The 54747-nt window shown below is 71.6% G+C and carries 44 protein-coding genes, 1 tRNA gene and 1 rRNA gene; 27 read left to right on the top strand and 19 right to left on the bottom strand.

Annotated elements, in window-relative coordinates:
- The first annotated feature begins 157 nt into the window (after window positions 1-157).
- The 3 genes from rrf (at window position 158) to AB0958_RS29450 (ending at window position 1199) form a co-directional block, all read left to right on the top strand.
- A 5S ribosomal RNA gene (gene rrf / locus AB0958_RS29460) occupies window positions 158-274 on the top strand.
- A gap of 113 nt (window positions 275-387) precedes the next feature.
- Complete coding sequence (locus AB0958_RS29455; protein ID WP_366893515.1) at window positions 388-1050, top strand: DegT/DnrJ/EryC1/StrS family aminotransferase; 663 nt, start codon at window positions 388-390, stop codon at window positions 1048-1050.
- Window positions 1051-1126: 76 nt separating this feature from the next.
- Window positions 1127-1199: transfer RNA gene (locus AB0958_RS29450), tRNA-Thr, on the top strand.
- Window positions 1200-1260: 61 nt separating this feature from the next.
- On the opposite strand, the gene AB0958_RS29445 is transcribed toward AB0958_RS29450, so the two are convergent.
- Window positions 1261-4017, bottom strand: coding sequence for a SpoIIE family protein phosphatase (locus AB0958_RS29445; protein WP_366893513.1), 2757 nt, complete (start codon window positions 4015-4017; stop codon window positions 1261-1263).
- 381 nt (window positions 4018-4398) lie between these two features.
- Between AB0958_RS29445 and AB0958_RS29440 the strand changes: the two genes are divergently transcribed.
- The 9 genes from AB0958_RS29440 to AB0958_RS29400 all read left to right on the top strand — a co-directional run bounded on the left by AB0958_RS29440 (window position 4399) and on the right by AB0958_RS29400 (window position 18847).
- Window positions 4399-9858: a HAMP domain-containing protein gene (locus AB0958_RS29440; RefSeq protein WP_366893512.1), complete on the top strand. Its 5460-nt coding sequence runs from the start codon at window positions 4399-4401 to the stop codon at window positions 9856-9858.
- A 274-nt stretch (window positions 9859-10132) separates the two neighbouring features.
- Entirely contained in the window at window positions 10133-10816 is a 684-nt protein-coding gene (locus AB0958_RS29435) for a response regulator (protein WP_366893511.1), read from the top strand.
- A 124-nt stretch (window positions 10817-10940) separates the two neighbouring features.
- Entirely contained in the window at window positions 10941-13691 is a 2751-nt protein-coding gene (locus AB0958_RS29430) for a DNA translocase FtsK (protein ID WP_366893510.1), read from the top strand.
- Between the two features lie 276 nt (window positions 13692-13967).
- A complete protein-coding gene (locus AB0958_RS29425) occupies window positions 13968-14807 on the top strand; it encodes a RodZ domain-containing protein (protein ID WP_366893509.1) in 840 nt (279 codons plus the stop codon).
- A 92-nt stretch (window positions 14808-14899) separates the two neighbouring features.
- Window positions 14900-16372: a 30S ribosomal protein S12 methylthiotransferase RimO gene (rimO, locus tag AB0958_RS29420; RefSeq protein ID WP_366893508.1), complete on the top strand. Its 1473-nt coding sequence runs from the start codon at window positions 14900-14902 to the stop codon at window positions 16370-16372.
- Entirely contained in the window at window positions 16369-17148 is a 780-nt protein-coding gene (pgsA, locus tag AB0958_RS29415) for a CDP-diacylglycerol--glycerol-3-phosphate 3-phosphatidyltransferase (protein WP_366893507.1), read from the top strand. Before rimO ends, pgsA begins: the two co-directional genes overlap by 4 nt.
- Window positions 17145-17690 (top strand): CinA family protein, encoded by a 546-nt coding sequence (locus tag AB0958_RS29410; RefSeq protein ID WP_366893506.1) that lies wholly within the window; start codon window positions 17145-17147, stop codon window positions 17688-17690. The genes pgsA and AB0958_RS29410 overlap by 4 nt, the downstream gene beginning before the upstream one ends.
- Window positions 17691-17799: 109 nt before the next feature.
- Window positions 17800-18174, top strand: coding sequence for a helix-turn-helix transcriptional regulator (locus tag AB0958_RS29405; RefSeq protein WP_132894382.1), 375 nt, complete (start codon window positions 17800-17802; stop codon window positions 18172-18174).
- Between the two features lie 202 nt (window positions 18175-18376).
- Window positions 18377-18847, top strand: coding sequence for a DNA starvation/stationary phase protection protein (locus AB0958_RS29400; protein WP_358979427.1), 471 nt, complete (start codon window positions 18377-18379; stop codon window positions 18845-18847).
- Window positions 18848-19174: 327 nt separating this feature from the next.
- Here AB0958_RS29400 and AB0958_RS29395 read toward each other — a convergent pair whose 3' ends face one another.
- From AB0958_RS29395 to AB0958_RS29385, 3 genes are all read right to left on the bottom strand, one after another.
- Window positions 19175-19939, bottom strand: a complete 765-nt coding sequence (locus AB0958_RS29395; protein ID WP_366893505.1) for an SDR family NAD(P)-dependent oxidoreductase — start codon at window positions 19937-19939, stop codon at window positions 19175-19177.
- A 32-nt stretch (window positions 19940-19971) separates the two neighbouring features.
- Window positions 19972-20808, bottom strand: coding sequence for a DNA-formamidopyrimidine glycosylase family protein (locus tag AB0958_RS29390; RefSeq protein WP_366893504.1), 837 nt, complete (start codon window positions 20806-20808; stop codon window positions 19972-19974).
- 84 nt (window positions 20809-20892) lie between these two features.
- Complete coding sequence (locus tag AB0958_RS29385) at window positions 20893-25950, bottom strand: ATP-dependent helicase (RefSeq protein WP_366893503.1); 5058 nt, start codon at window positions 25948-25950, stop codon at window positions 20893-20895.
- A gap of 508 nt (window positions 25951-26458) precedes the next feature.
- Here AB0958_RS29385 and AB0958_RS29380 point away from each other — a divergent pair.
- Genes AB0958_RS29380 through AB0958_RS29370 form a run of 3 tightly spaced genes read left to right on the top strand, consistent with a single transcriptional unit; the run spans window position 26459 to window position 28375 of the window.
- Window positions 26459-27298, top strand: a complete 840-nt coding sequence (locus tag AB0958_RS29380; protein ID WP_366893502.1) for an AraC family transcriptional regulator — start codon at window positions 26459-26461, stop codon at window positions 27296-27298.
- Window positions 27299-27320: 22 nt separating this feature from the next.
- A complete protein-coding gene (locus tag AB0958_RS29375) occupies window positions 27321-28070 on the top strand; it encodes an AzlC family ABC transporter permease (RefSeq protein WP_366893501.1) in 750 nt (249 codons plus the stop codon).
- Window positions 28067-28375, top strand: coding sequence for an AzlD domain-containing protein (locus AB0958_RS29370; protein ID WP_366893500.1), 309 nt, complete (start codon window positions 28067-28069; stop codon window positions 28373-28375). Before AB0958_RS29375 ends, AB0958_RS29370 begins: the two co-directional genes overlap by 4 nt.
- A gap of 8 nt (window positions 28376-28383) precedes the next feature.
- On the opposite strand, the gene AB0958_RS29365 is transcribed toward AB0958_RS29370, so the two are convergent.
- Window positions 28384-29328, bottom strand: a complete 945-nt coding sequence (locus AB0958_RS29365; protein WP_366893499.1) for a hypothetical protein — start codon at window positions 29326-29328, stop codon at window positions 28384-28386.
- Between the two features lie 80 nt (window positions 29329-29408).
- On the opposite strand from AB0958_RS29365, the gene AB0958_RS29360 reads away from it, so the two are divergent.
- Window positions 29409-29606, top strand: coding sequence for a DUF3046 domain-containing protein (locus AB0958_RS29360; RefSeq protein WP_366893498.1), 198 nt, complete (start codon window positions 29409-29411; stop codon window positions 29604-29606).
- Between the two features lie 60 nt (window positions 29607-29666).
- The gene (locus tag AB0958_RS29355) at window positions 29667-30920 is read left to right on the top strand and encodes an AI-2E family transporter (RefSeq protein WP_366893497.1); all 1254 of its coding nucleotides are present in this window, start codon (window positions 29667-29669) and stop codon (window positions 30918-30920) included.
- A gap of 221 nt (window positions 30921-31141) precedes the next feature.
- On the opposite strand, the gene AB0958_RS29350 is transcribed toward AB0958_RS29355, so the two are convergent.
- The 3 genes from AB0958_RS29350 to AB0958_RS29340 all read right to left on the bottom strand — a co-directional run bounded on the left by AB0958_RS29350 (window position 31142) and on the right by AB0958_RS29340 (window position 33664).
- Window positions 31142-32281 (bottom strand): oxygenase MpaB family protein, encoded by a 1140-nt coding sequence (locus AB0958_RS29350; RefSeq protein WP_366893514.1) that lies wholly within the window; start codon window positions 32279-32281, stop codon window positions 31142-31144.
- Between the two features lie 62 nt (window positions 32282-32343).
- Window positions 32344-33396, bottom strand: a complete 1053-nt coding sequence (locus tag AB0958_RS29345; protein ID WP_366893496.1) for a polyprenyl synthetase family protein — start codon at window positions 33394-33396, stop codon at window positions 32344-32346.
- On the bottom strand, window positions 33389-33664 hold the full coding sequence (locus tag AB0958_RS29340; protein WP_366893495.1) for a polyprenyl synthetase: 276 nt from the start codon (window positions 33662-33664) through the stop codon (window positions 33389-33391). The genes AB0958_RS29345 and AB0958_RS29340 overlap by 8 nt, the downstream gene beginning before the upstream one ends.
- Before the next feature lie 413 nt (window positions 33665-34077).
- Between AB0958_RS29340 and recA the strand changes: the two genes are divergently transcribed.
- The 3 genes from recA (at window position 34078) to AB0958_RS29325 (ending at window position 38641) form a co-directional block, all read left to right on the top strand.
- Complete coding sequence (gene recA / locus AB0958_RS29335) at window positions 34078-35208, top strand: recombinase RecA (RefSeq protein WP_366893494.1); 1131 nt, start codon at window positions 34078-34080, stop codon at window positions 35206-35208.
- A 4-nt stretch (window positions 35209-35212) separates the two neighbouring features.
- A complete protein-coding gene (gene recX, locus AB0958_RS29330; protein WP_366893493.1) occupies window positions 35213-36004 on the top strand; it encodes a recombination regulator RecX in 792 nt (263 codons plus the stop codon).
- A gap of 108 nt (window positions 36005-36112) precedes the next feature.
- Window positions 36113-38641: an FtsX-like permease family protein gene (locus AB0958_RS29325; RefSeq protein WP_366893492.1), complete on the top strand. Its 2529-nt coding sequence runs from the start codon at window positions 36113-36115 to the stop codon at window positions 38639-38641.
- 31 nt (window positions 38642-38672) lie between these two features.
- Here AB0958_RS29325 and AB0958_RS29320 read toward each other — a convergent pair whose 3' ends face one another.
- A complete protein-coding gene (locus AB0958_RS29320; RefSeq protein ID WP_366893491.1) occupies window positions 38673-39062 on the bottom strand; it encodes a VOC family protein in 390 nt (129 codons plus the stop codon).
- A 92-nt stretch (window positions 39063-39154) separates the two neighbouring features.
- Between AB0958_RS29320 and AB0958_RS29315 the strand changes: the two genes are divergently transcribed.
- A complete protein-coding gene (locus AB0958_RS29315) occupies window positions 39155-39940 on the top strand; it encodes a TetR/AcrR family transcriptional regulator C-terminal domain-containing protein (RefSeq protein ID WP_366893490.1) in 786 nt (261 codons plus the stop codon).
- 41 nt (window positions 39941-39981) lie between these two features.
- On the opposite strand, the gene AB0958_RS29310 is transcribed toward AB0958_RS29315, so the two are convergent.
- The 8 genes from AB0958_RS29310 to AB0958_RS29275 form a co-directional block, all read right to left on the bottom strand.
- Window positions 39982-40383, bottom strand: coding sequence for a rhodanese-like domain-containing protein (locus tag AB0958_RS29310; RefSeq protein WP_366893489.1), 402 nt, complete (start codon window positions 40381-40383; stop codon window positions 39982-39984).
- Entirely contained in the window at window positions 40380-40922 is a 543-nt protein-coding gene (locus AB0958_RS29305) for a cysteine dioxygenase (protein WP_366893488.1), read from the bottom strand. The genes AB0958_RS29310 and AB0958_RS29305 overlap by 4 nt, the downstream gene beginning before the upstream one ends.
- Before the next feature lie 71 nt (window positions 40923-40993).
- Entirely contained in the window at window positions 40994-41065 is a 72-nt protein-coding gene (locus tag AB0958_RS29300; RefSeq protein WP_311737274.1) for a putative leader peptide, read from the bottom strand.
- Window positions 41066-41152: 87 nt separating this feature from the next.
- On the bottom strand, window positions 41153-42805 hold the full coding sequence (locus AB0958_RS29295; RefSeq protein ID WP_366893487.1) for an FAD-dependent monooxygenase: 1653 nt from the start codon (window positions 42803-42805) through the stop codon (window positions 41153-41155).
- 235 nt (window positions 42806-43040) lie between these two features.
- Window positions 43041-43943 (bottom strand): amino acid ABC transporter permease, encoded by a 903-nt coding sequence (locus AB0958_RS29290; RefSeq protein WP_366893486.1) that lies wholly within the window; start codon window positions 43941-43943, stop codon window positions 43041-43043.
- A complete protein-coding gene (locus tag AB0958_RS29285; protein ID WP_358979466.1) occupies window positions 43940-44605 on the bottom strand; it encodes an amino acid ABC transporter permease in 666 nt (221 codons plus the stop codon). Before AB0958_RS29285 ends, AB0958_RS29290 begins: the two co-directional genes overlap by 4 nt.
- A 166-nt stretch (window positions 44606-44771) precedes the next feature.
- Window positions 44772-45605 (bottom strand): glutamate ABC transporter substrate-binding protein, encoded by an 834-nt coding sequence (locus tag AB0958_RS29280; protein ID WP_366893485.1) that lies wholly within the window; start codon window positions 45603-45605, stop codon window positions 44772-44774.
- A gap of 49 nt (window positions 45606-45654) precedes the next feature.
- Window positions 45655-46431 carry an amino acid ABC transporter ATP-binding protein gene (locus AB0958_RS29275; protein WP_366893484.1) on the bottom strand — a complete coding sequence of 259 codons (777 nt, stop codon included), beginning with the start codon at window positions 46429-46431 and terminating at the stop codon, window positions 45655-45657.
- A gap of 265 nt (window positions 46432-46696) precedes the next feature.
- Between AB0958_RS29275 and AB0958_RS29270 the strand changes: the two genes are divergently transcribed.
- On the top strand, window positions 46697-47389 hold the full coding sequence (locus AB0958_RS29270; RefSeq protein WP_366893483.1) for a response regulator transcription factor: 693 nt from the start codon (window positions 46697-46699) through the stop codon (window positions 47387-47389).
- A 9-nt stretch (window positions 47390-47398) separates the two neighbouring features.
- The gene (locus AB0958_RS29265; RefSeq protein WP_366893482.1) at window positions 47399-48796 is read left to right on the top strand and encodes a HAMP domain-containing sensor histidine kinase; all 1398 of its coding nucleotides are present in this window, start codon (window positions 47399-47401) and stop codon (window positions 48794-48796) included.
- Between the two features lie 51 nt (window positions 48797-48847).
- On the opposite strand, the gene AB0958_RS29260 is transcribed toward AB0958_RS29265, so the two are convergent.
- Window positions 48848-49846, bottom strand: coding sequence for a TAXI family TRAP transporter solute-binding subunit (locus tag AB0958_RS29260; RefSeq protein WP_366893481.1), 999 nt, complete (start codon window positions 49844-49846; stop codon window positions 48848-48850).
- 121 nt (window positions 49847-49967) lie between these two features.
- On the opposite strand from AB0958_RS29260, the gene AB0958_RS29255 reads away from it, so the two are divergent.
- Window positions 49968-50405: a MazG nucleotide pyrophosphohydrolase domain-containing protein gene (locus tag AB0958_RS29255; RefSeq protein WP_366893480.1), complete on the top strand. Its 438-nt coding sequence runs from the start codon at window positions 49968-49970 to the stop codon at window positions 50403-50405.
- Between the two features lie 12 nt (window positions 50406-50417).
- Here AB0958_RS29255 and AB0958_RS29250 read toward each other — a convergent pair whose 3' ends face one another.
- The gene (locus tag AB0958_RS29250; protein WP_366893479.1) at window positions 50418-50975 is read right to left on the bottom strand and encodes a histidine phosphatase family protein; all 558 of its coding nucleotides are present in this window, start codon (window positions 50973-50975) and stop codon (window positions 50418-50420) included.
- 140 nt (window positions 50976-51115) lie between these two features.
- Here AB0958_RS29250 and AB0958_RS29245 point away from each other — a divergent pair, with 140 nt between their 5' ends.
- From AB0958_RS29245 to AB0958_RS29235, 3 genes are all read left to right on the top strand, one after another.
- Window positions 51116-51949, top strand: a complete 834-nt coding sequence (locus AB0958_RS29245; protein ID WP_366893478.1) for an isocitrate lyase/phosphoenolpyruvate mutase family protein — start codon at window positions 51116-51118, stop codon at window positions 51947-51949.
- Window positions 51950-52140: 191 nt separating this feature from the next.
- On the top strand, window positions 52141-53667 hold the full coding sequence (miaB, locus tag AB0958_RS29240; protein WP_366893477.1) for a tRNA (N6-isopentenyl adenosine(37)-C2)-methylthiotransferase MiaB: 1527 nt from the start codon (window positions 52141-52143) through the stop codon (window positions 53665-53667).
- A 188-nt stretch (window positions 53668-53855) separates the two neighbouring features.
- A complete protein-coding gene (locus tag AB0958_RS29235; protein WP_366893476.1) occupies window positions 53856-54596 on the top strand; it encodes a class III extradiol dioxygenase subunit B-like domain-containing protein in 741 nt (246 codons plus the stop codon).
- Window positions 54597-54747: the final 151 nt, after the last annotated feature.

Below are 54747 nucleotides of genomic sequence, written 5' to 3'. Positions count from 1 at the left end.
GTTGATAGGCCGGATCTGGAAGCCAGGTAACTGGTGGAGGTGACCGGTACTAATAGGCCGAGGGCTTGTCCTCAGTTGCTCGCGTCCACTGTGTTGGTTCTGAAACCACGAACAGCCCCGCTATCGGTTAGCGGTCTGGTTGTCTGTTTCATAGTGTTTCGGTGGTCATAGCGTGAGGGAAACGCCCGGTTACATTCCGAACCCGGAAGCTAAGCCTCACAGCGCCGATGGTACTGCAGGGGGGACCCTGTGGGAGAGTAGGACGCCGCCGAACAAACATTGAAAGGGTTAGGCCCTGAACTTCGGTTCAGGGCCCAACCCTTTTTTATTTTGCTTAACTTGACGTTCACTTTGCGCACCGAGCATCCCAGCATGGGTACTGCTGCAATGCTCAGGGCCGCCGGCATCGGAGTCGGCGACGAGGTCATCGTGCCGGCCTTCGGGAACGCCGAGGTCGCCGAGGCCGTGACACTGGCCGGTGCGCTTCCGGTGTTCGCCGACATAGATCCGCTGACCTACTGCCTCGACGTGTCGGCGGTGGAAGCGGCCATAACGGACCGTTCGGCGGCGGTCGTTGTCGTACACCGATTCGGCCGGTGGGCCGACATCCCGCGGTTGCACGCGCTGGGGCAACGGCACGGACTGCTGGTCCTGGAGCAGGGCGAGTCCGAGGCGCCGTACGACGAGATCGCGCAGCGTCGGCAGCGGGCCGGCTACCTCGACGCGAAGTTGCGCGGGGTACGGACCCCGGACGGTGGCGACGGACACACCTACCAGCAGTACGTCGTACGGGTGCCCGGGAACGGCAGGCCCGACCGGGACGCCTTCGCTCGGGCCCTGCGCGGCAAGGGAGTTGACTGCCGGGTGCCGGTGAAGACGCCCGTGCACCGGCTGCCGGAGTTCCGGCGGTGCGTGTCCCTGCCGGAGACGGAACTGGCCGCCGACGAGACGCTGGCGCTGCCGGTGGACGCCTCGCTGACGAAGCGGGAGATGCAGCGGATCGTGTCCGCCTGCAACGCCCTCGGCGGACTGCTTCAGGCTGCCTTCTGAGCGAATTTGGGAACTCGGGCGTCATCGGGGTATGATCTATTCCGTTGCCGCGGGGGAAACCTCGAAAAGGCGACAGGCCCCTATAGCTCAGTCGGCAGAGCGTCTCCATGGTAAGGAGAAGGTCAACGGTTCGATTCCGTTTGGGGGCTCCGTCGAAAAGGCCCCACCCTCACGGGTGGGGCCTTTTTCATGCCCTTTTCCCCGGCCCGCTCAGTCCTTCTGGAGGCCGGGGACCCGCATCGCCAGAATGGCCATGTCGTCCGAGGGCGCGTCCGACGCGAAACGCTCCACCGCGCGCATGATGCGCGCGGCCACCGCGCCCGCCGTCAGTCCCGTGCAGGTCGTCAGCACGTCCGCTAGGCCGTCGTCGCCGAGCATGCGGGTGCCCTCCCGGCGTTCTGTCACCCCGTCCGTGACGCACAGCAGGACGTCGCCCGGGTCGAGCGTGACCGTCTGCTCGTAAAGGTCCAGGTCCTCGATGACGCCGAGGAGCGGCTGGGGTTCGGCGGCGGCCTCCACCGTGCCGTCCTGGCGCAGTCGCAGCGGGAGCGGATGGCCGGCGCACACCACCTTCATCTCGGCGCTGCCGTCCTCCTGGGGGCGCATCTCGCCGTACAGGAGGGTCAGGAAGCGGCTGCGGTCGCCCTCGTCGAGGATGGCCGAGTTGAGGCGCTCCAGCACGGCCGGTCCGCTGAGGCCCTCGCGGGCCAGCAGGCGCAGGGCGTGCCGGGCCAGGCCGGTCACCGCGGCCGCGTTCGGGCCCGTGCCGCAGACGTCGCCGATGGCGAAGCCGTACGCGCCGTCGGAGATGGGGAAGACGTCGTAGAAGTCACCGCCGACCTCGTTGCCCTCGCCGGCCGCGCGGTAGATGACCTCGACCTCCATGCCCTCGATGTGCGGGGTCCCCGGGGGCAGCAGGCTGCGCTGGAGGGCCTGGCTGATGGCGGTGCGCTCCGAGTACAGGCGGGCGTTGTCCAGGGCCAGGGCGGCACGGCGGGAGAGGTCCTCGGCGAGTTCCAGGATCTCCTGGCGGAAGTGTTCGTCGGTGGGTTTGCCGAGCGTCAGCATGCCGATGACGCGGTTACGGGCCACCAGGGGCAGGACGACGGTCTCGCCGCCGACGGCGGAGGCCGTGGCGAGGGTGGGGCCGATGCCGGAGGAGACCTGGCGGGTGGGGCCGCCGGTCAGGCCCAGGCTGCGCATGGAACTGCGCAGGGCCGCCTGGTGGGCGTGTTCCCCGGGGGCGGTCCAGACGCGGGCGCCGGGCGTGGGCACCGGGTCCGGCGGGGGCACCTTGGAGAGCAACGACTTGATGCCGTCGATGAGTTCCTCGTCCTCGTGCAGGACGTACGACAGGTACGGCTCGGAGGCCTGGTCGGCGATCGTGTAGACGGCGCACCAGGTGGCCAGGGTCGGGACCGTCATCTGCGCCATCAGGGCGAGGGTCTGGTCGCGGTCCAGGGTGCCGGCGAGCAGGTCGGAGGCCTCGACCAGGAAGCTGAGCGAGCCGCGGCGCAGCCGCTCCAGCTCGCCCAGGCGGGCCGACTCGACGGCCAGGGCGATGCGGTCGGCGGCGAACTGGAGGCGCAGCGCCTCCTCGTTGGAGTACCTGCCCGGAGCCTCCGCCGCGACGCCCAGGGATCCCGTCAGGCGGCCCTCGACCTTCAGCGGGACCGTCACGACCGAACGCATGCCGGTGCCTCCCAGGAGGGGCACGGCGCCGGGTACGGCCGTCAGATCGTCGTGCACGGCCGGCATGCGGGCCGAGCCGTAGCGGCCGGGGCCCGCTTCGACGGGCACGCGCGCGAAGCGCTGGCGTGCGGAGGGCAGGCCGGTGGAGGCGCGGACCTCCAGTTCGGTCTCGTCGTCGGTGGCGAGGAGCAGGAAGGCGGAGTCGCCGTCGAGCATGTCCCGGGCGCGTTCCACGGTGCGCTGGAGGAGGCCGTCGAGGTCGTCCGGCGCGGGGGAGCCGATGAACACCTCGAAGGGGTCCGCGCTCTGGCCGTCGGCGGTGCCGGTGGCGTCGGAGGCGGGGACGCGCAGCGGGGTCTGGAGGACGGCGCGTTCGTGGTCCCGTACGAGCAGGCAGACGGTGGAGGGTTCGCCGCCGGTGTCGCGGACTCTCAGGTGGGAGGCGTAGACGGGGGTGACGCGGCCGTCCGCGCCGCGGATGCCGTAGCTGCCCTCCCAGCGGGAGAGCTGGAGGGCCTCGGCGATGCCGGTGCCGGTCCCCGGGGTGTGCGGCCAGGCCGCGAGGTCGGTGAGGGGCTTTCCGGTGACCTCGGCGGCGGTGTGGCCGAAAATGTCCTCGGCGTCCTCGTTCCAGGCCGTCACGGAGCCCTTGCGGTCGATCTGGACGACCGCCACGCGGACCCGGCCGTCGGCGAGGGGCAGCAGGTCGGCGGGGAGGGACGGGCCGGCGGCGCGGGTGCCGACGGGGCGTTCGGGGAGGTCGAGCTGGAACCAGACGTTCTTGTGGGTGGGGGTGTACTCGACGCCCCAGCGGGCGGCGAGGGCCGCGCAGAGCTGGAGGCCGCGGCCGCCCTCCCGGTCGGGGCTGCCCATGTTGACGGCGGACCCCTGGAGCGGGACCTCGCGTTCCGGATAGCGGTCGGCGACCTCGATGCGTACGCCGTCCTCGGTGCGCAGGCACAGGACGTCGGCGTGGGTGCCCGCGTGCACCACGGCGTTGGTGACGAGTTCGCTGGTGAGGACCACGGCGTCGTCGACGATGTCGGCGAAGCCCCAGCCCTGGAGGGTGTCGCGGACGAAGGCCCGGGCGGTCGCGACCGATCGCCCGACGGGCTGGAAGGTGGCGGCCGCGCGCGCGGTGATCACTGAACTCCTCGTCCGGGTCTCGACGTGCGGGGTCTGCCGGCCGGTCGGCTCGTGCCGCTGCTGCGGCATGCGCTCGCCCGTGGGCCGTGGCTCCGGGTTGTGTCCCCCGGGGATCACTCCGGTGGTCATGGTCTGCGGCCGCCCCTCCGAATGCCCGCTCGTTCTCGTGCCACCGCCCAGGCCGGACGGACCGGTGCGGCTGGACAGCCGCATGCAAGGTTACTTACCTTCGCCGTCCGAGCGGATGCCGGTCGCCCGTGTTTACGCCCCAAGGGTGTGCGGACGATGTGCGAAGCTGCCGAACTGTTATGGCCTGGTTCGGTCGGGGTGAAACACTGGGCAAGCTTCTGTTGAAGGTCCGGTCAGCCTGAGTGCGTTCCGTGTACGGCGGGCAGCAGCCCCTGGTGTGACCGGATCGCATCTGGCAGAAATACGCAGCAGTAACTGGTACGCCGAGTATGGCGGTATCCGGGCACAGCAGTAACGGTCGACCCCTGCGGGAGGGACACAGTGGAGTCTGGCGCAGCGACGCGGAGCACTCAGGCGCGCGCGAAAGGCGGACCGTCCCTGAGCAGGCGGCGGGGCGGCGGCGGGACCACGGAGGTGGACTCGGCGTCTCTGGACCGGTTGCTGGTGGCTCTGGTGGCCATGCGGGACGGGAACTTCCGCAAGCGGCTCACGGTGTCCGGGGACGGCGTGATGTCGGAGATCGCGGCGGTCTTCAACGAGGTGGCCGACCGCAATCTCCACCTCACGGGTGAGTTGTCGCGGGTACGGCGTGTCGTCGGACGTGAGGGAAAACTCACGGAGCGGCTGGAAACGGGCGCCTGTGAGGGTTCCTGGGCGGCGGCGATCGACAATTCGAACGACCTGGTCGACGACCTGGTGCGGCCGGTCTCCGAGGTGGGCCGGGTCCTGACCGCGGTGGCCGAGGGCGATCTGTCGCCGCGGATGGAGCTGCGGACGCCGTCGGCGGACGGGGCCGGGCATCCGCTGCGCGGCGAGTTTCTCAAGGTCGGCCGCACTGTCAACAACCTGGTCGACCAGTTGTCGACGTTCACCGACGAGGTCACGCGGGTGGCCAGTGAGGTGGGCACCGAGGGCAAGCTGGGCGGGCAGGCACGCGTGCGTGGTATGTCGGGTTCCTGGCGGGACCTGACGGACTCGGTGAACACGATGGCGTACCGGTTGACGGCGCAGGTGCGGGACATCGCGCTGGTGACGACCGCGGTCGCCAAGGGTGATCTGTCACGGAAGGTCACCGTGCAGGTGGCCGGCGAGATGCTGGAGCTGAAGGAAACCGTCAACACGATGGTGGACCAGCTGTCGGCGTTCTCCTCGGAGGTGACGCGGGTCGCCCGTGAGGTGGGTACGGACGGCATCCTGGGCGGTCAGGCGCACGTACCGGGTGTCGCGGGTACGTGGAAGGAGCTCACGGACTCCGTCAACACCATGGCCGGCAACCTGACGGCGCAGGTGCGTGGGATCTCGGAGGTGACCACGGCGGTCGCCAACGGTGACCTGTCGCGCAAGGTGACCGTTCCGGCGCGCGGTGAGGTCGCGCAGCTCGCCGAGACGATCAACCAGATGACCGAGACGCTGCGGATCTTCGCGGACGAGGTCACGCGGGTGGCCAACGAGGTCGGTGGCGAGGGGCGGCTCGGCGGGCAGGCGAACGTGCCGGGGGCGGCGGGTACCTGGAAGGACCTGACGGATTCCGTCAACACGGTCTTCAGGAATCTGACCACCCAGGTGCGTGACATCGCCGCGGTGACGACGGCGGTGGCCAACGGTGACCTGTCGCAGAAGGTCACCGTGGATGTGGCCGGCGAGATGCTGGAGCTCAAGAACACCGTCAACGGCATGGTTGATCAACTGTCGTCGTTCGGTGCCGAGGTCACCCGGGTGGCCCGGGAGGTCGGTGTCGAGGGTGAGCTGGGCGGTCAGGCGCAGGTGCCGGGGGCGGCGGGTACCTGGAAGGACCTGACGGACTCCGTCAACACGGCGTTCCGCAACCTGACCGGTCAGGTGCGCAACATCGCCCAGGTGACGACGGCGGTGGCCAACGGCGACCTCTCGCAGAAGGTCACGGTCGACGTCTCGGGCGAGATGCTGAAGCTGAAGAACACCGTGAACACGATGGTGGACCAGCTGTCGAGCTTCGCCGACCAGGTGACGCGGATGGCCAGGGACGTGGGCACGGAGGGCCGGCTGGGAGGGCAGGCCCGGGTGGACGGTGTCTCGGGCACCTGGAAGGAACTCACGGACTCCGTCAACTTCATGGCGGGCAACCTCACCTCGCAGGTGCGGCAGATCGCCCAGGTGACGACGGCGGTGGCGCGGGGCGACCTGTCCCAGAAGATCGACGTCGACGCGCGCGGTGAGATCCTCGAGCTGAAGAACACGATCAACACGATGGTTGATCAACTGTCGGCCTTCGCGGATCAGGTCACGAAGGTGGCCCGTGAGGTGGGTACGGAGGGTCGCCTCGGCGGGCAGGCGCAGGTGCCGGGTGTGGCCGGGGTGTGGCGGGACCTGACGGATTCCGTGAACGGCATGGCCGGCAACCTGACGGCGCAGGTCCGCAACATCGCGCAGGTGGCGACTGCGGTGGCCCGGGGTGACCTCTCCCAGAAGATCACCGTGGACGCGCGCGGTGAGATCCAGGAGCTGAAGAACACCCTGAACACGATGGTGGACCAGCTGTCGTCGTTCGCCCAGGAGGTCACGCGCGTGGCGCGCGAGGTGGGCACCGAGGGCATCCTGGGCGGTCAGGCCGAGGTGCAGGGGGTGGCGGGCACCTGGAAGGACCTCACCCAGTCCGTGAACTTCATGGCGAACAACCTGACCAGCCAGGTGCGCAACATCGCCGAGGTCACGACGGCGGTCGCGAAGGGCGACCTGTCGAAGAAGATCACTGTTGACGCGAAGGGCGAGATCCTCGAGCTCGTCACGACGGTCAACACGATGGTGGACCAGCTGTCCAGCTTCGCCGAGCAGGTGACCCGGGTGGCCCGTGAGGTGGGTACCGAGGGCATCCTGGGTGGTCAGGCGCGCGTTCCGGGTGTCACGGGCATCTGGAAGGACCTCAGCGACAACGTGAACCTGATGGCCAACAACCTGACCATGCAGGTGCGGAACATCTCCCAGGTCTCGGCGGCGGTCGCCAACGGTGACCTGACGCGGCAGGTGACCATCGAGGCGAGCGGTGAGGTGGCGCAGCTCGCCGACACCATCAACCAGATGGTGAAGACGCTGAGTTCGTTCGCCGACCAGGTCACCAAGGTGGCCCGTGAGGTGGGTACGGACGGCATCCTGGGTGGTCAGGCGCACGTACCGGGTGTGGCGGGTACGTGGAAGGACCTCACCGAGTCGGTGAACCAGATGGCGTCCAACCTGACCGGGCAGGTGCGCAACATCGCGATGGTGACGACGGCCATCGCCAAGGGCGACCTGACCAAGAAGATCGACATCGATGCGCGCGGTGAGATCCTCGAACTGAAGACGACGATCAACACGATGGTCGACCAGCTGTCCAGCTTCGCCGAGGAGGTCACCCGGGTGGCCCGCGAGGTGGGCACCGAAGGGGAGCTGGGCGGTCAGGCACGCGTGCGTGACGTGGACGGCACCTGGCGCGACCTCACCGAGTCCGTGAACGAGATGGCCGGGAACCTGACCCGGCAGGTGCGCGCCATCATGCGGGTGGCGACCGCGGTGACCCGTGGCGATCTGAACCTGAAGATCGACGTGGACGCCTCCGGCGAGATCCTGCAATTGCAGGACTACATCAACAAGATGATCGCGAACCTGCGGGACACCACGATCGCCAACGAGGAGCAGGACTGGCTCAAGGGCAACCTGGCGCGTATCTCCGCGCTGATGCAGGGCCGCCGGGACCTGGCGGACGTGGCCGCGCTCATCATGAGCGAGCTGACGCCGGTGGTCTCCGCGCAGCACGGCGCGTTCTTCCTGGCGATGCCGCTGGTCGACGGCAAGGACCTGAGCGCGGAGAGCGAGGAGGCGTACGAGCTGCGGATGCTGGGTTCGTACGGTTACTCGATGGGCTCCATGCCGACGTCGTTCCGGCCGGGTGAGGCGCTGATCGGCACGGCCGCCCACGAGAAGCGCACGATCCTGGTGGAGAAGGCGCCGACCGGTTATCTGAAGATCTCCTCGGGGCTGGGCGAGGCTCCGCCGGCGCAGGTGATCGTGCTTCCGGTGCTGTTCGAGGGCAAGGTGCTCGGCGTGATCGAGCTGGCCTCGTTCACGCCGTTCACGCAGATCCAGAAGGACTTCCTGAACCAGATCGCCGAGATGATCGCGACCAGCGTCAACACCATCTCGGTGAACACCAAGACCGAGGTGCTGCTGAAGCAGTCGCAGGAGCTGACCGAGCAACTTCAGGAGCGGTCGGCGGAGTTGGAGAACCGGCAGAAGGCCCTGCAGGCGTCCAACGCCGAACTGGAGGAGAAGGCGGAGCTGCTGGCCCAGCAGAACCGGGACATCGAGGTGAAGAACACCGAGATCGAGGAGGCCCGGCAGGTCCTGGAGGAGCGTGCCGAGCAACTGGCGGTCTCCATGCGCTACAAGAGCGAGTTCCTCGCCAACATGTCGCACGAGCTGCGCACCCCGCTCAACTCGCTGCTGATCCTGGCCAAGCTGCTCGCAGACAACGCCGAGGGCAATCTGTCGCCGAAGCAGGTGGAGTTCGCCGAGACCATCCACGGCGCCGGTTCCGACCTGCTGCAGCTGATCAACGACATCCTCGACCTGTCGAAGGTGGAGGCGGGCAAGATGGACGTCTCGCCGACGCGTATCGCGCTCGTCCAGCTCGTGGACTACGTGGAGGCGACCTTCCGGCCGCTGACCGCGGAGAAGGGCCTGGACCTGTCGGTGCGGGTCTCGCCGGAGCTCCCCGCCACCTTGCACACCGACGAGCAGCGGCTCCTCCAGGTGCTGCGCAACCTGCTGTCCAACGCGGTGAAGTTCACCGACTCCGGTTCGGTGGAGCTGGTGATCCGGCCGGCGAGCGGCGAGGTGCCGGTGGGGATCCGGGAACAGCTTCTGGAGGCCGGTTCGCTCAGCGATCCGGAGGCACCGCTGATCGCGTTCTCGGTGACCGACACCGGCATCGGCATCGCGGCCAGCAAGATGCGTGTGATCTTCGAGGCGTTCAAGCAGGCCGACGGCACGACGAGCCGCAAGTACGGGGGTACGGGCCTGGGGCTGTCGATCTCGCGGGAGATCGCGCAGCTGCTCGGTGGTGAGATCCACGCGCAGAGCGAGCCGGGCCGTGGTTCGACGTTCACGCTGTACCTGCCGCTGCACCCGAGTGAGCTGCCGCCGCAGGGCTACCAGCAGTCCGTGCCCGCGCTGGAGGCCGGGGACCTGGTGGCCTCGCAGAACCGCAGCTCGGAGCTGTCGGGGGTGGAGATCGAGACGCCGGCCGAGGTGAAGTCGTACCAGGAGACCCAGAACGGTGCCGCCGCGCTCTTCCGGCGGCGGCGCCGGGGTGCTCCCCAGGTGCCCGAGACCTGGCCGGTGCTGGCCGAGCAGGAGGTGGCGGCCCCGCAGCCGCGCCAGGGGGTGCGGTTCGGCGGGGAGAAGGTGCTGATCGTCGACGACGACATCCGCAACGTCTTCGCGCTCACCAGCGTCCTGGAGCAGCACGGACTGTCGGTGCTGTACGCCGAGAACGGCCGGGAGGGCATCGAGGTGCTGGAACAGCACGAGGACGTGGCGGTCGTGCTGATGGACATCATGATGCCGGAGATGGACGGCTATGCGACGACCAACGCGATCCGCCGGATGCCGCAGTTCGCCGGGCTGCCGATCATCGCGCTCACCGCGAAGGCGATGAAGGGCGACCGGGAGAAGGCGATCGAGTCGGGTGCCTCCGACTACGTCACCAAGCCGGTCGATCCTGATCATCTTCTGGCGGTGATGGAGCAGTGGATGCGCGGGGAGTGACCGAAACGATCAGGTGTGAGGTGAACGGTGTGGGAACCTTCCGTGAGCGCGGGAAGTTGTTGACTCACGGTGGCCGAACCCGTGTAGAAGTGCGGGATTGGGGGAACCTTCTGGTCTCCGGCTGCGTTTCTGCTACGTGCACAGTGACATCGCGGTGACAGGGTGTGGCGACGGGCGGGGTGCGGCTACCATGACCGGCACAAGGACGGGCGGCGAAACGGAGTCGTCCCCTGGGGCGGCGCCCGGTGCACATCCGGGGCGAGGAGGGCGGGCCATGGTGCAGAAGGCCAAGATCCTCCTGGTCGATGACCGGCCGGAGAATCTGCTGGCGCTGGAGGCCATCCTCTCTGCGCTCGATCAGACACTGGTGCGGGCATCGTCCGGGGAGGAAGCGCTCAAGGCACTGCTCACGGACGACTTCGCGGTCATTCTGCTGGACGTCCAGATGCCGGGCATGGACGGTTTTGAGACCGCGGCGCACATCAAGCGGCGGGAGCGGACCCGGGACATCCCGATCATCTTCCTCACCGCCATCAACCACGGCCCCCACCACACCTTCCGGGGCTATGCGGCGGGCGCGGTCGACTACATCTCCAAGCCCTTCGACCCGTGGGTGCTGCGCGCCAAGGTCTCGGTCTTCGTCGAGCTGTACATGAAGAACTGCCAGCTCCGCGAGCAGGCGGCGCTGCTGCGGCTGCAGTTGGAGGGCGGTGGCAAGGGCGACGCGGTGGCCGGCAAGGAGTCCGCGGGGCTGCTCGCCGAGCTGTCGGCGCGGCTCGCCGCCGTCGAGGAGCAGGCCGAGGCGCTGTCCAAGCAGCTGGACGACGAGTCGGCGGACGCGGCCGCGGTGGCCACGGCTGCCCATCTGGAGCGCAAACTCACCGGCCTGCGGCGGGCGCTCGACGCCCTCGAACCGGGTACGGGCGGCGGTGGCGCACCGCTCCCCGCGCAGAACTGACCGCGGCGGCGGACACAGTTGCCCATGAGCCTGCGTCAGTTCCGTGCCCCGGCAAGGGCGACACGAACGGGTGAAGCAGTGGGCACACGTGTCCCCCGTCGCATCCCCCGGTAACCTCACACCCATGGCCTCACGTCCCTCGGCAGCCAAGAAGCAGCCCGCGAAGAAGGCCGCTCCCTCGAAGGCTCCGGTGAAGAGGGCCGCCGCGAAGAAGGCCCCGGCCAAGAAGGCGCCAGCCAAGAGGACCGCGGCGAAGAAGTCCGCCCCACCGCCCAGGCCGGCGCCCAGCCCCACCGGAGGCGTCGTCCGCCTGGTGCGCGCCCTCTGGCTCGGCCTCGCGCACGCCGTCGGCGCCGTGTTCCGCGGCATAGGACAGGGAGCTAGGAACCTGGACCCGGCCCACCGCAAGGACGGTGTCGCCCTGCTGCTGCTCGCCCTCGCCCTGATCGTCGCCGCCGGCACCTGGGCGGACCTGCGCGGCCCGGTCGGCGACCTGGTGGAGATCCTCGTCACCGGCGCCTTCGGGCGCCTCGACCTGCTGGTGCCGATACTGCTCGCGGTGATCGCCGTACGGTTCATGCGCCACCCCGAGCAGCCGGAGGCCAACGGCCGGATCGTGATCGGGCTGTCCGCGCTGGTCGTCGGCGTGCTCGGGCAGGTCCACATCGCCTGCGGCTCACCCGCCCGCAGCGACGGCATGCAGGGCATAAGGGATGCCGGCGGCCTCATCGGCTGGGCGGCGGCGACCCCGCTGACGTACACCATGACCGAGGTCCTCGCCGTGCCCCTGCTGGTGCTGCTCACGGTCTTCGGGCTGCTGGTCGTCACGGCGACCCCGGTGAACGCGATCCCGCAGCGGCTGCGTGCGCTGGGCGTGCGCCTCGGTCTGCTGCACGACCCCGAACCGTACGACTACCCCGAGTACACCGAGGACGACGAGCGCTACGACGACCAGTGGCGCGAGGCGTTGCCCGCGCGCCCCCGCAAGCGCGCCGGCGCCCCGGCGGAGTACGACCCCGACACCGCCGAGCAGGAGGCGCTCAGCAAGCGCCGGGGCCGCCCGAGGCGCTCCGCGGTGCCGCAGCCCGACATGGGCCGCCGGCTGGACGCGGTGGACGTCGCGGCGGCGGCCGCCGCCGCGCTCGACGGCGCGGTCCTGCACGGCATGCCGCCCTCGCCGCTCGTCGCCGACCTCACCCAGGGCGTCGGCGCCGGCGACCGCGAGGAGACCACGCCCGCGCCCACGCCCGTACCCGTGCCGGTCCCCAACCCGGTCCCGGCGGCGCGGCCCAAGCAGGAGAAGCTCACGGGCGAACCGGTCGTCGCGGACCTGACGAAGCCGGCCCCCGAGGAACCCCGCGACCTGCCCCCGCGCGCCGAGCAGCTCCAGCTCTCCGGCGACATCACCTACGCGCTGCCCTCGCTGGACCTGCTCACCCGCGGCGGCCCCGGCAAGGCCCGCAGCGCGGCCAACGACGCCGTCGTCGCCTCCCTCACCACCGTCTTCTCGGAGTTCAAGGTCGACGCGCGCGTCACCGGCTTCACCCGCGGACCGACGGTCACCCGGTACGAGGTGGAACTCGGCCCCGCCGTGAAGGTCGAGCGGATCACGGCGCTCACCAAGAACATCGCGTACGCCGTCGCCAGCCCGGACGTGCGGATCATCAGCCCGATCCCCGGCAAGTCCGCGGTCGGCATCGAGATCCCCAACACCGACCGGGAGATGGTCAACCTCGGTGACGTGCTGCGGCTCGCCGAGTCCGCCGAGGACGACGACCCGATGCTGGTCGCCTTCGGCAAGGACGTCGAGGGCGGCTACGTCATGCACTCGCTGGCGAAGATGCCGCACATGCTGGTCGCGGGCGCCACCGGCTCCGGCAAGTCGTCCTGCATCAACTGCCTGATCACCTCGGTCATGATGCGGGCCACCCCGGAGGACGTGCGGATGGTCCTCGTCGACCCCAAGCGCGTCGAGCTGACCGCCTACGAGGGCATCCCGCACCTCATCACGCCGATCATCACCAACCCCAAGCGGGCCGCCGAGGCGCTCCAGTGGGTGGTGCGCGAGATGGACCTGCGCTACGACGACCTGGCCGCGTTCGGGTTCCGGCACATCGACGACTTCAACAAGGCGATCCGCGAGGGCAAGGTGAAGCTGCCCGAGGGCAGCGAGCGGGAGCTCAGCCCGTACCCGTACCTGCTGGTGATCGTCGACGAGCTGGCCGACCTGATGATGGTCGCCCCGCGTGACGTCGAGGACGCCATCGTGCGCATCACGCAGCTCGCGCGGGCCGCCGGTATCCACCTGGTGCTCGCCACCCAGCGCCCGTCGGTCGACGTCGTCACCGGTCTGATCAAGGCGAACGTGCCCTCCCGGCTCGCCTTCGCCACCTCCTCGCTCGCCGACAGCCGGGTCATCCTCGACCAGCCCGGCGCGGAGAAGCTGATCGGCAAGGGCGACGGGCTCTTCCTGCCGATGGGGGCGAACAAGCCGACCCGTATGCAGGGCGCGTTCGTCACCGAGGAGGAGGTCGCGGCGATCGTCCAGCACTGCAAGGACCAGATGGCGCCCGTCTTCCGGGACGACGTCACGGTGGGTACCAAGCAGAAGAAGGAGATCGACGAGGACATCGGCGACGACCTCGACCTGCTGTGCCAGGCGGCCGAGCTGGTCGTCTCCACGCAGTTCGGCTCGACGTCCATGCTCCAGCGCAAGCTGCGCGTCGGTTTCGCCAAGGCCGGCCGGCTCATGGACCTCATGGAGTCGCGCGGGGTCGTCGGGCCCAGCGAGGGGTCCAAGGCACGTGATGTTCTTGTGAAACCCGATGAGCTGGACGGAGTGCTCGCCGTGATCCGTGGGGAGTCTGAAGGGTAGGTCTGTCTCAGGGGCACGGGCGCCTGTAGGCCGGGTGGAGGCATGTCGTGATCCACCCGTTAGAGATCGTCGGGCAACCGTTTCCCTTTGACGTACGTCAAGTTGAGCGAGAGGAAAGGTGTGTACTCCATCTTGGGGCGCACACCTGACCTGTCATCGGGGTGTCCGGCCATACCGATGGCGTAGAAAGTCGTATCGTCCGGTTGCCTCACCCTTTCGTACCCCCCCTAGACTGAACCTCCAGCACAGGCGGCTAAACGCTCGAAAGGCGCCCCCGTGTCCATCGGCAGCAACTCCCCTGAAGACGAGCGTCCGTTCCCAGACGTGTCCGAGGAAGACCGCCCCTCCGTAGGCCGAGCCCTCAAGCAGGCCCGCATCGCCGCCGGGCTGACCGTCGACGACATCAGCGGGAGGACCCGGGTCCGGATCGCCATCGTGCACGCCATCGAGGCCGACGACTTCGCCCCCTGCGGCGGCGACGTCTACGCCCGCGGGCACATCCGGACCCTGGCCAGGGCCGTCGGTCTCGACCCCGAGCCGCTGCTCGAGCAGTTCGCGGCCGAGCACGGTGGTGGGCGGCCCGCGCCGACGCCCGCCGCACCGCTGTTCGAGGCGGAACGCATCCGGCCCGAGCGGCGCGGACCCAACTGGACGGCGGCCATGGTCGCCGCGATCGTCGTCGTGATCGGTTTCGTCGGCTTCACCGCCTTCAAGGGTGGTGGCGACGACGCCAAGCAGTCGGTCGCCGAGGGGGCCACCCCGTCGACCAGCAAGCCGGCCTCGCCCACCCCGAAGGAGAGCAAGCCCGGCAGGGCCCCCGAGCCCTCCGACAGCGCGATCGCCGCCGCGCCCCAGGACAAGGTCACCGTCCAGGTCAGCGCGGCCAACGGACGCAGCTGGATCTCGGCCAAGGATCACAACGGCCGGATGCTCTTCGACGGGCTCCTCAAGAAGGGCGACTCCAAGACCTTCCAGGACAGCTCCAAGATCAACCTGATCCTCGGCGACGCCGGAGCCATCCAGCTCTACGTCAACGGCAAGAAGATCGAGGACCAGTTCCAGCCGGGCGCCGTGGAGCGCCTGACGTACACCAAGGGCGACCCGGAAGTCGGATAAGCGTTCGGATCGAGCACGAACCCAAGGGGTTGGCCATGATCGGCCAGCCCCTTCGACGTGGGCTGTCGGTGAGACAAAGTAGTCTTGAGCCCATGCCTGAACGCCGTACCGTCGCACTTGTCACTCTCGGCTGCGCCCGTAACGAGGTGGACTCGGAGGAGCTCGCAGGCCGTTTGGAGGCGGACGGCTGGCACCTCGTCGAGGACGCGTCGGACGCCGACGTCGCCGTCGTCAACACCTGTGGCTTCGTCGAGGCCGCCAAGAAGGACTCCGTGGACGCCCTCCTGGAGGCCAACGACCTCAAGGGCCACGGCAGAACCCAGGCCGTCGTGGCGGTGGGCTGCATGGCCGAGCGGTACGGCAAGGAACTCGCCGAGGCGCTGCCCGAGGCCGACGGCGTGCTCGGCTTCGACGACTACGCCGACATCTCCGACCGGCTGCAGACGATCCTCAGCGGTGGCATCCACGCCGCCCACACTCCGCGCGACCGACGCAAGCTGCTGCCCATCAGCCCGGCCGAGCGACAGGACTCGGCCGCCTCGGTGGCACTGCCGGGACACGCGCCTGCCGACCTCCCGGAGGGCATCGCGCCCGCCTCCGGGCCGCGTGCGCCCCTGCGCCGGCGCCTGGACGGCTCCCCGGTCGCCTCCGTGAAGCTCGCCTCCGGCTGCGACCGGCGCTGCTCCTTCTGCGCCATCCCGTCCTTCCGGGGCTCCTTCATCTCGCGCCGCCCCAGCGACGTGCTGAACGAGACCCGGTGGCTGGCCGAGCAGGGCGTCAAGGAGGTCATGCTGGTCTCCGAGAACAACACCTCCTACGGCAAGGACCTCGGCGACATCCGTCTCCTGGAGTCCCTGCTGCCCGAGCTGGCCGAGGTCGACGGCATCGAGCGGGTGCGCGTCAGCTACCTCCAGCCCGCCGAGATGCGCCCCGGCCTGATCGACGTGCTGACCTCCACCCCGAGGGTCGCCCCCTACTTCGACCTGTCCTTCCAGCACTCCGCCCCCGGCGTGCTGCGGGCCATGCGGCGCTTCGGCGACACCGACCGCTTCCTGGAACTGCTCGACACCATCCGCGGCAAGGCCCCGCAGGCCGGTGTCCGCTCCAACTTCATCGTCGGCTTCCCCGGTGAGTCCGAGTCCGACCTGGCCGAGCTGGAGCGCTTCCTGAACGGCGCCCGGCTGGACGCCATCGGTGTCTTCGGCTACTCCGACGAGGAGGGCACCGAGGCGGCCACCTACGAGAACAAGCTCGACGAGGACGTCGTCGCCGAGCGCCTCGCGCACATCTCCCAGCTCGCCGAGGAACTCGTCTCGCAGCGCTCCGAGGAGCGCGTCGGCGAGACCCTGCACGTCCTCGTGGAGTCCGTGGACGAGGAGGACGGCGTGTACGGCCGGGCGGCCCACCAGGCGCCCGAGACCGACGGACAGGTGCTGCTCACGAGCGGCGAGGGACTGCGTCCCGGTCGTATGGTCGAGGCCAAGGTGGTCGGTACGGAAGGTGTCGACCTGGTGGCCGAGCCGTTGCGGGGCTCGGCCGAGTGGAGCGAGGAGGACGGCAGATGACCGGAGTCCCGGCGTCCGCCGCGGGCGGTCCCTCCGGCGCGCACGGCGCCGCGGGCTCCGCCGCCACCTCCGGTCCCACCTCCGCCCAGGGCAGTGCCCAGGACGTCGCGCAGAGCGGCGCGCAGCGCGACTCGCAGAACGGGGAGAAGCCGCCGCGCGGCGGGAAGATCACGGCCGCCGCCGTCAACCAGGCCAGCGTGTGGAACGTCGCCAACCTGCTGACCATGCTGCGGCTGGTCCTGGTGCCCGGCTTCGTCGCGCTGATGCTCGCCGACGGCGGATACGACCCGGCATGGCGCTCGCTCGCCTGGGCGGCCTTCGCCATCGCCATGATCACCGACCTGTTCGACGGCCACCTGGCCCGTACCTACAACCTGGTCACCGACTTCGGCAAGATCGCCGACCCCATCGCCGACAAGGCGATCATGGGAGCGGCGCTGGTCTGCCTGTCCGCGCTGGGCGACCTGCCCTGGTGGGTGACGATCGTGATCCTGGCCCGGGAACTCGGCATCACGCTCATGCGTTTCGTCGTCATCCGCTACGGCGTGATCCCGGCCAGTCGCGGCGGCAAGCTCAAGACCCTCACCCAGGGCGTGGCCGTCGGGATGTACGTGCTGGCACTGACGGGATGGCTGGCGACCCTGAGGTTCTGGGTGATGGCAGTGGCCGTCGTCCTGACGGTCGTCACGGGCCTCGACTATGTGAGACAGGCCATTGTGCTGCGGCGGCAGGGGATCGCCGAGCGGACAACGGCCTCGGAGGAGACGGAAGCGTGAATTCCACGGCCGCCGAACTGGTGCGACTACTGACGGTGAGAGGCCAGAGCCTGGCTGTGGCCGAGTCGCTGACCGGTGGACTGGTCGCGGCCGAGATCACCACGGTCCCGGGGGCCTCCAAGGCGTTCCGGGGTTCCGTCACCGCCTATGCCACCGAGCTGAAGCACGAGCTGCTCGGTGTCGACGCCACCCTGCTGGCCCAGCGCGGAGCGGTGGATCCGCAGGTCGCGGCCCAGATGGCCGCCGGGGTACGCAAGGCGCTCGGTGCCGACTGGGGTCTCGCGACCACCGGCGTCGCCGGACCCGAACCGCAGGACGGCCGCCCTGTGGGCACCGTGTTCGTGGCCGTCGACGGCCCCTTCGCGGCGCATTCCGGTTCTGCCGGCGGCGGAAAAGTGGCGGCCCTGCGGTTGAACGGCGACCGTGCGGAAATTCGTAGAGAGAGTGTACGGAGCGTACTCGCGCTGCTCCTGAAGGAGCTTGCGAACGAACAGACCGGGAATGAGCGGACACAGGATACGGAACAGAACGGGGGGTTTTGATGTTTGCAGCCCTGAGTGAACACGACATCGCTCCCCGCACGGCCGCGGCGCAAGGCGGTACGGTGGGGCGTGAAGGATGCGGTTACGCGGTCCGAGGAGGGAGCCACCGATGATTCTGCTCCGTCGCCTGCTGGGTGACGTGCTGCGTCGGCAGCGCCAGCGCCAGGGCCGTACTCTGCGCGAAGTCTCCTCGTCCGCCCGAGTCTCGCTCGGCTATCTCTCCGAGGTGGAGCGGGGGCAGAAGGAGGCTTCCTCCGAGCTGCTCTCCGCCATCTGCGACGCGCTGGACGTACGGATGTCCGAGCTCATGCGGGAAGTGAGCGACGAGCTCGCCCTCGCCGAGCTGGCCCAGTCCGCCCAGGCCACCGAGTCCGTACCGACGCCGGTTCGCCCGATGCTGGGCACCGTCTCGGTGACCGGTGTGCCACCGGAACGGGTGACCATCAAGGCACCCGCCGAAGCGGTGGACGTGGTCGCGGCGTAACGCCCGCGCCGGTCTTGACCGACGTGGCGCCGACCCGGCGCCGAAGAAGTGTGCGAGGCCCCGGCCCCGCCCCCAGGGGAACCTGGAAGGGCGCAGTCGGGGCCTTCGTGCGTCCCGGCGCCGGGTGCGTCCGTTTGCCGGTACCCGGCGCTGCGGTCATCGTGGAGGAACGTGACAGGGGGCCGAGCACCGGAGAGTACGCATGTACGTCGTGAAGAGCCCGCTGTCCGACGCGGACCTGAAGACCGTGGCCGAGGCGTTGCAGGGCGCCCTCGTCGACCTGGTGGACCTGGCCCTGGTCGCCAAACAGGTCCACTGGAACGTGGTCGGCCCCCGCTTCCGATCCGTCCACCTCCAGCTCGACGAGGTGGTGGACTCGGCCCGTACGCACTCCGACACGGTCGCGGAACGGGCGTCCGCGCTGGGCGTCTCACCGGACGGGCGCGCGGCCACCGTGGCCGCGGGCAGCGGCGTCTCGGCGGCCCCCGCGGGCTGGGTCAAGGACTCCGACGCGGTGGCGGCCCTGGCGGACGCGCTGGGCGCGGTGATCGCCCGGATGCGGGAGCGGATCACGGCGACCGCGGAACCGGACCCGGTGTCCCAGGACATCTTCATCGCCGTCACGGCGGATCTGGAGAAGCATCACTGGATGTTCCAGGCGGAGAACGCGTAGCAGAGGCCGACGTCGGCCGACGGCCGTTGCATCGGTGAGCCCTCGGTGCGCCTCCCCGGTGGGCCGGGCGGCGTTCTAGCGTCCGGCTGGAGGTGGCGGCCAAGATGGGGCGGATGATGCGCTGGGGGGTTGCCCTGGGGTTCACGGCGCTGTGGTGGTGGGCCGTGCTGCGGATCGCGTTCGCCGCCGGCGCCGGGCCGCTGGAGGCAACCGTGGCCGCCGGTGGCTGGGGGCTGAGTCTGCTGCCGGTGAACTGCGTGCCGCGGTCCCGGGCCGCGGGCGCCCTCGGCCCGGGCAGGTGGCGGGCCGCCTGGCAGGGCCGGCGCCCTACCAGGGCATCGCCACCCCTCCGTTCGGGCGCAGGATCTGGCCCGTCATGAACGACGAGGCGTCGCAGGCCAGATAGAGCACGGCGTGCGCGATGTCCGCCGCCTCACCGACCCGGCCCAGCGGCGACATCCGGGCCATCCACGCCTCCGTCCGCCGCTGCTCCGCAGTGTCGTCGCGGTCGGTCATGGGCGTACGGATCCAGCCCGGGGCGACCGCGTTGACCCGGATGCCGTGCCCGCCGACCTCGTTCGCGAGCGTCTTGGTCAGCTGCACCACGGCCGCCTTCGCGGCGCCGTAGCAGAGCAGGCCGGGGCCGCCGGTGTCGATCGCGCCGGACGCCATGGTGACGATGCTGCCCCCGGTCCGCCGCTCCAGCATCAGCCGCGCCGCCTCCTGGCAGCTGTGCAGGACGCCCTTGAAGTTGACGTCCAGCACCCGGTCGAGGTCCTCGTCGTGGGTCTCCAGGACGGAACTGCGGTGCATGATCCCGGCGACCGCCGCCATGATGTCCAGCCGCTCGCAGGAGCGTACGGCCCGTGCGAGCCGCGCCCGGTCGGTCACGTCGAGGGTGTGGGTGTGCGCGGTGCCGCCGGCTTCCTCGATCAGTGCGGCGGTCCCGTGCAGTCCTTCCGCGTCCAGGTCCCCGCAGTGCACGGTCGCGCCCGCCTCGGCGAGCAGGACGGCCGAGGCCCGGCCGATGCCGCTGGCGGCGCCGGTGACGAATGCGGTGCGTCCGGTGAGGTCGTACGCGTTGGCTGGCATGAAGGGACGGTACGAGCGTTTCTGACGGTCCGTCAATTGGGGGTGCGTGTTCTGCGGGCCGGAGGTGAGCCCGGGGTCGGGGCCGGGCCGGTCTGGCAGACCGGGCACCAGTAGGTGGGGCGGTCGCGGGAGCCGTCGCCCTGGTCGGCCAGGCGGATCGGGGTGCGGCAGAGCAGGCAGGGGCGGCCCGCGCGGCCGTACACGAACAGGTCCTGGTGGCGCAGGCCCGTGGTCCGGCGGACCGGACGGTCCCGGTTGGCCTCCAGGAGCCGCTGCGCGAGGTGGGGAAGGTGCGCGGCGCGGTCGGCGGGGAGCGCGCCGACCGGCAGCCAGGGAGTGGCGCCGATCAGGAAGCAGAGCTCGCTCTTGTAGACATTGCCGATGCCGGCGAGGTTGCGCTGGTCGAGCAGGGCCTCGCCGAGCGGGCGGCCGGGGTCGGTGAGCAGGTTGGCGAGGGCGCGCTCGGGGTCCCAGTCGGGGCCCAGCAGGTCGGGGCCGAGGTGGCCCACCGCGGCGTCCTCCTCGCCGGTGCGCAGGAGCTCCAGGACCGGGAGGCGGTAGCCGACGGCCGTGCGGTCGGCGGTGCTCAGGACCACCCGGATCTGGTGGGCGGGGCCGCCCTTCCAGGGTTCCCCGGTGCCGAACACCTTCCAGGCGCCTTCCATCCGCAGATGCGTGTGCAGGGTCAGGCCGCCCTCGAAACGGGTCAGCAGGTGCTTGCCCCGGGGCACCGTGCCGAGGACGGTACGCCCGCTGAGGTCGACCGTGGCGTATCTCGGCACCCGGAAGTCGCTGCGGGCCAGCACCTTGCCGGCGAGCGCGTCGTGCAGGCGCCGTGCGGCCTGCCAGACCGTGTCACCCTCTGGCATGGGTCAAGAGTGGCACGTGGGTGCCGGGCGGGGGCGGGGAGGGCATGAGGGGCGCACGGTGAGCATGGCGGACGTTCATGGCGTTCACGCCCGTAGCCGAAGGCCGCGCGGGGTCGCGATGAAACCCGCCCCCTCCAGCAGGGTGCCCACCGGTGAGGTCAGGGCCGCGGCGCCGTTGATCCGCTCCACCGTCACCGTGCCGAGGCTACCCGCGCGGGCGGCCGCCGCGAGAGCCTCCGCCGCCGTACGCAGGCGCCGGTCGTCGGGTGCGGCCGTGTCCGGGGCGGAGGGCCAGGCCAGCAGCGTCTTGCCGCCGCGCTCCATGTACAGCGTCAGCTCGCCCTCGACCAGGACGACCAGCGAGCCCGCCTTGCGGCCCGGCTTGTGCCCGGCGCCGGTGGGGGGCTCGGGCCAGGGGAGCGCGGCGCCGTAGGCGTTGGCGGGGTCGGCCGCGGCGAGGACCGCGGCTCTGGGGTCGGGCCCCGCGGGGGTGCGGGTGTGGTGGTTGCCGTAGGTGTGGGGGGAGGCCGGGCTGCCGCCCCGGGGGCCGCCGTAGCCGGGGGCGGCGAAGGGGTCGGCGGGGGATTCGGCGAAGGGACCGCCGGGAGGTTCCGCGAAGGGGCCGCCGGGGGCGAAGTCCTTGGGGGAGAGGTAGTCGCCGGGGGTGGAGGGCGGCTCGGGGGGCCAGGTGAAGTCGTCGCCGACTCCGGCGAGGCCGGGTCCGTCGAAGGGGCCGAGGGGGGTGACCGGTGTCTCCGGGCCGAAGGCGGCCGAAGGGATGCGGCCGCCGTTTCCGAAGCCGGTGCCGGTGCCGGTGCCGGTGCCGAAGCCGCCGCCGGTGCCGTTTCCGAAGCCGCTGCCGGTGGCGTTCTGGAGGCTGGTGCCGGGCGTACCCTCGCCGCGTTCACGGGCGTTGGACACAGCGCGCAGCCGGTCGACCGCGCCGTCCATCGCGAACTGGGCCGCGCCCAGACCCTCGACCACATAACCCCGGCGGGCCTGCCCGCTCTCCTCGAACGCCGACAGGATCCGGTACACCGCCGAGAAGCCGCCCTCGACACCCTCCGCCGCGACCGCGCCCCGGGTCACCACACCGTGCCGGTCCAGCAGGGTGCGGGCCAGGGCGTGGGCGCGCACGGTGGTGTCCGGCTCGGGCTCCGGGAGCAGGGACCAGCGGCCTGCGACGGTCGGCGGGCCGCTACGGGAAGCCGTGCGGGCAGCGGCTGTCAGGGAGCCGTAGCGGCCGCGCGGGACGGTGCGTTTGGCGCGGTGGGCCGTGGACCCGGCGGTACGGCCGGAGCCCAGCAGGGAGCGCATCGGGGCCAGCGTGTCATTGGTGAGCCGCCCCGACCAGGCCAGATCCCAGAGAATGTCGGCCAGTTGGGGATCGGTGGCCTCGGGCTGGGTGGCGGCACGTACCTGGTCGGCGATCTGACGGAAGAACAGGCCGTAGCCGCCGGACAGGGCGTCCAGCACCGACTGGTGCAGGGCCGTCAGCTCCAAGGAGTGCGGTGGGGCGAGGAGCAGGGGTGCCGCGTCCGCCAGGTACAGGGAGACCCAGCCGTCCTTGCCCGGCAGGGCGCCCGCGCCGGCCCACACGATCTCGCCGGCCGCGGTCAGTTCGTCCAGCATGGACGGCGTGTAGTTGACCACGCGGGACGGCAGGACCAGCTTCTCCAGCGCCGAGGCCGGGACGGACGCGCCCTGCAACTGCTCGACCGCGCGCACCAGTCCGTCGACGCCCCGCAGCCCGTGCCCCTTGCCGATGTGCTGCCACTGCGGCAGGAACTGCGCGAGCGCGGCCGGTGCCACCGGCTCCAACTCGTGCCGCAGCGCGGCCAGGGAACGGCGGCGCAGCCTGCGCAGCACGGCCGCGTCGCACCACTCCTGACCGATGCCCGCCGGATGGAACTCGCCCTGTACCATCCGCCCGCCGGCGGCGAGCCGCTGCAACGCGCCTTCGGTGACCGCCACCCCGAGCCCGAAGCGGGCGGCAGCGGTGGCCGACGTGAACGGACCGTGGGTGCGCGCGTACCGGGCGAGGAGGTCGCCGAGCGGATCCTTCACCGGCTCGGTGAACGCCTCGGGGACACCGACCGGCAGGGCCGTGCCGAGGGCGTCGCGCAGCCGCCCTGCGTCCTCGATCGCCGCCCAGTGGTCGGCGCCGCCGATCCGGACCTTGATGGCCCGACGGGCGCCGGAGAGGTCCCGGGCCCACTGCGGTTCGGCGCCCCGTTCCGCCAACTCGGCGTCCGTCAGCGGTCCCAGCAGCCGCAGTACGTCGGCGACACCTTCCAGGTCCTTGATCCGGCGGTCCTCGCTGAGCCACTGGAGTTCGCTCTCCAGTTCCGTGAGGACCTCGGCGTCGAGCAGTTCGCGCAGCTCCGCCTGGCCCAGCAGCTCGGCCAGCAGCCGTGAGTCCAGCGACAGCGCGGCCGCGCGGCGCTCGGCGAGCGGCGAGTCGCCCTCGTAGAGGAACTGCGCGACGTACCCGAACAGCAGGGAGCGGGCGAAGGGGGAGGGCTCGGGGGTGGTGACCTCGACCAGGCGGACCTTGCGGGACTCCAGGTCGCCCATCAGCTCGACCAGGCCGGGCACGTCGAAGACGTCCTGGAGGCACTCGCGGACCGCTTCCAGGACGATCGGGAACGAACCGAACTCGCTGGCCACCTGGAGGAGCTGGGCGGCACGCTGGCGCTGCTGCCACAACGGGGTGCGCCTGCCGGGGCTGCGGCGCGGGAGCAGCAGCGCGCGGGCGGCGCACTCGCGGAAACGGGAGGCGAACAGGGCGGAGCCGCCGACCTGGTCGGTGACGATCTGGTCGACCTCGCCCTTGTCGAAGGCGACGTCGGCCGCGCCGACCGGGGCCTGCTCGGCGTCGTACTCGCTGCCGGCCCGCACAGGCGCCTGGTCCAGCAGGTCCAGGCCCATCAGGTCGGCGTCGGGCAGCCGCAGCACGATCCCGTCGTCCGCGTGCATGACCTGCGCGTCCATGCCGTACCGCTCGGACAGGCGGGCGCCGAGGGCCAGCGCCCACGGGGCGTGCACCTGGGCCCCGAAGGGGGAGTGGACGACCACGCGCCAGTCGCCCAGTTCGTCGCGGAAGCGCTCCACGACGATCGTGCGGTCGTCGGGGACATGGCCGCAGGCCTCGCGCTGTTCGTCCAGGTACGACAGCACGTTGTCCGCCGCCCACGCGTCCAGGCCCGCCGCCAGCAGACGCAGCCGGGCGTCGTCCTTGGGGAGCGCACCCACCTCGCGCAGGAACGCGCCGACCGCGCGGCCCAGTTCGAGCGGGCGGCCCAGCTGGTCGCCCTTCCAGAAGGGCAGCCGGCCGGGGACGCCGGGCGCGGGGGAGACCAGGACCCGGTCGCGGGTGATGTCCTCGATCCGCCAGGAACTGGTGCCGAGGGTGAAGACGTCACCGATCCGGGACTCGTAGACCATCTCCTCGTCCAGCTCACCGACCCGGCCGCCGCCCTTCTTGGGGTCGGCACCGGCGAGGAAGACACCGAAGAGACCGCGGTCGGGGATGGTGCCACCGGAGGTGACGGCGAGCCGCTGGGCGCCCGGGCGGCCGGTGACCGTGCCGGCGACCCGGTCCCAGACCACCCGCGGGCGCAGCTCCGCGAACGCGTCCGACGGATAGCGGCCCGCGAGCATGTCCAGGACCGCCGTGAACGCCGACTCCGGCAGGGAGGCGAAGGGGGCCGCGCGGCGGACCGTGGTCAGCAGGTCGTCCACCTGCCAGGTGTCCAGGGCGGTCATCGCGACCAGCTGCTGGGCGAGCACGTCGAGCGGGTTGGCGGGGACCCGCAGGGACTCGATGGAGCCGGTGCGCATCCGCTCGGTGACCACGGCCGCCTGCACCAGGTCGCCGCGGTACTTGGGGAAGACCACACCGGTGGAGACCGCGCCGACCTGGTGTCCCGCGCGGCCGACGCGCTGCAGTCCGGAGGCGACCGACGGCGGGGACTCGACCTGGACCACCAGGTCCACCGCGCCCATGTCGATGCCCAGTTCGAGACTGGAGGTGGCCACCACCGCGGGCAGCCGGCCGGCCTTGAGGTCCTCCTCGACCAGCGCGCGCTGCTCCTTGGAGACCGAACCGTGGTGCGCGCGGGCGATGACCGGCGGGGCGCCCTGGGCCGCGCCCGAGCCGCCCATCAGTTCCGCCGGGGAGTGGTGTTCGTCCAGGGGCTCGCCGGTCACCCGTTCGTAGGCGATCTCGTTGAGCCGGTTGCACAGGCGTTCCGCCAGCCGACGGGAGTTGGCGAACACGATCGTGGAGCGGTGGGCCTGCACCAGGTCCGCGATCCGCTCCTCCACATGCGGCCAGATCGACGGCTTCTCCGCTCCTTCGGCGCCGTCGCGGGCCGGGGAGCCGCCCAGCTCACCCATGTCCTGGACCGGCACGACCACGGAGAGGTCGAACTCCTTGCCGGACTCGGGCTGGACGATCTCCACCTTGCGGTGCGGCGACAGGTAGCGGGCCACCTCGTCGACCGGGCGGACGGTCGCGGACAGCCCGATGCGGCGGGCGGGCCTCGGCAGCAGCTCGTCCAGCCGCTCCAGGGAGAGCGCGAGATGAGCCCCGCGTTTGGTGCCGGCGACCGCGTGCACCTCGTCCAGGATCACCGTCTCGATGCCCGTCAGCGCGTCGCGGGTGGCCGACGTCAGCATCAGGAACAGGGACTCCGGAGTGGTGATCAGGATGTCCGGCGGGCGCGTGGACAGGGCGCGGCGCTCGGCGGCCGGGGTGTCGCCGGAGCGGATGCCGACCTTCACCTCCGGCTCGGGCAGGCCGAGGCGGACGGACTCCTGGCGGATGCCGGTCAGCGGACTGCGCAGGTTCCGCTCCACGTCGACGGCGAGGGCTTTCAGCGGCGACACGTACAGCACCCGACAGCGCTTCTTCGGGTCGGCCGGCGGCGGGGTGGAGGCCAGCTGGTCCAGGGCGGCGAGGAAGGCGGCCAGCGTCTTGCCTGAGCCGGTCGGGGCGACCACCAGCACGTCCGAGCCCGCGCCGATGGCCTGCCACGCGCCCGCCTGGGCCGCGGTGGGCGCGGAAAACGCCCCCGTGAACCAGCCGCGGGTCGCGGGGGAGAAGCCGTCGAGGGCTCGGTGAGCGGATTTCGCCATGGGTCCATCCTGCACCCGACCACCGACAATCAATCTGACCTGCGCAAACGCGAGTGACCGGGTGGGCGGGAGCGCGACGGGGGTGGTGGGCTGCACAGCGGCTGGGGGGAGTCGGGGGCGTGGGTGCGGGGTGTGGGACGGTCGGGGCTGGTCGAGGCAGGGGCGGCGGACCGGGCGGGGGCGGCGGACCGGGGCTGGTGGTGACCGGGGGGTGGTGGCCGCGTAGTGGCTGGAGGCGACGACGCAGGCGGGCGGCGGCGTGCTTGGGGGGCGTGCTGGGCAGCCGGGCCGGGCGCAGGGGGGCGGGACGTGGGGTGGTCTGGGCTGGTCGAGGGTTGGGACGGCGGGAGGTGGGGCGATCAGGGCCAGGCGGGGGGTGGCGGGACGTGGGCGGGCTTGGCAGGTCGAGGGCCGGGCGGCGGGGTGGGCAGCCGGGACGGGCGGGGTCGCGGGACGTGGGGTGGTCGGGGCTGGGCGGGGGCGGGGTGGTGCGGCTGACAATGGTCGTATGAGCGGATCGGGTGAGCGGGCGCGGCACTGGCGGTACGAGGCACTCCCCGACGTCGACCTGCTGCGCGCCCGATACATCCGGAAGACCTTCGTCCGGCACACTCACGAGCACTTCGTGATCGCCGGGATCGCGGACGGCGTCGAGGTCTTCCGGCACCGGGGCACGGACGTGACCGTCGGCACCGGGGCGCTCGCGCTCGTCAACCCCGACACCGCGCACACCGGCCGGGCCGGAGTGCCCGAGGGCTGGCGGTACGGAGCCGTCTACCCGGCGCCCGAGCTGGTGGCCGCGATCGCCGCCGAGACCACCGTGATCCGGGGCACCCCCGGCTTCGTCAGCCCGATGCTCGACGATCCGTACTCCGTCGCCCTGGTGCACCGGGTGCTGCGCGCCGCCGACGAGGGCAACGCGCTCGCCGCCGACACCCTGTTGCGCGTCGCCGTGACCAGGCTGCTGCGGCTCAACGGCGGCCCGCTGCCCCAGCGGCAGGTCCGCACCGCCGGTGCCCGGCTCGCCGCACGCGCGCGTGCCGTGCTGGAGGACCGGATGGCCGAGCCGCCGACCCTGGAAAGCCTCGCCACCGGCCTCGGCAGCAGCCCCTTCGCCCTGCTGCGGGCGTTCCGCGACGCGTACGGCATGCCACCGCACACCTGGCTGACCGACGCCCGGGTGCGCCGGGCCAGGCTGCTGCTCGACGCGGGCACGGCCCCCGCCGACGCGGCCGTCGCCGTCGGCTTCACCGACCAGCCGCACCTCAACCGCCACTTCGCGCGGATCGTCGGCGTCCCGCCCGGCGCCTACCAACGCGAGCGCAAGAACGTACAAGACGTCCGGTGAGAGCCCCCGTAACGTCCTGGGCGTGGCACAACAGACAGTACTCGCAGACATACACGGCGGCGCAGGCGGGCCGAAGCCGGACTCCGCCGTTGTCCGTGACGCCCTCGGCGTCGGCGTCGCCGTAGGACTGTCCGGGTTCGCCTTCGGGGTGACCTCGGCAGGCAGCGGGCTCGGCCTGCTCCAGACCTGCGCGCTCAGCCTCCTGGTGTTCACCGGCGCCTCCCAGTTCGCCCTGGTCGGCGCGCTCGCGGCGGGCGGCAACCCGCTCACCGCGGCGGCCGGCGCCTTCTTCCTGGGGGTGCGCAACGCGTTCTACGGGCTGCGGCTGTCCCAGATGCTCGCCCTCCCGCGCGCGGTACGGCCGTTCGCCGCCCAGTGGGTGATCGACGAGACCACCGCGGTGACCCTCGCCCAGGCCACGCGGCGCGCCGCCCGGATCGGCTTCACGGTCACCGGGCTGACCCTGTACGTGCTGTGGAACCTCACCACCCTGCTGGGCGCGCTCGGCGCCAAGGCCGTCGGGAACACCGACGCCTGGGGCCTGGACGCGGCCGGACCCGCCGTCTTCCTGGCGCTGCTCGCCCCCATGCTGAAGTCCAGGACCGACCGCGCGGTGGCCGCCCTCGCGGTACTGCTCGGGCTCGGCCTGCTGCCCGTGCTGCCCGCCGGCGTCCCGGTCCTGGTGGCCGCGCTGGCGGCGCCGGCCGCCCTGTTCGTCTCCGGCCGGCGGACCGGCCGTACCCGCGACGACTCCCCCGAGGAGACCCGGTGAACTTCTGGATCGCGATCGCTGCGACCGCCGTCGGCTGCTACGCCGTCAAGCTCGCCGGACTGCTGGTGCCCGCCGGCGCCCTGGAGCGGCCGGTGGTGCGGCGGCTGGCCGCCCTGCTGCCGGTGGCCCTGCTCGCCGCCCTCACCGCCCAGCAGACCTTCGCCCACGGGCACACGCTGGGGCTGGACGCCCGGGCCGCCGGGGTCGGGGCGGCGGCCGTGGCGCTGTTGCTGCGCGCGCCCTTCCTGGTCGTCGTGGGCGTCGCCGTGGCGGTGACGGCGGGGCTGCGCGCCGTGACCGGCTGAGGGACCGGTCACCCCACGAAGCGGCCGTACGCACTGAGGGTGCGCAACGCCTCGATCGTCACCAGCGGTCGGGCCTCCAGGGCGGCGGCCGGTGCCCACTGCCGCCACCGGATCGGCCAGCCGCCGTCCTCGGCCTGTTCGGCGGCGAGGAACTCCAGCGACCGCTCCATCTCCTCGTCGGTGAACCATGCGCGTGCGAGGGAGCGCGGGGACCTCGCGAAGTCGTGCGGGAAGTGGTGCTCGCCCGGGGCGTAGCCGGGCGCGACCGGGTACGCGTCGAGGCGGTCCGGGTCCAGCGCGGCCAGCCGGTGCTCGCGCACCAGGCGGCCCAGCCGGTCGGCAGCCGCCTCCGCGCGCGGGCGGTCGGGTACCGCGTCCAGGAAGGCGACCGCGGCCTCCACCTCGTAGGGGTGCGACTTGTCCAGGGACTCCACCGCCTCCCAGCAGAAGTCCGTGGCCCGGAACAGCCACGCGTGCCACACCTCGTTGCGGTGCAGCAGGCCCACCACCGGTCCGGTGGCGAGGAGCTCACTGGGCGGGTCGTCGACGACCGGGACGAAGGGTGCCGCCGGATAGTCGCGCTGGCTCGGATGGATCGCCGGAAGCGCCCCGTCCGCGGTGGAGACGGACGTGAGATAGCGGCACACGCGCTCCACCCGCTGGCCGCCGCACCGCCCGATCGCGTCCAGGACGCGCAGCGCGTGCGCCGTGTGCAGCGGCTGGCTCACCGGACCGCGCAGATCGGGCTCCAGGGCGTGGCCGTAGCCGCCGTCCTCGTTGCGGTAGGCGTCCAGCGCCGTCTCCACCGGGTCGGGACCGCCGTTCAGGAAGTGGTACGAGAACAGACGCTGCTCCAGCACGCGCGCGGTGAGCCAGATGAACTGTTCGGCGCGGAAGAGCGGGGAGCGCGCCGGGGGCGTAGGGGGGAGTGGGGAAGCTCCGGTTTCGGACATGCGACAGACCGTAGGGCGGAAAGCGGTCTCGGCAAGCTGTCCCGGGCAGGGCCCACTCTCAGGGGCGGGATACTGGTGTCATGCGGTTGACGGTCTTCTGGCAGCGGATGGCGGAGCACTTCGGTTCGTCCGGGTACGCCGACACCTTCGCGCGCGATCATGTGATGACGGAACTCGGCGGACTGACCGTGCACGAGGCGCTGGACTCCGGCTGGGAGGCCAAGGACGTGTGGCGTGTGGTCTGCGCGGTCATGAACGTTCCGGCGGAGAAGCGCTGACCGTGCACGCAGATCGGACACGGGCCACGCGTTGTCGGTGGCGTCGGCGAGACTTGCACCGTGGCACCCACTGACGACGACGGGCGTACCGTCCAGCACGCATCCCCGGCAGGCACGACGCCGCCCGCCGCCTCCCCGGCACCCGGCGCCGCGCCGCTGGGCGCCCGCATGCCGCGCTGGCTGCCACGCGCCATGGTGCTGGCACTCGCCCTCATCGCCGCGTTCCAGCTGGGCAGCTGGGCCTTCCACCAGCTCACCGGCCTGTTGATCAACATCCTTATAGCGTTCTTCCTGGCGCTCGCCATCGAACCCGCGGTGAGCTGGATGTCCCTGCGCGGTATGCGCCGTGGCTTCGCCACCTTCCTGGTCTTCCTCGGTCTGGCGATCGCCGTCGCGGGGTTCGTCACCCTGCTCGGCTCGATGCTGGCCGGCCAGATCATCAAGATGGTCGAGGGCTTCCCGGACTACCTGGACTCGGTCATCAACTGGGTCAACGAGACCTTCCACACCCACGTGAGACGGGTCGACGTCCAGGAGGGCCTGTTGCACTCCGACTGGCTGCGCAAGTACGCGCAGAACAGCGCGGCCGGTGTGCTCGACGTGTCCGGGCAGGTGCTCGGCGGGCTGTTCCAACTGCTGACGATCGGGCTGTTCGCCTTCTACTTCGCCGCCGACGGGCCCCGACTGCGCCGCACCCTGTGCTCCGTGTTGCCGCCCGCCCGGCAGGCCGAGGTGCTGCGGGCCTGGGAGATCGCCGTCGACAAGACCGGCGGCTACCTGTACTCACGCGGTGTGATGGCGCTGATCTCGGGCATCGCCCACTACATCCTGCTGGAGGCGCTCGGCGTGCCCTACGCGCCCGTGCTGGGCGTCTGGGTGGGCCTGGTCTCGCAGTTCATCCCCACCATCGGCACCTACCTCGCGGGCGCGCTGCCGATGCTGATCGCGTTCACCGTCAACCCGCTGTACGCGGTCTGGGTGCTGGTGTTCGTCGTGATCTACCAGCAGTTCGAGAACTACATGCTGCAACCCAAGCTGACCTCCAAGTCCGTCGACATCCACCCCGCGGTCGCCTTCGGGTCGGTCATCGCGGGCACCGCGCTCCTCGGCGCCGTCGGAGCCCTGATCGCGATCCCGGCGGTCGCCACGCTCCAGGCCTTCCTGGGCGCCTATGTGAAGCGGTACGACGTCACCGACGACCCTCGCGTGCAGGGGCACCGCCGCCGCGGCGCGGGCGGACCGGGGCTGCTCACGCGCGCGCGGCGGCTGATATGGCAGCGGCCGGCCGAGGAGCCCGAGGAGAGCCCGTCCTGACGGCCCCCGCGGTCGGCGGCACCGCGCGCCCGGCGCGGGCCGCCGCGCTCGGCACATGAGCACCGCCCGACCCGCACGCGATCACCGCGGCGCCCGGGGCCGGCTCCCTCCTCGGTCACGAGGTGGCCCGGCAGGAGCATGCCGGTCGCATGCCGGAGGCGCTCGGCGCGGACGTCGTCCGGCCGAGACACCCGCCGCACGCCGTGCGGGGCGGGCAGCGGTCAGGAGACCGTGGCGGCCGGCGGGGTCCAGCGCCGGCCGCGGGGGACGCCGCCCGGGACGCCGTAGTCCTTCCTGAGGTGTTCGGGGACGGCGTAGTGCATGACCCGGCCACGGGTGAGGGAGGACAGTTCGAGGACGGTGGTGAGGTGGCCGAGGCGGTCCAGGGCCCAGGCGCCCAGCGGGGAGCGGTCCTCGATGGTCTCCAGGACCCCGAGGAGATGCGGTACGGCCCTGACGACGGTGTCCCAGGGGGTGCGCGGCACCTCCAGCCAGTCGGCGCAGGTGTCGCCGACCAGATGGCGGATCAGAGCGGAGACGATCGGGTCGAAGAAGGTGCCGGGGACGACCTCCTCGTAGAGGTCGATGAGCTGCCGGGTGAGGTGCGTGCCCTCCTCGGAGGGACCCATGTGCCGGACCATGTACAGGTCGAGGAAGGCGCGTGCCTCGTCGAGGGTCTTGGGGGCGGCGTCCTGGTCGACGCCGAGCATGGCGCCCACCACCCGCCACGCGTAGTAGTACGCCTCCGCGCCCGCCGTGGACAGGTGGATGCCGAGCCGGTGCAGGCTGTCCAGGACCAGCAGCGAGAAGAACATCTGACCGCCGATCATGTCCTCCTGGCAGATCGGCGTGCCGAGTGCCGCGCTGTCCCAGCGGTCCTCCCGCTCCAGGTGGTACCGGATGGAGGCGTGCAGCAGACGCACCTTCTGGGCGGCGGGGACGAAACGCCCGCCGGCCTCGAAGGCGTCGGGCCGCATCAGGTAGACGGTGAACTGGCCGGTCTCCGCCATGCGCTTGGAGGGGTAGTTCAGCCCGTGGGTGGCCGACAGCAGCTTCGCCACCCGCGGGACGACGTAACAGGCCGGCATGGAGGCGAAGGACAGCGCGGTCGAGATGTGCACGTTGTTGTCGATGAAGAACAGCCGGGCCTTCTCCATCTCGCCCCAGTCCACCCAGGACGGCGGGACCCGGGTGGCCTCCAGGTACTCCCGCGCGACGTGGGGCAGTCCGCCCGGCAGCGGCGCGCCCGCGGTGGAGACGTAGCGCATCAGCGTGTTGAACGTGCCGACCTCCCCGCGCTCGAAGAGCGCGGCGACCGTGGCGTCGGCGAGTTCGTCACCGGCGTCCCGCAGGGTGTCCATCGAGGCCTCGGTGTGGGTGGTCACGGCAGGGCTCCTTGTCTTCGAGGTCTTCCCCGGGGGCTTCAGGACCGGCGGACCGTCGCCGAGCGGGCCAGCGCGGTCAGCGCGCCGGCGGCCGGAGCGGGTACGTCCAGTTCGTGGAGGGCGTCGAGCGCTTCCGTGACCCGCGCGCCGATCATGTGCTCGATCCGGTCGGGTGATCCGAGCCGGCACATCACCGCGCGGACCGTGTCCAGGCCCTCCGCGTCCAGGTCACGGCTGCCGAGCAACGCCTCCAGCCGCTTCCGGTCGTCGTCGCGGGCGAGCCGCCAGGTCTCCGCCAGCAGCGCCGTGGGCCGGTGGCCGCGCACGTCGTCGGCGTTGGCCTTGCCTGTGTGTTCCGGTGCCCCGAACAGCCCGAGAAGGTCGTCGCGGAGCTGGAACGCCTCACCCAGCGGCAGCCCGTACGCGGAGAACCCCGCGCGCAGCCGCTCGCCGGCTCCGGCCAGGGCGCCGCCGATCAACAGAGGCTGCTCGACGGTGTACTTGGCGGTCTTGTAACGGATCACCTTCAGCGAGGCGGCGGTGTCCGGACCGACCCCGGTGCGCAGGATCTCCAGGCACTCGCCCGCGATCAGGTCCCGGGCCAGCATCGACCACAGGGGGCGGGCCCGGGCGAGGTAGGCGGCGGGCAGTCCGCAGGTCGCGAAGAGCTGCCCGGCCAGCGACATCAGCAGATCGCCCACGAGCATCGCCAGCGACCGCGCGGTCTCGTCGGCGTGCGGACGGTCCGTCACGGCGGCGCGCAGGGCGATGTGCGGGGTGGGGCGGCCGTGGCGCAGCGGGCTGTCGTCGATGAGGTCGTCGTGCACGACGGCCGCGGCGTGCACCAGCTCCATGGAGGCCGCCGCCCGCACCAGCGCGTCGCTGTCCGGCTGGCCGACCGCGCGCCAGCCCCAGTAGCAGAACGCCGCCCGCAGCCGTTTGCCGTCCGTGACCGCCGCTTCCAGCTGCTCGGCCACCGGGGCCAGGAGCGGGTCGATCGCCGCGAACAGATCGGCCTCCTGGGCGACGAAGCGGCGCAGTACGTCGTCGACGCGGCTCTTGAAGGCGCCCGGATCCCAGCGGTCAGTCATCGTGGGCGGCCCGCCGGGCGAGGGCGTGCCGGGCGAGGACCTCCAGATGGGCCGGGGGGACGGCCGTGTACCGGTCCAGGACCAGTCGGCCCCGTGCGGCGAGATCGTGCTCGGCCTCCGCTGCCAGCGCCCCGGCGTCCGAGCGCCGCAGCAGTCCCCGCACCATCCCCCACGCGGTACCCAGGGTGCTCACCGCAAGGTCCGCCAGTCCCGCAGCCAGCAGCACGGCCTGCTCGTCCAGGCCACGTCGTCCCGTCTCACGTGTCATGCGCTCTCCCACTCATGGCACACAGGGCGGCGCCGTCCACCGGCCGCCTCTTCGAGCATCGCGCCGCGACGGGCACGGCCATGCGGAAACTCACGAGTGGGTGACTCCTTCGCCAGGCAGTGCGGGCCGCGGGCGGGACAGGGCCTCGGAAGCCGTCCGTGGGGGGCGGGTGAGTGCCGTGCGGGGAAGTGCGGGAGTGCCGTGTGGTGCGCTTGACACGAAAATCGAACATCCATTCTCATGGAAGCTCCGGCACGGCTCACGACGGGGAATCCAGCGGCATTTCAGCATGGTTTCGACAGATATGTCCCCGAGTTGTCCACAGGCCGGACCGACGTCGGGGCGCATTGTCAGTGGCAGGCGTTAGCGTCTTTGACGTGAAGCGATCGACTCAAGCAAACCGGGTGGAACCCATGGCAGGAACCGACCGCGAGAAGGCGCTCGACGCCGCGCTCGCACAGATTGAACGGCAGTTCGGCAAGGGCGCCGTCATGCGCATGGGCGAGCGGGCGAAGGAGCCCATCGAGGTCATCTCGACCGGCTCGACCGCGCTCGACGTCGCCCTCGGTGTCGGCGGCCTGCCGCGTGGCCGCGTCGTGGAGATCTACGGCCCGGAGTCCTCCGGAAAGACGACCCTGACCCTGCACGCCGTGGCCAACGCCCAGAAGGCCGGCGGCCAGGTCGCGTTCGTGGACGCGGAGCACGCCCTCGACCCCGAGTACGCCAAGAAGCTCGGCGTCGACATCGACAACCTGATCCTCTCCCAGCCGGACAACGGCGAGCAGGCCCTGGAGATCGTGGACATGCTGGTCCGCTCCGGCGCCCTCGACCTCATCGTCATCGACTCCGTCGCCGCGCTCGTGCCGCGCGCGGAGATCGAGGGCGAGATGGGCGACAGCCACGTCGGTCTGCAGGCCCGTCTGATGAGCCAGGCGCTGCGGAAGATCACCAGCGCGCTCAACCAGTCCAAGACCACCGCGATCTTCATCAACCAGCTCCGCGAGAAGATCGGCGTGATGTTCGGCTCCCCGGAGACCACGACCGGTGGCCGCGCGCTGAAGTTCTACGCCTCGGTGCGTATCGACATCCGCCGCATCGAGACCCTCAAGGACGGCACCGAGGCGGTTGGCAACCGCACCCGTGTGAAGGTCGTCAAGAACAAGGTCGCACCGCCCTTCAAGCAGGCCGAGTTCGACATCCTCTACGGTCAGGGCATCAGCCGCGAGGGCGGCCTGATCGACATGGGCGTGGAGCACGGGTTCGTCCGCAAGGCCGGCGCCTGGTACACGTACGAGGGCGACCAGCTCGGCCAGGGCAAGGAGAACGCCCGCAACTTCCTCAAGGACAACCCCGACCTGGCCAACGAGATCGAGAAGAAGATCAAGGAGAAGCTGGGCGTAGGGGTCCGCCCGGAGGAGCCCGCCGCCGAGCCGGGCGCCGACGCGGCGGTCACCACCGCGGCCGCGGACGACACGGCGAAGACGGTGCCCGCCCCGGCCGCCGCCAAGGTCACCAAGCCCAAGGCCACCGCCGCCAAGAGCTGACGCCGTGACACGACGAACCGACTGGGCCGACCACGAGTACACGTCCCCCGGTGCCCCGCGGGGGAGGGGCACCGGGGGCCACCCGGGCTCCACCGGGGACGGCGAAGAGGCCCACGGCACAGGCGGGTACGGGGGTGAGAGCGCATCCGACGGTCCGGACGGACACCGCGGTCATGGGACACCCGGCCGTGGCGCGCGGAAGCCCGGGACGCGCCGTCGGCGCGGCTTCGGGGAACCGTCCGGTGAGGACGGGGGCTCCTCCTCCTCGTCGAGGGCCGAGCAGGGGGAGCCCCCAGCGGACCCGGCGGAGCGGGCGCGGGCGATCTGTCTGCGCCTGCTCACCGGGACCCCGCGCACCCGCAAACAGCTCGCGGACGCCCTGCGCAAGCGGGAGATCCCGGACGACGTCGCCGCAGAGGTGCTGTCGCGGTTCGAGGAGGTCGGGCTGATCAACGACAGCGCGTTCGCCGACGCCTGGGTGGAGTCCCGGCACCACGGCCGGGGTCTGGCCCGGCGCGCCCTCGCCAGGGAACTGCGCACCAAGGGCGTCGACTCCGCGCTCATCGACGACGCCGTCGGCCGACTCGACTCCGAACAGGAGGAGGAGACGGCCCGCGAACTCGTCGCCCGCAAACTCCGCGCCACCCGGGGACTCGACCGCGACAGGCGCATCCGCCGCCTCGCCGGCATGCTCGCCCGCAAGGGGTATCCCGAGGGCATGGCGCTCAGAGTCGTCCGGCAGGCCCTGGAAGAGGAGGGCGAGGACACGGAGTTCCTGGCCGGCGACGACTTCTGACGGGCGGCCGGATCCCGGAGGTGCGTGCCGACGGGGGGGGTAACCCCCGGCGAAGACGCCGGACCACCGCAGTGCCCTGGACCCCCCGGGTGAACGACGGTGTACGCCATGATGCTGCGCTACGCACTCAAGACCGTCCGCGCCCGCAAGGCCGCCTTCCTCGGTGCCTTTCTCGCCCTGCTGTGCGCGGCCGCGCTGATCTCGGCCTGCGGCACCCTCCTCGACACCGGACTGCGCGGCACGATCCGTACCGAGCGCTACGCGGCGGCGCCCGTCGTGGTCTCCGCCGACCAGTACGTCCACCGGACCACCGTCAAGCACAAGCACGGCAAGACCAAGGTCAAGCACAAGGCGAAACCCATCGCCGAACGTGCCTGGCTGCCGGCGGACCTGGCCACCCGGATCGCCCGCACGCCCGGTGTCGCCCGGGTCGTGCCCGAACTGACCTTCCTCGCACAGCCCTCGACCCCGGCCGGCACGGGCGGCCGTACCGCCTACGGCCACGCCTGGGAGTCCGCCGCGCTCACCCCGTACCGGCTGGTCACCGGTACCGCCCCGCGGGCCGCCACCGACCTGGTCGTCGACCGCGACCTCGCCGCCCGTGCCGGGCTGCGGCCCGGCGACCTGCTCACCGTGCAGTCGACGCAGAGCCCGCGCGCCTACCGGATCACCGGAATCGCCGCCCCGGCCACGGACGTGCGCCACCAGACGTCCCTCTTCTTCTCCGCTGCCGAGGCCCGCAGACTGGCCGCGCACCCCGGGCAGGTCACCGCCTTCGGTGTGCTGCCCGCGCAGGGCACCGACCCGGGCCGGCTGGAGCAGGCCGTGAAGCGGGCGCTGGCCGGCACCACCGCCCAGGTCTCCACCGGGGACGCGCGCGGCCCGGTGGAGTTCCTCGACGCTGCCGCCGCCAGGGTCCGGCTGGTCAGCATGGGCGCCGCCATGGGCGGTACCTCGCTGCTCGTGGCGATCCTGGTGGTCGTCGGCACCTTCGCGCTCACCGTCCAGCAACGCCACCGCGAACTCGCCCTGCTGCGCGCCATCGCCGCCACCCCCGGGCAGATCCGCCGGCTGCTGGGTCGGGAGGCGCTGGTCGTCGGCGCCCTGGCCGGCGCCCTGGGCGCACTCCTCGGCCTGCCCGTCGGGGCCTGGCTGCAGAGCAGGTTCGTCGCCCTGGGCGCCATACCCGCCACGCTTCAGCACACCACCGGTGTCTTCCCGCCGTTCGCCGCCCTCGCCGCGACCCTGGCCGGTGCCTGGGGGGCCGCCCGGATCGCCTCCCGGCGGATCAGCCGGATCCGGCCGACCGAGGCGCTGGCCGAGTCCAGGGTCGAGCCCGCCCGGCCCGCCCCGGGACGGATCACCGCCGGTCTGCTGCTGCTCGCCGGCGGAGCCGCCCTCGTCGTCCTGCTCACCTCCCTGCGCACCGAGCCCGCGTCGACTCCCGTCACCTTCCTCGCCGTCGTGGTCCTCGCCACCTCCGTCGCACTGCTCGGCCCGCTGCTGGTCAGGGCGGCCGCGCTGCTGTTCGCCGGCCCCCTGCGCCTCACCGGTCACGGCGGCCGGCTCGCCACCGCCAACCTGCGCGGCAACGCCGCCCGGATGGCGTCCGTCGTCACCCCCCTCACCCTGCTCGTCGGCATGACCTGCACCGTGCTGTTCGTCCAGTCGACCCTCGCCGACGCCGCCCGCGCCCAGAGCCGCGCCGGAGTCACCGCCGACTGGGTCGTCGCCGCCCGGGGACCGGGCGTACCGGCCGAGGCGGCACGGAGGTTGCGCGCCCCGCACGACGCCGTCACCGAAGTGGTCCGCACGACCGTCCGCATCGGACTCGACAAGTACCCGGCCCAGGGCGTCACCCCGCAGGGGATCACCCGCACCTGGGACCCCGAGGTCACCGCCGGCTCCCTCAGCCGGCTCACCGGCCGCACCGTCGCGGTCAGCGAGCTGGCCGCCGGACAGCACCACCTGAGGCCCGGCAGTACCCTGCGCCTCACCCTCGGCGACGGCACGCCCGCCACGCTCACCGTCGCCGCCGTCTACACCCGGGGTCTCGGCTTCGGCGACCTCACCTTCGCCCACGACCTCGTCGCACACCACGTGGACAACCCGCTCGCCTCCTCCGTCCTGGTCAGCACCGCCCGTACACAAGCACAACTCGCGACTACGCTCCGTGAGTTCCCGGGGCTCGACATTCTTTCGCCAGCCGAGGCGGACTCCCGCCAGGCCGACCGGCAGCAGGACAACGCCGAGGTCAATTACCTCGCCATGGGGCTGGTGCTGGTCTTCACCGCCATCGCCGTGGTCAACACGCTCGCCATGTCGGTCACCGACCGCGTCCGTGAGTTCGCCCTGCTCAGGCTGGCCGGCGCGACCCGCCGCCAGGTGCTGCGGATGCTGCGCACGGAGGTGCTCGCGGTGCTGACAATGGCCACGGCGCTCGGCAGCGGCATCGCGCTCGCCGTACTGACCGCGTTCAGCCTCGGCATGACGGGACGGGCCGCGCCGACGGTCACGCCGTTGCTGTACGTGACCGTCGTCGCGACCGCCGCGCTGCTCGCCATGGTGGCCGCGGCCCTGCCCGGGCGGGTGGCGCTACGGGTGCCGGCGGTGATCGTGGCGACGGCGAAGGACTAGGGCGACAACACGCCCGAGGCCCGCCCGTCGCTCAGTGGCCGCCGGGGGCGTTCCAGTCGACGAGTTGGACGATGACGCCGTTGGGGTCGGTGACCTGGAAGGCGCGCTCGCCCCACGGCTCCTCGCGCAGCGGCATGGTGATCGTGACGCCCTCGGCGGTCAGGCGGGCCAGTTCGGCTTCCAGATTGTCGACCACGAAGGCGAGGATCACCCCGTCGGCGTGGTCCTCGCGCTGGTCCGCGGGGAGCGAGGCGAGACCCCTGCGCAGGTAGATGACGTTCATCCCCGCGTCGTCGCGGGTCAGGGAGGCGAAACCGTCGGCGGCCAGCTCCTCGCGGAATCCGAAGTGGTCGATGAGGAACGCGCTGGACGCCGTGACGTCGTCGACGTTCAGGGACACGGCGGAGGCGGTGATCGACACGAGGACTCCTTGATTCCGGAAGGTAATCCAACCATCTCTGTACGCAGTACACTGTACTGCGTACAGAGATGATTGTGGGGGAGGATGTCCGAATGTCCCTCCACCGCAGCAGCGCCGGTGATCCGGCCCGTTCCCTGGAACTGCTCTGGCGTGTCCCCACCGCCCCGCGGCGCGGTCCGCAGCAGCGGCTCGACGTCGACCGGGTGGTCGCCGTCGCCATCGCACTGGCGGACGCCGAGGGCCTGGACGCGCTGACCATGCGGCGCGTCGCCCAGCAGCTGGGAGTGGTCCCCATGACGCTCTACACCTATGTGCCGGGCAAGGCCGAGCTGCTGGACCTCATGCTGGACACCGTCTACCTCCGGATGCCCCGGACCGACACCGCCGGACGCCCGTGGCGGGCTCGACTGACCGCCGTCGCGGAGGAGAACCGGGCGCTGTTCGAGGCGCACCCGTGGGCGGCGGCGATCTCCACCGGGCGGCCGCCGCTGGGCCCGGGGATGATGGCCAAGTACGAACACGAACTGTCGGCGCTGGACGGACTCGGACTCGACGACGTCGAGTTGGATGCGGCCCTGACGTTCCTGCTCACCTTCGTCCAGGCCAACGCCAGGTCGGCGGCGGAGGCCCAAGCTGCACGGCGGGACAGCGCGATGGACGAGGAACAGTGGTGGGCGGCCAACGCCCCCCTGCTGGCGAAGGTTCTCGACCCGCGTGCCTACCCCACCGCCGCGCGGGTGGGCACGGCGGCGGGCTCGGCGCACGGCGCCGCGTACAGCCCCGCGCATGCCTGGGAGTTCGGTCTCGGGCGTGTGCTCGACGGGCTCGCCGTGCTCGTCGAGGGCCGCGGGGACGCCGCCCGGAACGGAACACCGTAGGGCGGCACCGCAGTGCGGCCGGGCGTACGGCGGTCGGGTCGCTAGCGGGTGACCGGGAGCCCCGCGGCCTTCCAGGCCTGGAAGCCGCCGATCAGGTCGGTCGCGCGGTGCAGGCCGAGTTGGTGCAGGGAGGCGGCGGCCAGGCTGGAGGCGTAGCCCTCGTTGCAGATCACGACGATGCGCAGGTCGTGACCGGTGGCCTCAGGGATCTTGTGACTGCCCTGGGGGTCCAGGCGCCACTCCAGTTCGTTGCGCTCGATGACGAGGGCGCCCGGGATCAGCCCGTCGCGTTCCCGCAGCGCCGCGTACCGGATGTCCACGAGCAGCGCTTCGCCGACCTGGGCCTCGTCGTGCGCCTCCTGCGCCTCGGCGCGCCGGTAGCCGGTCCGTACCCGCTCCAGCAACTCGTCTATCCCGAGCGGTTGCTCTTCCGGGCCGCTCACTGCCAGTCCTCCGGGCGCTCGACCTGCTCCAGGCGCAGCACCTGGCCGCTGCGGCTGTAGCGGCGGATCCGGGGCAGCGGCGGGTAGTAGGCGTGGACGGAGATCGCGTGGTGCTCGGTCGACTCGTTGAGCACCTCGTGGACGTGGTCGCGCCCGAACGAGCGGCCCTTTCCGGCCGGCAGCCGGCGCTCGCGGTCGACGCCCTCGGAGAGCTCCAGGGTGCGCCAGCCGTCGGTGGGCAGCCGGGTGGCGAGCGAGTGCTCCTTGAGCTCACCGGCCGCCGTGAGGAAGGCACCGACCGACTCGGCGTGGTCGTGCCAGCCGGTGCCGGTGCCGGGCGGCCAGCCGATCAGCCAGGCCTCGCTGCCGCCGGGGCCGTCGAGCCGGATCCAGGTGCGGCCCTCGGGGTCCAGCGGAAGTGAGGCGATCAGCTCGGCGTCGGTGGCCGTACGCCGGACGAAGTCGAGGAGGTCCGCCTGGGTGGGCGCGTCGAGGGGCGCGGCGGAAGCGGAAACGGAGGAGGGAAGGGAGGCAGACACGTGCACCGTTCCTGATGAGAGTTCGCAGAACAGGGCGCAGACGGCGCCCGGAGAGAAAGGGAGATGCGAAGTCAGCAGGACGGAAGACACACGCAGCCCGCATAGCGGACCAGGTCCACATGGACCTTCCGCCACAGGCGCACAGTCGTGTCGTTCACGATGCGGAGTACACCATGCCGGTGCGGGCCGGTCAACTCACTGTCACATGGTGGACCGCAGCGTGACCGCGGTCACCGCGCGGTGGAACCGGCCCGGGTGTCGGCCTCCGTCTCCGTCCTCTCCCTCTCGGTCCTCTCCTGTTCCGGCCTGTCCTTGTCCTTGCCGCCCAGAGTCGCCTCGGCGGCCGAGTACAGATCGGCCGGCCGGACCCCGTTGAGGGCCGTGACCAGGTGACCGTCGGGGCGCACGAGCAGCACGGTGTGCGCCGGCGCGCCCGGGTAGGCCTCGGCGACCAGCAGCTCGGCCGGGTGCGGCAGCGCGGTCACGGCCGCCGCGAGCCGGGGCATGATCCCGGCGGAGACCCAGTGCTTGCGGTCCCACACCCCCGTGCCGGGCGCGACGAGGACCACCAGCAGCGCACCGCGGCCCAGCCGCGAACGCAGCGGTACGAAGGTCCCGTCCTCCGCCGTGACCCGGACATCGGTGACCGGGGCGCCCGGCGGGGTGTCGACCGGGATCTCGTGCTCCAGCTGCCGGGGCGCGAGAGGCGAGTCGGCGTACGCCCCCGGCGCACCGAGCGCGCCGTGTCCCAGGTGACCGTCGGTGAGGAGCGCGTCGTGCCCCCGGGACGCGCCCGGCACGAACCCGCGCAACCCCCCGCCGCCGCGCAGCACCGGCAGGACCTGGTCGGCGGCGCGCAGCCGGGCCGCGACCGCCGTGCGGCGCTCGGTCTGGTAGCTGTCCAGCAGGGCCTCGTGCGGGCCGTGGTGCCAGGCCGGGGCCAGCTTCCAGGCGAGGTTGTCGACGTCGCGCAGTCCCTCGTCCAGCCCGTGCGTGCCGAGCGCGCCGAGCAGGTGGGCCGCGTCCCCGGCGACGAACACCCGGCCCACCCGCCACCGGCGGGCGAGCCGGTGGTGCACGGTGTGGACCCCGGTGTCCAGCAGGTCGTACGGCGGTGTGGTGCCGCCCGTCCAGCCCGCGAGCGTCTCGCGGATCCGGTTGACGAGGAGTTCGGGCGTCACCAGGTCCTTGCCGGGCGGCAGCAGCCAGTCCAGGCGCCAGACGCCGTCCGGGAGGGGGCGGGCGGTCACCTCCCCGGCCGAGGGCCCGGACATCCGCCACGGCGGTGTCCGATGGAGCAACGCCTGACCCGGCCACGGAAGTTCCGCGCGCAGCGCGGCGACCGCGTGCCGCTCCACCGCGGTGCGGCCCGGGAAGCGGATGTCCAGGAGCTTGCGCACGGTCGACCGCGGTCCGTCGCAGCCGACCAGGTAGCTGCCGCGCCACCAGGTGCCCCTGGGGCCACGGGTGTGCGCGGTGACGCCGGAGCGTTCCTGCTCGACGCTGTCGAGGCGGCTGTCGGTGGCGACCTTGACCAGTGGTTCGTCGGCGATCGCGGTGCGCAGGGCGTTCGTCAGCACGTGCTGGGCGATGTGCAGCGGTGACGGCTCGGTGGCGTCGTCGAAGAGCACCTCGCGCATCACCTGCCGGCGGCGCATCGACCGCCAGCCGGTCCAGCGGGCCCCCAGCTCGTCCAGCGGGGCCCCGCTCAGCCGTGTCATCAGGGCGGCGGTGTCCTCGGGCAGCACCACGGTGCGCGCCGGCCGGGACTCGTCCTTGCCCGGCCCCTCGTCCAGCACGACGGACGGCACTTCCTGACGGGCCAGCGCCAGGGCGAGCGTGAGCCCGACGGGCCCCGCTCCGACGATGATCACCGGGTCCACGGCGCGGCGCCCCCTGCCCGTACGCAAGTCCCGGCGGACATGGATGAACAGATTGTTGGAGCAGGGTGCACGATCACAGAACGTATGCAACAGACTGGGCGCCAGCGGGTCAAGCGGCGCACCCGGGGACACGTCAGCATGGCGGGCGCGCTGACCCCGTCACGGGGCCGCGCACGCCTGGGGCGGCGATCGTACGACCGCCGCCCTCGGGTGTGTCATGTGGGTTGACCGGGCGTCAGGCGGACGCTCCCGAGCCGAAGCCGCCGCCCACCTCGGCCGCGTTCAGGTCGTCGACGTCCTCGGCGCCCAGGACCGCGCCGGTGCCGCGCTTGCTGCGCCGCAGCCGGGCCTCGAGCCAGGACGCGAACGTGGTGAGTGCGAGGTTCAGCAGGATGAAGATGACCGCGACGACGACGAAGCTGGGGATGACGTTGGCGTAGTTGGCGGCCAGCGTGCCGCGTGCCGTGAGCAGCTCCGTGAACTGGAGCATCACTCCGCCCAGTGCGGTGTCCTTCACGATCACCACGAGCTGGCTGACGATGGCGGGCAGCATCACGGTGACCGCCTGCGGCAGCAGGATGCCGGTCATCGTCTGTCCCTTGCGCAGCCCGATCGCGTACGCCGCCTCGGTCTGCCCCTTCGGCAGGGCGAGGACGCCCGCCCGTACGACCTCGGCGAGCACCGAGGCGTTGTAGAGCACCAGGCCGGTGACGACCGCGTACAGCGGCCTCTCGTCGCTGCCGACGTCGGTGGAGCGAACGAAGAACTCGTTCGCGAACAGCATCAGCAGCAGCACCGGGATGGAGCGGAAGAACTCCACGACCCAGCTCGCCGGGATCCGCACCCACGCGTGGTCGGACATCCGGGCTATGCCGAAGAGCGCGCCCAGCGGCAGGGCGATCACCATGGCGAGCGCCGCCGCCTTGAGGGTGTTGCCGAGGCCCGGCAGCAGATACGTGGTCCACGCCTCGGAGGTGGTGAACGGCTGCCACAGGGCCCACTTCAGCTGGCCCTTGTCGTCCAGCTTCTGCCAGACCCACCACACCAGCAGGGCGAGGAGCAGCAGGAAGAGCACGGAGAGCAGCGCGTTGCGCCGCTTGGCGCGGGGCCCGGGGGTGTCGTACAGGACCGAGCTCATCGCTTCACCGCCAGGCGCTTGGCGAGCCAGCCGAGGAACAGGCCGGTCGGGAGGGTCAGGACCACGAAACCGAAGGCGAAGACCGCGCCGATGGCCAGCGTCTGGGCCTCGTTCTCGATCATCGTCTTCATCAGGGCGGCGGCCTCGGCGACGCTGATCGCCGCGGCCACCGTGGTGTTCTTGGTGAGCGCGATCAGGACGTTGGCCAGCGGGCCGATCACCGCGCGGAAGGCCTGCGGCAGCACGATGATCCGCAGGGTCTGGAAGAAGTTCAGCCCGATCGCGCGGGCCGCCTCGGCCTGCCCCACGGGCACGGTGTTGATGCCGGAGCGGAGTGCCTCGCAGACGAAGGCCGCGGTGTAGGCGGTCAGACCGAGCACCGCGAGGCGGAAGCCCTGGGCCTTGAAGTCCTGGGTGCCGAGCGTGACGCCGAAGATGTCGGCGAGGCCGAGCGACGTGAAGATGATGATGACCGTCAGGGGGATGTTCCGGACGATGTTGACGTAGGCGGTGCCGAAGCCGCGCATCAGCGGGACCGGGCTGACCCGCATCGCGGCCAGCAGGGTGCCCCAGACCAGGGAGCCGACGGCGGAGAGGACGGTCAGTTCCACCGTCGTCCAGAACGCCCCTAGGACGTCGTAGCCTTGAAGAAAGTCGAACACGATTTCCCGCGCTTCCGGGTGTGTGGCGTACGTGGAGGGCATGGCGCGCCGCCGCCGGGGAAGCGGTGGCCGCGGCGCGCCCGAGGAACCGTGCGAGGGCCTGCTGCCGGATCCCCGCGTCGGCGGAGGCCCGCGATCCGCGCGGGACTCCGCCGTGCGTGGCGCCTTACTTGACGATGACGCCGACCTTCGGGGCGGGCTCGTTCTTGTAGTCGGCCGGGCCGAAGTTCTTGTCGACGGCCTTCTGCCAGGAGCCGTCGGAGACCATCTTCTCCAGCGCCTTGTTGATCTTGTCGACGGTCGCGGAGTCGCCCTTCTTGACGCCGATGCCGTAGTTCTCGTTGCTCAGCTTCAAGCCGGCGAGCTTGAACTGGCCCTTGTACTTGTCCTGCGAAGCGAAGCCCGCGAGGATCGAGTCGTCCGTGGTCACGGCGTCGACGGCGCCGCTCTGCAGGCCCGCGATGCACTCCGAGTAGGTGCCGACCTCCTTGAGGTTCGCCTTCGGGGCGATCGTCTTCTGGAGGTTCTGCGCCGAGGTCGAACCGGTCACGGAACACAGCTTCTTGCCGTTGAGGTCTGTGCCCTTGGAGATGGTCGAGTCCTTCTTGACCAGCAGGTCCTGATGGGCCAGCAGGTACGGGCCGGCGAAGTCCACCTTCGCCTTGCGCTCGTCGGTGATCGAGTAGGTGGCCGCGATGAACTTCACGTCACCGCGCGCGAGGGCGTTCTCCCGGTCGGCGCTCTTGGTCTGCACGAACTCGATCTGGTTCGGCTTGTAGCCGAGCTGGCCGGCGACGTACGTGGCCACGTCCACGTCGAAGCCCGAGAAGGAGCCGTCGGGGTTCTGCAGGCCCAGACCGGGCTGGTCGTACTTGATGCCGACCTTGATCTTGTCGCCGCCCGACGAACCGCTGTCCTTCTTGTCGCCGCCGCACGCGGTGGCGGACACGGCGAGGGCGAGCACGGCGGCCGAGACGGCGGTGACCTTGCGGAGCTGCATGATGAACGTCCTTAAGAAGTGATGAGAGGTTGCTGGATCGCCGTGCGGGTCAGTGGTGCAGGATCTTCGACAGGAAGTCCTTGGCGCGGTCGCTGCGCGGGTTGCTGAAGAACTGGTCGGGGGTGGCCTCTTCGACGATCCGGCCGTCGGCCATGAAGACCACCCGGTTCGCCGCGGAGCGGGCGAAGCCCATCTCGTGGGTGACCACGACCATCGTCATGCCGTCCCGGGCCAGCTGCTGCATGACCTCCAGGACCTCGTTGATCATCTCGGGGTCGAGGGCCGAGGTCGGCTCGTCGAAGAGCATCACCTTCGGGTCCATCGCCAGTGCCCGGGCGATGGCGACGCGCTGCTGCTGGCCGCCGGAGAGCTGTGCGGGGTACTTGTCGGCCTGGGTGCCCACGCCGACCCGGTCGAGCAGCGCGCGGGCCTTCTCCTCGGCCTGCTTCTTGTCCGTTCTGCGGACCTTGAGCTGCCCGAGCATCACGTTCTCGAGCACCGTCTTGTGCGCGAAGAGGTTGAAGGACTGGAAGACCATGCCGACGTCGGCGCGCAGCCGGGCCAGTTCCCTGCCCTCCTGGGGCAGCGGCCTGCCGTCGATGGTGATCGTTCCGGAGTCGATGGTCTCCAGGCGGTTGATGGTGCGGCACAGGGTGGACTTGCCGGACCCGGAGGGGCCGATCACCACGACGACCTCACCGCGATCGATCGTCAGTTCGATGTCCTGGAGCACGTGCAACGCGCCGAAGTGCTTGTTGACGCTCTTCAGGACGACCAGTTCGCCGGTCGCGGCCTTGTCTTCCTCGGCCACCGATACTTCGGTCATCGCTATCGGGCTCCGTCCTCCTCGGTTTCGGAGGAATGTAATGAGGGCGCATGACCAGCGTCATTACATCTGAGCGAGATCTGAGCATCACGATCCGATAGCATTCGGACACATGTCGTAGCAGGGTCGACCCGGCCGTATATCGGCCGCGTAACGGAACCCGCCCACCGCCGGAACCCACTTGACGCCGCCCGCGTCCATCAGCGTGACTGCCCTGATGCACGCACGCGTGCGGGTACGTTCACTGCAGCCGGAGGGGGCCGGGATGAGACTGCTGCTCGTCGAGGACGACAACCACGTCGCCGCCGCACTCTCCGCGGTCCTGGCCCGGCACGGATTCTCCGTCACCCACGCGCGCAGCGGCGAGGAGGCGCTCAAGGCCCTCGTACCCGACAGCGACGCCTACGACGTCGTCCTGCTCGACCTCGGCCTGCCCGACCAGGACGGCTACGAGGTCTGCGGCAAGATCCGCAAGCGCACCGGCACCCCGGTGATCATGGTGACCGCCCGCTCCGACGTCCGCTCCCGCATCCACGGCCTCAACCTCGGCGCCGACGACTACGTGGTGAAGCCGTACGACACCGGGGAACTGCTCGCCCGGATCCACGCCGTCAGCCGGCGCACCCATCACGACGAGAGTCAGGCCGACGGCGACGGCGACAGCGCGCTGCGGCTCGGCCCGGTCCGTATCGAACTGCCCACCCGCCAGGTCAGCGTGGACGGCACGGTCGTCCAGCTCACCCGCAAGGAGTTCGACCTGCTGGCACTGCTCGCCCAGCGGCCCGGCGTGGTGTTCCGCCGGGAGCAGATCATCAGCGAGGTGTGGCGCACCAGCTGGGAGGGGACCGGTCGCACCCTGGAGGTCCATGTCGCCTCCCTGCGCGCCAAGCTGCGCATGCCCGCCCTCATCGAGACGGTACGCGGCGTCGGCTACCGGCTCGTCGCCCCGGCCGCATAGCGGGGACCGGTGCGCACACGTCTCCTCCCGCTGCTCATCGTCCTGCTGGCGGCCGTGCTGCTCGCGCTCGGCGTCCCACTCGCCGTCAGCACCGCCTCCGCCCAGCAGCAGAAGGTCGTCGTCGACCGGATCGACGACACCGCGCGGTTCGCGGCCCTGGCCCAGTTCGTCACCGACGCGCCCACCACCGCCCGCCCCATGCGCACCGACGACCGGCTGGAGACCCTGCGCCGCGAACTCGCCAGCTACTACGGCGTCTACGGCATCCGCGCGGGCGTCTTCTACCGCAACGCGTCCTCCATGGCCAACGCCCCCGACGACTGGGTGCTGCCGACGACGGGCGAGGTCAGGGAAGCGTTCGACGAGGCGCTGCTCAGCCGTCGCAGCCACGACCCCGCGCAGGTGTGGCCCTGGCAGCGCACCCGGCTGGTGGTGGCCTCCCCGGTCATCCGGGACGGCGACGTCGTCGCCGTCGTGGTCACCGACTCGCCCACCGGCCCGATGCGCTCGCGCACCCTGCGCGGCTGGCTGTTCATCGGCGCCGGCGAGTTCGCCGCGATGCTGCTCGCCCTCGGCGCCGCGCTCAGGCTGACCGGCTGGGTGCTGCGACCGGTACGGATCCTGGACGCCACCACCCACGCGATCGCCAGCGGACGGCTGAAGTCCCGGGTCGCGGCGGCCGGCGGCCCGCCGGAACTCAGACGGCTGGCCCGGGCGTTCAACGAGATGGCGGACAACGTCGAGGACGTGCTGGAACAGCAGCGGGCGTTCGTCGCCGACGCGTCCCACCAACTGCGCAACCCACTCGCCGCACTGCTGCTCCGCATCGAACTGCTCGCCCTCGAACTCCCCGAGGACAACGAGGAGATCGCCTCCGTCCGCACCGAGGGCAAACGGCTCGCCCAGGTCCTGGATGACCTGCTCGACCTGGCGCTGGCCGAGCACGCCGAGGCGGACCTGATGCTGACCGACGTGGGGCAACTGACCCGGGAGCGGGTCGCCGCGTGGGCGCCGGCCGCCGCGGCGAAGGGCGTCCGGCTGGCCGGTGACTGCCCGCCGGCCACCGGGTGGGCCGACCCCGTCACGCTGTCCAGCGCACTGGACGCGGTGATCGACAACGCGGTGAAGTTCACGCCGGAGGGAGGCGTGGTCGAGGTCGCCGTGGCCGTCGACGGCGGGGCCGCGAAGGTCGTGGTCACCGACACGGGGCCAGGGCTCACCGACGAGGAACTCGCGCGCGTGGGGGACCGGTTCTGGCGCAGCGGACGGCACCAGAACGTGAAGGGGTCGGGGCTGGGGCTGTCGATCACCCGGGCGCTGCTCGCGGCAGGCGGGGGTTCGCTGTCGTACGAGCACCACGAGCCACGGGGGCTGCGGGTGACCGTTTCGGTGCCGCGGGCGGAGTGAGGCGCACGTCGGACGCAGCCCCACGGCCCCGAGAGCGCCGGGGCGCTCCCCTCAGGGTTTCACCGAGCGGTAGTAGCGGCGTGCGCCCTCCTGCAGGGGCAGCGGGTCCGTGTAGATCGCGGTCCGCAGGTCCACCAGTTGGGCGGAGTGGACGTGGTTGCCGATGTCGTCCCGGCTCTTGATCACCGTGCGGGTCACCCACTCCGTGAGGCGCGGGTCCATGTCCTTGCGGGTGATCAGGACGTTGGACACCGCGATCGTCGCCACCGGGGTGTTCTCCTGCACGGACGGGTAGGCCGACTCGGGCATGTTGGTCGCCCGGTAGTAGAGCGCGGCCTCGCCCTCGGAGTGCAGCCTGGTGACGAGGTTCCCGTCGATCGGGACGAACGTGAACGGGAACCGCTTCGCGAGGTCCACGAGTCCCTTGGTCGGCAGCCCGCCCGACCAGAAGAACGCGTCGATCTTTCCCTGCCGCAGCTGTTCGGGGCCGGTGTCTATGCCGTCGGACACCGGGACGATGTCCTTCGCCGGATCGATGCCGGCGGCCTTGAGCACCCGGTTGGCGATGAGCCGTACACCGGAGTTGGGCAGTCCGATCGCGACCCGCCTGTGCCGCAGTTGCGCGACGTCGGTGATGCCCGAGTCACGCGCCACGACGAGCTGGACGTAGTCGTCGTAGAGCCTTGCCACGCCGCGCAGCCGGCCGGCGCCCCTGCCGTCGTTCAGTTCGTACGTCTTCACCGCGTCGGCCGCCGCGATGGTGAAGTCGGCCTGGCCGGTGGCCACTCGGCGTACGTTCTCGTACGAGCCGGCGCTCTGCACCAGTTTCACCTTCAGCCGGGGCATGTCCTTGCCCAGCTCGGTGCGCAGCCGCTCGCCGTAGTCCTGGTAGACCCCTGCCAGGGTGCCGGTGCTGAAGGTGATCGTCCCGGTCGGTGGCTCCTCGCCGAGCGGCAGCAGCCACCACAGCAGCAGCCCGAACACGACGGCGCCGGCGGCCGCGCCCTGGAGCGCGCGGCGCCTGCCGATACGGGGGAACACCTTGGACATGCGGGCGATCCTGCCAGCCGGCCACCGTCCTGACCAGGCCCGCGGGAACCGGTGACCTGACGGCGGCCAGGGAACCGGCGGCGGACCGGGACTGTCAGAGGCGGACGCTAGAGTCGTCCGCATGACCAGCCACACCCCGGCCGACACTCCGACCGGCGCCTCGCCCGCCCGGCTCGTCAGGGAGTTCCACCGCGCCTTCGGCCTGGACGCCCGCACCACTCCGACCGAGGTGTCTCCCGAACTGGCCGCGCACCGGGGGGAGCTGCTCGCCGAGGAAGCTGCGGAGGTCGCCGAGGTCGCGGTCGGCGGACCGCTGGACCGGCTCGCGCACGAACTGGCCGACGTCGTCTACGTGGCGTACGGCACGGCACTGGTGCACGGGATCGACCTCGACGCGGTGCTCGCCGAGATCCACCGTTCGAACATGAGCAAGCTGGGCCCGGACGGGCAGGTCGCCCGACGGGCCGACGGCAAGGTCCTCAAGGGCGAGCACTACCGGGCCCCGGACGTCTCGGCGGTGCTGCGCAGCCAGGGCTGGACCCCGGCCGACCAGCACTGACCGCAACACGCCCTAAGGCCGGCCGCCGACCTGGCCGAGCCGTACGTTCCAGCGGCCGGGGCCGCCCGTGACCTCCGTCGCCGTCAGCGGCGGCACGTCCACGCGCCAGAACGCGGTCTCGGGCGCCCCCAGCGCGTGCAGCACCACGGCCCGGACCACCTCCGGCTCGACCACGGCGACGGTTCTGCCCGCCGTCCCGCCGGCGGTCTCCAGCCACGCGGTGACCCGCGCGCAGAACTCCCGTACCGATTCACCCCCGTGCGGTGCGGCCCCCGGCTCGGACAGCCACCGGACCAGCGCCTGCGGCTCGGCGGCACCGACCTCCTCCAGCGTCCGCCCCCGCCAGCGCCCGGCGTCCAGGCCCGCCAGCGCGGGCTCCACCGAGGCGTCCAGGCCCAGCGCGGCGGCCGTCTCACGGCAGCGCACGCTGGGCGAGCTGACCGCGCGTCCGGCGGCGGGCAGGGCCAGAGCCACCGCCCCGGGGTTCTCGATCGAGTCACCGTCGTCGAAGCGGGCCCGCCGCAGCGAAGGAGTGATCGCCGGGGCGACGAGGACGACTCGGCAGGTCACGGGACGGATGCTCCTCAGTGGTTCGGGCGGACGCCGGACGCCGGACGCCGGACGCCGGACGCCCACGACAGTATGCCGTCGGTGCCTCCGGCAGGTCCGGCGCCGGAGCGGTGTCAGTGCCGGCTGACAGACTGGCGGGTGTGGACAACCAACGCCGTGAACTGGCCGCACGCTTCGTCGAACTGCACCGGGAGGGCTGCTTCCTGCTGCCCAACGCCTGGGACGCGGGAAGCGCCCGTGTCCTGGAGTCGGCCGGGTTCCCGGCCGTGGCCACCACCAGCGCGGGCGTGGCCTTCTCCCTGGGCCGCCCGGACCATGCCTACGGCGGCGACCGGGTCGACCGCGACACGATGATGGGCCGCATCGGTGAGATCGCCGCGGAGCTGCGCGTCCCGGTGAGCGCGGACCTGGAGGACGGCTTCGGCCAGGCGCCCGACACCGTGGCCGAGACGATCGCGCTGACCCTGGGGGCCGGGGCCGCGGGCGGCAACATCGAGGACTTCACCGGCGACCGCTCCCGCCCGCTGTACGACCCGGAACTCTCGGCCGACCGCATCCGTGCCGCGCGCCAGGTCGTCGACGCGGCCGGCGAGCCGTTCGTCCTGGTCGGCCGCACCGACGTGCTGCTGACCGGCGGCCCGCTCGCGGAGGCCGTCCGCCGGGCCAACGCCTACCTCGCGGCGGGCGCGGACTGCGCGTTCGTGCCGGGCGCGGCCGACGCGGCGACGATCGGCACCCTGGTGAAGGAGATCGACGGGCCGCTGAACGTGGTCATGGGGCTGACGGGCGGCGACCTGTCGCTGGCCGAACTGCGTGAACTCGGAGTGCGCCGGGTCACGGTGGGCGGCAGCATCGCGCGGGCGATGTACGCGCACCTGCTGGGCGCGGCACGGGAGCTGGCGGAGCGGGGCACCTTCTCGTACGCCGAAGCCCAGCTCCCGCAGTCGGACCTGAACGAACTCTTCCGGAGATGACCGGGCCCGTCCGGAGATGACGGAACGGACGGCCCGGACGACTCCGGACCGACGTCGGCGGCTCCCGGACGGCGGTGCCGTTGGTGTCGGCGGCCGCCGGCAGCCGCCATGCCGGCTGCTCCGGACGCCGGCCGCGGCCGAGGCCCGCGGTCCCGGACGGCCCCCCGCCCGGGACCGCCTACCCTTGACGCATGACCAGCAGCAGCGACCGGAGCCCGGTAGTGGACGTTCAGGCACCCAAGACCTACGAAGTGCGCACTTACGGGTGCCAGATGAACGTCCACGACTCCGAGCGATTGTCCGGACTGCTGGAGGAGGCCGGATACGTGCGCGCGCCCGAGGGGGCGGACGGGGACGCCGACGTGGTGGTCTTCAACACGTGCGCCGTGCGGGAGAACGCCGACAACCGGCTGTACGGCAACCTCGGCAGGCTCGCGCCGAGGAAGGCGGACCGGCCCGGGATGCAGATCGCGGTCGGCGGCTGCCTCGCGCAGAAGGACCGCGACACCATCGTGAAGAAGGCCCCCTGGGTCGACGTGGTCTTCGGCACCCACAACATCGGCCAGCTGCCGGTGCTGCTGGAGCGGGCCCGCGTCCAGCAGGAGGCGCAGGTCGAGATCGCCGAGTCGCTGGAGGCGTTCCCCTCCACCCTGCCGACCCGGCGCGAGAGCGCCTACGCCGCCTGGGTCTCGATCTCCGTCGGCTGCAACAACACCTGCACCTTCTGCATCGTCCCGGCCCTGCGCGGCAAGGAGAAGGACCGCCGCACCGGCGACATCCTCGCCGAGATCGAGGCACTGGTGGCCGAGGGCGTCAGCGAGATCACGCTGCTCGGGCAGAACGTCAACGCGTACGGCTCCGACATCGGCGACCGCGAGGCGTTCAGCAAGCTGCTGCGGGCCTGCGGCACCATCGAGGGCCTGGAGCGGGTGCGGTTCACGTCCCCGCACCCCCGTGACTTCACCGACGACGTCATCGCCGCCATGGCCGAGACGCCGAACGTGATGCCCCAGCTCCACATGCCGCTCCAGTCCGGCTCGGACACCGTCCTGAAGGCCATGCGCCGCTCCTACCGGCAGGAGCGCTACCTCGGCATCATCGAGAAGGTCCGCGCCGCCATCCCGCACGCCGCGATCACCACCGACATCATCGTGGGCTTCCCCGGCGAGACCGAGGCGGACTTCGAGCAGACCCTGCACGTCGTCCGCGAGGCACGCTTCACCCAGGCCTTCACGTTCCAGTACTCCAAGCGCCCCGGCACCCCGGCCGCCACCATGGAGGGCCAGATCCCCAAGGAGGTCGTCCAGGCGCGTTACGAGCGTCTCGTCGCCCTCCAGGAGGAGATCTCCTGGGACGAGAACAAGAAGCAGGTCGGCCGCACCCTGGAGCTGATGGTCGCCGAGGGTGAGGGCCGCAAGGACGGCGCCACCCACCGGCTCTCCGGCCGCGCCCCCGACAACCGGCTGGTCCACTTCACCAAGCCGGACCAGGAGGTCCGCCCCGGCGACGTCGTCACGGTCGAGATCACCTACGCCGCCCCGCACCACCTCCTGGCCGAGGGCCCGACGCTCGGCGTACGGCGCACCCGCGCGGGCGACGCCTGGGAGAAGCGGAACGCGGCGGAGGCGGCCCGACCGGCGGGTGTGATGCTGGGCCTCCCGAAGATCGGGGTACCGGAGCCGTTGCCGGCGGCGACGGGAGGCTGCGCGGCGCACTGAGCGCGTATCGGGTCGTCGTCCTGCGCCAGAAACGCCGGCAGATCCACCGGATGGGGGACGGGGACACCGCCGGTTCCGGGCACGGGCGGAGCCTGAACCCCGTGGAGCGAGCGCAGGCGGCGCCTGAACCGCGCGGACCGGGCGCACGTGGGGCCTGAGCCGCGTCGCCCGGAAGTAGGCTGCCGTCCATGCTTGCCGCAGCCGCCGTCTGCCCCTGCCCGCCGCTCCTCGTCCCCGAGGTCGCGGCGGGCGCCGCGCCCGAGCTGGACGCGGTCCGCGCCGCCTGTGCCGACGCGCTCGGCGTGCTCGCCGCGGCCCGCCCCGACCTGCTGCTGGTCATCGGCCCCGCGGAGCAGTCCGGTCGCGGCGTGTTCCCCCAGGGCAGCCGGGGCACCTTCCGCGGCTACGGCGTCGGGATCGACGTACACCTGGGAGCCACCGGCCGGCCGGCGGGCGGACGGGCCGGCGAGGGGACGGGCGGGGAGCGGGAACTGCCCGGCTCGCTCGCCGTCGGAGCCTGGCTGCTGGAGCGGTACGGGTGGGCCGGCGCCCCGGTCGAGGCGCTCGGTGTCGGCGAGCCGCTGGAGACGGAGCGGTGCGTCGCGACCGGCCGGGAACTCGCCGGCCGGGCCGCCCGGGTGGCGATGCTGGTCATGGGCGACGCCAGCGCCTGCCGCACCCTCAAAGCACCCGGTTACCTCGACGAGCGCGCCGCCCCCTTCGACGCCGAGGCCGCCCGGGCGCTCGGCACGGCCGACCTGGCGGCGATCAGGGAACTCGACGCCGGACTGGCCCACCGGCTCAAGGTCTCCGGCCGTGCGCCCTGGCAGGTCCTCGCCGGCGCCGCCGAGCACGCGGACCTCGCCGGTGAACTGCTCCACGAGGGCGCCCCGTACGGAGTCTGCTACCTGGTGGCCACCTGGTCCTGACGCGCCCGTGGCACGGCGGACGGACGGGAGCCCGGTGACTCCCGTCCCGGCAAGCTGTGCGGTGGCCGTGGTCGGCACGGCCGGGCGCGGTTCCGACGCCGCCTCGCTCCGCAGCAGTGCCATGAGACCTGTGGCCGCCGCCGCGGCCACC

The organism is Streptomyces sp. NPDC006655 (genome assembly GCF_040703965.1).
GTDB lineage: Bacteria > Actinomycetota > Actinomycetes > Streptomycetales > Streptomycetaceae > Streptomyces.
The sequence above is the reverse complement of the archived record's forward strand: the minus strand, read 5'-3'. Positions and strand labels throughout refer to the sequence as shown.

Bases quoted from the DNA above. Each gene is read 5' to 3' on its own strand.
- AB0958_RS29455 (WP_366893515.1), top strand. From the start codon at position 388: ATGCTCAGGGCCGCCGGCATCGGAGTCGGCGACGAGGTCATCGTGCCG.
- AB0958_RS29445 (WP_366893513.1), bottom strand. From the start codon at position 4,017: ATGACCACCGGAGTGATCCCCGGGGGACACAACCCGGAGCCACGGCCC.
- AB0958_RS29435 (WP_366893511.1), top strand. From the start codon at position 10,133: ATGGTGCAGAAGGCCAAGATCCTCCTGGTCGATGACCGGCCGGAGAAT.
- AB0958_RS29430 (WP_366893510.1), top strand. From the start codon at position 10,941: ATGGCCTCACGTCCCTCGGCAGCCAAGAAGCAGCCCGCGAAGAAGGCC.
- rimO (WP_366893508.1), top strand. From the start codon at position 14,900: ATGCCTGAACGCCGTACCGTCGCACTTGTCACTCTCGGCTGCGCCCGT.
- pgsA (WP_366893507.1), top strand. From the start codon at position 16,369: ATGACCGGAGTCCCGGCGTCCGCCGCGGGCGGTCCCTCCGGCGCGCAC.
- AB0958_RS29405 (WP_132894382.1), top strand. From the start codon at position 17,800: ATGATTCTGCTCCGTCGCCTGCTGGGTGACGTGCTGCGTCGGCAGCGC.
- AB0958_RS29400 (WP_358979427.1), top strand. From the start codon at position 18,377: ATGTACGTCGTGAAGAGCCCGCTGTCCGACGCGGACCTGAAGACCGTG.
- AB0958_RS29395 (WP_366893505.1), bottom strand. From the start codon at position 19,939: ATGCCAGCCAACGCGTACGACCTCACCGGACGCACCGCATTCGTCACC.
- AB0958_RS29390 (WP_366893504.1), bottom strand. From the start codon at position 20,808: ATGCCAGAGGGTGACACGGTCTGGCAGGCCGCACGGCGCCTGCACGAC.
- AB0958_RS29385 (WP_366893503.1), bottom strand. From the start codon at position 25,950: ATGGCGAAATCCGCTCACCGAGCCCTCGACGGCTTCTCCCCCGCGACC.
- AB0958_RS29380 (WP_366893502.1), top strand. From the start codon at position 26,459: ATGAGCGGATCGGGTGAGCGGGCGCGGCACTGGCGGTACGAGGCACTC.
- AB0958_RS29365 (WP_366893499.1), bottom strand. From the start codon at position 29,328: ATGTCCGAAACCGGAGCTTCCCCACTCCCCCCTACGCCCCCGGCGCGC.
- AB0958_RS29360 (WP_366893498.1), top strand. From the start codon at position 29,409: ATGCGGTTGACGGTCTTCTGGCAGCGGATGGCGGAGCACTTCGGTTCG.
- AB0958_RS29350 (WP_366893514.1), bottom strand. From the start codon at position 32,281: ATGGACACCCTGCGGGACGCCGGTGACGAACTCGCCGACGCCACGGTC.
- AB0958_RS29345 (WP_366893496.1), bottom strand. From the start codon at position 33,396: ATGACTGACCGCTGGGATCCGGGCGCCTTCAAGAGCCGCGTCGACGAC.
- AB0958_RS29340 (WP_366893495.1), bottom strand. From the start codon at position 33,664: ATGACACGTGAGACGGGACGACGTGGCCTGGACGAGCAGGCCGTGCTG.
- recA (WP_366893494.1), top strand. From the start codon at position 34,078: ATGGCAGGAACCGACCGCGAGAAGGCGCTCGACGCCGCGCTCGCACAG.
- AB0958_RS29325 (WP_366893492.1), top strand. From the start codon at position 36,113: ATGATGCTGCGCTACGCACTCAAGACCGTCCGCGCCCGCAAGGCCGCC.
- AB0958_RS29315 (WP_366893490.1), top strand. From the start codon at position 39,155: ATGTCCCTCCACCGCAGCAGCGCCGGTGATCCGGCCCGTTCCCTGGAA.
- AB0958_RS29290 (WP_366893486.1), bottom strand. From the start codon at position 43,943: ATGAGCTCGGTCCTGTACGACACCCCCGGGCCCCGCGCCAAGCGGCGC.
- AB0958_RS29280 (WP_366893485.1), bottom strand. From the start codon at position 45,605: ATGCAGCTCCGCAAGGTCACCGCCGTCTCGGCCGCCGTGCTCGCCCTC.
- AB0958_RS29275 (WP_366893484.1), bottom strand. From the start codon at position 46,431: ATGACCGAAGTATCGGTGGCCGAGGAAGACAAGGCCGCGACCGGCGAA.
- AB0958_RS29270 (WP_366893483.1), top strand. From the start codon at position 46,697: ATGAGACTGCTGCTCGTCGAGGACGACAACCACGTCGCCGCCGCACTC.
- AB0958_RS29260 (WP_366893481.1), bottom strand. From the start codon at position 49,846: ATGTCCAAGGTGTTCCCCCGTATCGGCAGGCGCCGCGCGCTCCAGGGC.
- AB0958_RS29255 (WP_366893480.1), top strand. From the start codon at position 49,968: ATGACCAGCCACACCCCGGCCGACACTCCGACCGGCGCCTCGCCCGCC.
- miaB (WP_366893477.1), top strand. From the start codon at position 52,141: ATGACCAGCAGCAGCGACCGGAGCCCGGTAGTGGACGTTCAGGCACCC.
- AB0958_RS29235 (WP_366893476.1), top strand. From the start codon at position 53,856: ATGCTTGCCGCAGCCGCCGTCTGCCCCTGCCCGCCGCTCCTCGTCCCC.